The sequence below is a fragment of the Vibrio sp. 10N.222.54.A3 genome, assembly GCF_041474095.1.
GTDB classification, from domain to species: Bacteria; Pseudomonadota; Gammaproteobacteria; order Enterobacterales; family Vibrionaceae; genus Vibrio; species Vibrio crassostreae_C.
This window is the reverse complement of record NZ_JBFRTN010000029.1, coordinates 1-57,671: the sequence shown is the minus strand read 5'-3', so window position 1 is coordinate 57,671 and position 57,671 is coordinate 1. Positions and strand designations below refer to the sequence as shown.

Below are 57,671 nucleotides of genomic sequence, written 5' to 3'. Positions count from 1 at the left end.
CTTTGGTATGCATCTCCGCTGCCGTTCATTTTTAACTTCGCAATTTTAAACGACACTGAAGCTCGAGCAATTCACCTTACGTTTGCTATTTTCCTAGCCTTTACCGCTTATCCAGCCATGAAGAATTCGCCTAGGGATCGCATCCCCGCAGTCGATTGGATATTAGCGCTTGTAGGTAGCTTTTCAGCTTCTTATATCTATATTTTCTATACTGAACTCGCTGAGCGATCGGGCGCACCAACAACATTCGATATTGTTGCGGCTGTATTCGGTATGGTTTTACTGCTTGAAGCAACACGACGCGCTTTGGGTCCACCTCTTATGGTTGTGGCAGCAGTATTCCTACTTTATACCTTTGGCGGCCCTCACATGCCGGACGTTATTGCCCACAAAGGTGCGAGCCTGAACAAGGCAATGTCGCATCTGTGGCTAACAACTGAAGGTGTATTCGGTGTGGCACTTGGCGTATCAACGTCATTCGTATTCTTGTTTGTACTGTTTGGTGCAATGCTAGAACGTGCTGGCGCCGGTGCTTACTTTATTAAAGTTGCATTCTCACTGCTTGGTCACATGAAAGGCGGCCCAGCGAAAGCAGCCGTTGTCGCATCAGGTCTGTCTGGTTTGGTATCAGGTTCATCTATCGCGAATGTGGTAACCACGGGTACCTTTACTATCCCGCTAATGAAGCGTGTTGGTTTCCCGGGTACTAAAGCAGGCGCAGTAGAAGTCGCGGCTTCAACCAATGGTCAATTAACACCACCTATCATGGGTGCAGCAGCCTTCTTGATGGTTGAGTATGTGGGCATTTCGTATGTAGAAGTAATCAAAGCCGCGCTACTGCCCGCTCTGATCTCTTACATCGCTCTGATTTACATTGTTCATCTAGAAGCATGTAAAGCAGGTATGACTGGCCTACCTCGTCGCCACACACCAACTATCGTACAAAGCTTACTGTCTTTCACGGGTACCATTTTAGGTCTGTGTGTTATCAGTGCCGCAGTTTACTACGGTGTCGGTTGGACGAAAGATGTCTTTGGCGATGCTGCAACACCAATCGTAACGGTGGCGCTATTAGTCGCTTATGTCGCTCTGGTTCGTGTATCAGCAAAATACGCATCTGAAGGCGGCATGGAAATCGATGCGGATCTCAAAGAAGTTCCGGATCCAGGTCCAACAATTAAGTCTGGCCTGCACTTCCTATTGCCTATCGTGGTGCTTGTTTGGTGTTTAACAGTTGAACGTTTCTCTCCAGGTCTGTCGGCATTCTGGGCGACCGTGTTCATGATCTTCATTCTGATCACTCAGCGTCCGTTAATGACTCTGATGAACAAATCAGACGATCTTGCAGAGCAAACTAAAGCTGGCTTCGTTGATCTCGCAGAGAGCTTGGTTTCAGGCGCACGTAACATGATTGGTATCGGTGTCGCGACAGCGGCTGCAGGTACGGTTGTAGGCGTGGTGACTCTAACGGGTATCGGTCTAGTAATGACGGACTTCGTTGAGTTTATCTCAGGCGGTAGCATCATTCTTATGTTGCTATTCACTGCAGTAATCAGCTTGATCTTAGGTATGGGCTTGCCAACAACGGCGAACTACATCGTTGTATCAACGCTGATGGCTCCGGTAATCGTGACCCTAGGCGCTGCGCACGGCTTGATCATTCCATTGATTGCGGTTCACTTATTCGTGTTCTACTTCGGTATTCTTGCGGATGATACACCTCCGGTAGGTCTCGCGGCGTTTGCAGCAGCGGCAATTGCGAAATCAGATCCGATTCGTACTGGTATCCAAGGCTTCACCTATGATATCCGTACCGCAATTCTACCTTTCATGTTCATCTTCAATACTCAACTACTACTGATGGGCATTGATTCTTGGTGGCACTTAGCACTAACGATTTTCTCATCTGTGACTGCGGTACTTATCTTCGCAGCTGCAACACAAGGTTGGTGGTTCACCAAGAACAAGTGGTGGGAAACGGTGCTGCTTATTGCATTAACCTTCACTTTCTTCCGCCCTGGCTTCTGGTGGGACATGATTTACCCAGAGAAAGTTCTTTCACCTGGAGTTGAGATTGCTCAAATCACGGAAAAGCTGGATGTGGGACAATCACTTGAACTTAGAGTGGGTGGCGAAAACTTAGAAGGTGACTATTCTGAAAAGACAGTTCGCCTGCCGTTTGAAGATTCTGCGACCTCAAGTGAAGATCGTATTGCCTCTATGGGTCTAATGCTGACTGAATCAGAAGGCAAGATGATTGTTGATATGGTTGAGTTCGGTAGCCCAGCAGAAGCGGCTGGTATTGATTTCGATTGGGAAATCAAATCCGTTATCCAAGATGCAGATCGACCAATGAAAGAGTGGGTATTCTTACCAGCTCTGATCATTTTGATTGGTTTAGCGATGAACCAAAGAAGACGTGCTCGTAAGGATGAGATTAGCGCGTAATGGATAAGGCTGAGTAGTGCTTAGCGCTATTTGGCTTTATTACATGGAAAGGATAATTACAGTGCTAAGTGAAAGCTTAGCGCTGATTAAAAAGAGACGAATACATGTATAAACAAATCCTTGTTCCTGTTGATCTTAATGACAAAGGCTTTTCTGATAAGGCAGTCGAACTGGCGGTATGGCACGCAAAACACAGCAATGCTGAAATCCACATTCTGAACGTACTACCAGGCATTCACATGTCGATGGTGGCGTCTTACTTCCCGAAAGATGCAGCGAACCAAATGAAGCTTGATGTTAAAAATCAGCTGAAAGAGTTTGCTGACAAGCACATTGACGATGAAGTGGTGTATAAAGTTCACGTTGCCGAAGGCAAGACTTACACAACGATTCTAGATTACGCAGAAAAACTGGGCGCTGACCTTATCGTGATGCCTAGCCATAAGCGTTCGAAAATCGACAAAGTTGTGCTTGGTTCTGTTGCAAGCAAAGTGGTACAGAACTCACCAATCAATGTATTGGTAGTTAAGCCGCAAGGCTAAATCACTTAATCGACACAACGATCTAAAAAGGTTGGCCTAAAAGCCAACCTTTTTTGTTTTTCGTTCACGCAATTTAATTCTTCAATCAACTCACTAAGTTCTGCGGATTACCCGCAACAAACCCATCAATATTGTCGATTAAGATATCAGACAGCTTTTGAATTGAACTGTCACTGCCCCACGCCACATGTGGAGTGAGTAATAAGTTCGGTAAGTGGCTATTAGCCAATAGTGGATTTGAGTTGTCGGCTGGCTCTTGTGTAAACACATCCATACCTGCGCCTGCAATCTCATGTTTTTTCAAAGCCTCAACTAGGGCTTGTTCATCTACTAGACCTCCGCGCCCGGCATTAATTAATACCGCGCTCGATTTCATCATTGTGAGCTCTCGCTCTGAAATCAGATTTTGGGTCGCATCAGTCAATGGGCAATGTAGACTGATCGCATCCGCTTGCTTCAATACCGTATCAAAAGGTAGATACCCTTCTCGACAAGACTCTGCTCCTTTTCGCTCGGCAAACATCACCTTCATACCAATCGCTTTGGCTAACATTGCGGTGGCTTGACCTAAGCTGCCACTCCCCATCAACCCCAGTGTGCTGCCAGCCACATCTTGAATCGGATGAGTAAAGAAGCAGAACTGCTTGTCCTTTTGCCACTCGCCCGCCTCAATGTCTTTATGATAACCAACAAGGTTTCGTTTAAGTGCAAACAGCATTGCGATGACATGTTCAGGAACCGATTGAATCGCATAGCCTTGCACGTTTGTCACTGCAATGTTTTTAGATTTGCAGTATTCCACATCGACATTATTGACACCGGTCGCTGAAACCGCGATCAACTTGAGTTTTTTCGCACCAGCGAGATTCGACTCATTGAGCACTACCTTGTTAGTGATCACCACATCAGCTTCTTCAACTCGCTCTGATACTTGCTCAGGAGCTGTGAAATCATACTCTACCCATTCATGCTCAAAGCTCAGAGGCTTTAAATGAATTTGAGATGGGATAGTCGCTCTATCGAGAAACACAACTTTCAGCGTTGGCATTCTTCTTCCTTGGTTAGATCTATGAATCAGTCCATTCTAAGCTTTTAGCTTACTGTAGTCTGGAAGCTCAGGCGCAATTTCAAAGTGCTGTTCGATTTGTGGCGATGCTTGAGGATAAAACTCACACGGAACAAAGGCTTTGAATAACTGATCATTGGCCGGGTGATAAAAACTGAGTTCACACGCGTGCAGAGCTAACCTCTCGCTATAGATAAATGCATCTGGCGTTGCATAAAACTCATCACCCACAATCGGTGCGCCTATTTCCATGCAATGCACTCTCAATTGGTGAGAACGCCCGGTAATTGGCAGTAACTTAAGTAAAGTCGTTTGGAGTTCTTGCTGTTCTACCACATAACGAGTCTGAGATGATTTACCATCCTCGAAACACACTTTCTGCTTCGGCCGGTTTGGCCAATCGCAAATAAGAGGGAGGTCAATCAAACCTTCAGCTTCTTCTACTGAACCCCATACTCGGGCGTAATAGAGTTTGTGTGTCAGTCGATATTGAAATTGCTTCTTCAAATGACGCTCAGCTTGTTTGTGTTTAGCGAGCAGCATCAAGCCTGAGGTCGACATGTCCAATCGATGAACGACTTGAATCTCTGGAAATTCGACAACTAACCGACTCCACATGCTGTCGTAATGCTCAGGTAACCTACCCGGAACAGAAAGCAGGTCTGCAGGCTTGTTCACCACAAGAATATCGTCATCTTGATAAACAATATCAATCCACGGTTCACGTGGTGGTGTGTACTGTTCTAACGCCATTGAAGCCTCTTAATTGCTAGTGAACAAATAATTCACGGTTGATTCGTTTATAAATAAATACAATTTTCAATATTTTCGTACATAAAAGTTGACGGCTTTACAAAACATGGTATTGATAGGGTAACAGATAATAAGAAGTCAGCATCAAAGGAAAAATGATGGAAAGTACGGTTAAAACCACCAACACAAAAACACCAACCTCAGCTCCCCTATCAAGTTTAATTAAGTCTCTTGGCCCAGGCGTTATGATGGCCGCAGCGGCTGTAGGTGGTTCTCACTTAGTCGCCTCAACCAAGGCGGGTGCGATTTATGGTTGGCAGCTTGCCGCTCTCATTATCCTCGTTAACGTATTTAAATATCCATTCTTCAGAGCCGGCATCCAATACACGCTAGGAACGGGTCAAAGCTTGGTGGAAGGTTACTCTAACCTAGGCCGCCCATACCTTGTGATCTTTTCGATCTTGAGTGCCATATCTGCGGTCGTGAATACCGCTGCCCTGCTATTATTCAGTGCAAGCCTACTCAGTTACTTTGTTCCTTTCGATTTAGCCACTAGCACCTTGTGCATGATCGTTTTAGCGACCTGTTTGATCATTCTGTTTGCTGGCCATTATCGTGCTCTAGATACACTATCTAAAGCGATCATGGCGATCTTAACCATCACAACCTTAGCTGCAGTCGCCATTGCTATCGGCTCTCCAGTCGAACCTGATGCTGCTTTTGTTCCACCGTCGCCTTGGTCATTGGCTGCTATTGGTTTTATCGTGGTGACCATGGGTTGGATGCCTGCGCCTATCGAAATATCAAGCATCACCTCTATGTGGCTAAAAAGCCAAAAAGAGAAGCAGGAAGTGACCGCACAATCAGCGCTGTTCGACTTTAACGTTGGCTACATTGGTACGGCGCTGCTTGCTTTAGTATTCGTTGCGTTAGGCGCGCTAGTACTTCACGGTTCGGGAGTTGAACTGTCTCGCTCCGGTGTTGGCTTTACTCATCAATTGGTCGGCATCTACGCTTCGACAATTGGTGAATGGTCTCGCCCGTTAATCGCTCTTATCGCTTTCTTCTGTATCTTTGGTAGCACCATTACCGTTATCGATGGCTACTCACGCGTGCTTGCTGAATCACAACGTCTATTATTCAAAAAAGATTCAAGCCCAAGAATGCTGCAAGGCTGGATAATCATTGTCTCTATCGCGGCACTCGCGATTGTGATGTTCTTTAGCGCAGCACTGATGCCTATGCTCGATTTCGCAATGGTACTCGCGTTTGCAACAACGCCATTCTTCGCGCTGCTTAACTTCATCCTAGTGAATAAGGCTAAGCTTCCAGAAGCACTAGCCATTGGCAGCAAACTAAAATGGTTGTCTGTAGCAGGTCTTGTTTACCTATTTGGTTTCCTAGCGGTATTTGTTTGGTGGAAGTGGTTAATGTAACCAGCTACTTGAATTGTTAATTAAGCTACAGATACAAATAAGGCCTTCATAATGAAGGCCTTATTTCGTTGAAGCATTTCGCTAATTCAAAACTAGTTGTGAGAAACCACAATCAAGCGTAATGAATCTAGCTGAACCTGAGCTTTGCTGATGTAACCGGTCAGTTCATTGATTTGAGCTTCGATTACCTCTAGCTCTTCATCACGAATATTAGGATTCACGGCTTTAAGCGCTTGTAGACGCTCTAATTCACCGTTCAGGTTAGTCTGCATATCTCGTTGAGCTTGTTCACGCACTTCTTCCACTTTAGGAAGTACGTGCGTCTCACCCGCTTCGATTAGCTTGTGAATTTCACCTTGTACCGAGTTAACTAGCTTGCTCGCTAGGTGACGGTTTACAGGGCTTAATTGACGGTTAAAGCTGTCGAACTCAACCTGAGCTGATAAGTCATTACCACGGCCATCCATCATCAAACGAATTGGCGTCTTAGGCAAGAACTGGCTGATACCGCTGCGTTTCGGCGCTTGCGCATCCACAAGGTAAACCAGCTCAAGCAGGATAGTACCCACTGGCAGCGCTTTGTTTTTCAGTAGTGATACCGCTGATGCACCAACACCTTCACTCAGTAGCAGATCGATACCGCCCTGAATCATTGGGTGTTCCCAGCTAATGAAGTTCATGTCTTCACGAGAAAGCGCAGTATCACGATCAAACGTGATGGTTGCGCCTTCGTATGGTAAGCCTGGGTAGCTTGGCACCATCATGTGCTCAGACGGCGTTACAACCAGAGCATTCTCACCCTTGTCGTCTTGGTTCAAGCCAATCGTATCGAACAGGCTTAGTGCAAACGTTACTAGGTTAGTGTCGCCGTCAGTCGAGGCAATCTTCTCTGCAATTTCATGCGCTTTGTCGCCGCCGTTTGAGTGCATTTCTAATAGGCGATCACGGCCTTTTTCTAGATCTGATTTCAGGCTTTGATTTAGCTTGGCAGACTCTTCAATCACTTCATCAAGTTGCTCAGTGTTACCAGAAGCCAGCATCTCGATAAGAACATCTGAGTACTTATCGTAAACCGTGCGACCCGTTGGACAAGTTTCCGCAAATGCATTCAGACCTTCATCGAACCAACGCGCAAGGATCGCCTGTGATGTGCCTTTTAGGTAAGGAACATGAATGTCGATATCACGCAGCTGACCGATACGGTCCAAACGGCCAATACGTTGCTCAAGCAAGTCTGGGTTGAATGGAAGATCGAACATCACAAGTTGGTTAGCGAACTGGAAGTTACGACCTTCAGAGCCGATTTCACTACAGATAAGAACCTGAGCGCCGCCCTCTTCTTGAGCAAAGTAAGCCGCAGCTTTATCACGCTCTAGAATCGACATGCCTTCGTGAAATACGGTTGCACGCACACCTTCACGCTCACGCAGTGCTTGCTCTAATTGAAGAGCCGTACTTGCACGAGAGGCGATCACTAGGATTTTCTCGCTGCGCTTGTCTTGGATCTTTTCAATCAACCAGTTAACGCGTGAGTCGAACTGCCACCAGCTTGAATCTTCACCTTCAAACTCTTGGAAGATCTCTTCTGGATACAGCATCTTCATTGCACGAGCTTCGGGAGCCATTTTGCCACCGATCATGCCAGATACACGCATTGAGGTTGTGTACTGCGTTGGAATCTCCATCGGCAGTAGGTTTACATTACGCTTAGGGAAGCCTTTGATTGCAGCACGTGTGTTTCTGAAAAGAACACGGCCAGTACCATGGCGATCCATAAGGTTATCAATCAATTCTTGGCGAGCTAACGCTTGCTCTTCTTCGCTGCTATCACCTTCGATAACGCGGAATAGAGGCTCAACATCTTGCTCAGAAAGCAGTTCCGTAATCTGGTTCTTCGCGCTGTTTTCAAGCTTCACTCCAGAGAACAGAGCCGTTACTGCATCAGCAACCGGTGCGTATTGGTCTTCTTCTTCAACGAATGCTTCGTAATCGTAGAAGCGATCAGGATCAAGCAGACGCAGACGTGCAAAGTGGCTCTCACGACCAAGCTGTTCAGGCGTTGCTGTTAGTAGTAGCACACCAGACGTATTTTCCGCTAAGCCTTCAACCACTTGGTATTCACGGCTTGGTTTGTCTTGGCTCCACTCAAGGTGGTGCGCTTCATCGACAACCAACAAGTCCCACTCGCCTTCAAGTGCTTGCTCGTAGCGCTTACGGCTCTTACGTAGGAAGTCCAAAGAACACAGAACGTACTGCTGGGTATCAAACGGGTTGTCTGATTCAGCAAACGCTTCAATACAACGCTCTTCATCGAAGATAGAAAAATGCAGGTTGAAACGGCGCATCATCTCTACTAACCATTGGTGTTGTAGAGTTTCAGGAACCACAATCAGAATGCGTTCAGCACGGCCAGACAGCACCTGTTGGTGGATGATCATGCCCGCTTCGATGGTTTTACCTAGGCCCACTTCATCAGCCAGTAAAACGCGCGGAGCGTGACGACGACCCACTTCATGAGCGATGTATAGCTGATGAGGGATCAAGCCAGCACGCATACCACACAAGCCACGCATCGGGCTCTTGTGTTGTTGGTACTGGTTGCTTAGCGCACGGTAACGCAACACAAAGTTATCCATACGGTCGATTTGACCTGCGTATAGCTTATCTTGTGGCTTGTTAAAGCGGATCTGGTTGCTTAAGAAGATTTCACGCAGAGTGACTTCTGTTTCTTGGGTATCTTCGCGAGTACCTAAGTAGGTTAGCAGCCCTTTGTCTTCGATAACTTCTTCGACAGACAGAGACCAACCTTCTTGGCATTCGATGACATCGCCTACATTAAACGTTACTCGGGTTACGGGAGCATCAGTACGTGCATAAACACGGTTTTCTTCTGACGCTGCAAACATTAGTGTCACTGTGCGAGCATCCATTGCTACAACGGTACCTAAACCTAAATCGCTCTCCGTATCGCTTATCCAGCGTTGCCCCAAAGCAAATGTCATGAATCGACTACCTCAATCTTATAGTTGGAATTTGGTCTTCTTAACTGCAGTTTTAAACAAGAACATTATCGCTCCTGAACTAAAAATATAGCCAAAAATGTCTAGTTTGCAGCCACTTTTTAAGTGCGCTCTCAATAATAAATATCTCGAGAAAATGGTGCAGAAAAAGGTCGCTAATCTTACTCGATGCTGTGATTTAGGTCACGCCTAAAGGAGATGATTTCATGCTTTTTTTCTGTTTTCGCCAGTGCAATCAAACTGTCAAAAATTCATGGTTAATCTATAGGTAGCAGATTGCTGCTCTCAAACGAATACACCATATTCACTCGTAACGATATGGTGCTGTTCCTCTAGATGAAGTTTAGGTGAGTAGTTGACTATCACCAGAATCAGATACTAATCTTTATATGAGCTTTATCTACGTTCAATGAATGCAAGGCAAGCCGCACGTCGGCAAGGAGATGCTATGGGCGAGACCAACCGGAAGCTATTTGTTTTAGACACCAATATCCTACTTCACGAACCCTTCGCTATATTTTCTTTCCAAGAGCACGATGTCGTTATCCCCATGACAGTGCTAGAAGAACTCGACAGAATCAAAGACAGTAAAAGAGACGTTGCTCGAGATGCGAGAATTGCGATTCGAACGCTCGAAGACCTGTTCAGGGAAGCCACACCAGACCAAATATCGGAAGGCATCCCTTTTTCTAAAGACATAAATGCATCTGGCAGTATTTCAATACTCGCTGACTACGAACTTCAAGAAAGCATCAAAGCCTTTGCCGATGACAAGGCGGGCGATAACCGAATCCTCAACGCTGTCCTCTATCTTCAAAATAAACGCGCACCACGCGAAGTGGTTCTCATCACCAAAGACATCAATATGCGTTTACGAGCAAAAGGCGCCGGTGTACGTTTTGTTGAAGACTATCAAACTGACCAACTGATTGATGATATCCAATACCTCACCAAAGGCTTCCAACAACTGGAAGGCTCATTTTGGGATGGTATCGATAATGTCGAGAGCAGAAGTTTAGGCGGCAAGACGCTGCACACCTTAGCAAGAGCGCCGTTCGAGCCAACCTTCCTCAACCAATATGTGATTGACGAAGAAAGTGACTTTGCCGCTCGAGTCGAGGAGATTGAGCCGGAAAGCATTACCCTGAGAGACCTCAGCCGCGAAAGATTGATGAATCGCAGAGCATGGGACATCACACCAAAGAACGTCTATCAAGGCATGGCGATTGATGCGCTGCTCGACCCTGATATTGATCTTGTGATTCTCACTGGCGCCGCAGGTAGTGGTAAGACACTGCTTGCTATGGCTGCTGCACTTGAACAAACCATTGAACGTAAGCAATTCGATAAGATCATCGTAACCCGCAACACCCCTGATATTGGTGAGTCGATAGGTTTCCTTCCGGGTACAGAGGAAGAGAAAATGTTGCCTTGGTTAGCCGCAGTGACCGATACACTGGAAGCGCTGCACAAGAACGACCACTGCACAGAAGGCTCGATGAAGTACATCTGTGACAAAGCCAATATCCAGTTCAAATCAATCAACTTCATGCGTGGCCGCTCGATTCAAAATGCCTTTGTGCTTTTGGATGAGTGTCAGAACCTCACCGCTTCACAGATAAAAACCATCATCACCCGTTGTGGTGAAGGTACTAAGATCGTCTGCTCAGGTAACTTAGCGCAGATAGATTCTTCTTACCTAACCCCTGTGACTTCAGGCTTAACCTACATGGTTGAGCGTTTTAAAAACTTCGAAGGCAGTGCCAACATCCACCTCAATGGTGTGGTGCGTAGCCGACTAGCTGAGTTTGCGGAAGAGAACATGTAGTGACTCTATACGCTCACTGAATCAGTAATCTAAAAACAAAAAGCGCCTCACATTGGAGGCGCTTTTCAATTTAATATTTTGAAGTAAGTCGGCAGAGGTTAGTCTGAATTACTCAGTACCACCAACGGTTAGCGAGTCTAGTTTCAATGTTGGTTGACCAACACCCACTGGCACACTTTGACCAGCCTTACCACACACACCCACACCACGGTCGATGCTTAGGTCGTTACCCACCATAGACACCTGCTGCATCGCTTCGATACCAGAACCGATTAGCGTCGCGCCTTTCACTGGGTGAGTGATCTTACCGTTTTCAATCATGTACGCTTCAGACGCTGAGAATACGAACTTACCTGATGTGATATCGACCTGACCGCCACCGAAGTTCGGTGCGTAGATACCTTTCTCAACCGTCGCGATGATCTCTTCCGGTGTGTGTTCGCCCGGTAGCATGTATGTATTCGTCATACGTGGCATTGGAAGATGCGCGTATGACTCACGACGACCATTACCTGTCGGTGCTACACCCATTAGACGAGCGTTCAGCTTATCTTGCATGTAACCTTTTAGGATGCCGTTTTCGATTAACGTATTGTACTGACCGTTAACACCTTCATCATCGACGTTCAATGAACCGCGTAGATCCGTTAATGTACCGTCATCGACAATCGTACATAGGCTTGAAGTTACTTGCTCACCAACTTTGCCGGAGAATACTGACGACTCTTTACGGTTGAAGTCGCCTTCTAAACCGTGGCCTACCGCTTCATGCAGCAGAACGCCCGGCCAACCAGAACCAAGAACCACAGGCATGGCACCAGCAGGCGCTGCAACCGCTTCAAGGTTAACTAATGCTTGGCGAATCGCTTCATCCGCAAATTGGTAAGCAACTTGAGTGCCTTTGTCATCACTTAAGAAGAAGTCGTAACCAAAACGGCCACCACCACCAGCGCTACCACGCTCACGACGATCACCCTTCTGTGCAAGTACGCTAATAGACAAGCGAACCAGCGGACGAATATCACCAGCGTAAGTGCCATCAGTCGCAGCAACCAGCATCTGCTCATGCACACCACTTAAACTCACCGATACTTCAGTCACCATCGGCTCTTTAGTGCGAATGTAAGCATCTAATGATTTTAGTAATTCTGTTTTCTGCTGTTTTTCCCAACTCGCAAGCGGGTTAACTGCATCATAGTAAGCTTGATTAGAGTTGCGTTTGAACGCTTGAACCTTGCCGTTTTGACCTTGTTTAGCAATACCACGAGCCGCAATTGCGCTCTGCTTAAGACCATCCAATTGGATTTGGTCAGAGTAAGCAAAACCAGTCTTTTCACCAGATACTGCACGAACGCCAACACCGCAATCGATATTGAAAGAGCCGTCTTTAATAATGCTGTCTTCTAGCACTAAAGATTCGTGCCAGCTTGACTGAAAGTAGATATCAGCATAATCAATTTGGCGGGTAGCAATACTCGCCAATGTATCTGCGATATTTTGCTCCGTAAGCCCTGTCGGGTTCAGTAGCGCTTCTTCAATTTGATTAATGCTCATAGATGGCTCTTGTTTGTAATTAAAATTGATTGGTAAATCGAGAGTGTTGCGCGATGGGCATATTTTGCCTAATGGACTCGCAACTGGATGTGTCTATCTCAACCACCATACTTTTAGGATCTTGGTCTAACTGTGCGACCACTCGTCCCCATGGATCAACCACCATTGAGTGTCCCCATGTTTCTCTTTGGCAAGGGTGTTTTCCGCCTTGACCTACCGCGACAATCCACGACTGTGTTTCAACCGCGCGGCATCTTAATAGTACTTCCCAGTGCGCTTGACCCGTTACCGCTGTAAAAGCCGCAGGCACCACAATGATTTGTGCCCCTTGCTTACGTAACTCTGAATACAAGTGTGGAAAGCGCACATCATAACAAATACTCAAACCTAAGCGACCAAAAGGCGTTTCCGCTGTCACAACTTGGTTGCCCGGAGTGAAAATATCCGACTCTCGATAGCACTTATGGGCGTCAGCGACATCCACATCAAACATGTGTAGCTTGTCGTAATGAGCAACGAGGCAACCAAAATCATCAATCACCAAGGTGGTGGTCGTCACTCCGTTAGTTGTGCTTATCGGCATACTGCCAATGACGATCCAAATTCTGTGAAGCTTTGCTAGCTCAGAGATTTTCTTTTGCAGTGGGCCATCATTAAAAGGCTCAGCACACTGGTGATAGTCGGCTTTACTGCCAAAAACTAACGCGTTTTCAGGGCAAACAACCCACTTAGCCCCCAACTCTTTGCACTTTGCAACTTCTTGAGCAAGGTACTCAAAGTTCAATTCAGGGCTGGGGCCAGATGTCATTTGAATCAACCCAACACAATCCATGTGTATCGCTCCTCCATTCATTATGATTCAGAAATCAGCATTTCACCGTATATTCGCTGACTCGGGCATAAGGTCTTTTCGGCTAATTTAAGGCCTATTCGGCTAATTTTCTCAGCTTCTCTGGCAGCTGAAACTCGCCAGAGCTACGAGAAAGTTCGCTCACCGTTGGTGAATCCAATGGTCCTTTCACCGAATAATTTACTTGGGTAAAGACTTCCACAACTGGCGAGATAACCGTGGTCACCGCCAATACGTACAGCGCCGTTTGAGGGGTTACCGCAAAGGCCGTTAATACGGGAATACCCGAGGTAATATCTGGGGTAAAGTTCACCTCAGCATCAACCTGACGCGTGTTGAGGTTAGCGATACCTTTGATTTTCATCTCACCTGCGACCGCATCCATGTTCAGATCATTGGTCAGGAAGATACCATTTTGAATCTCGCCCGTTCCGGTGATGCTGTTGAAGGCCATACCTTTATCAAACACATCTGAGAAATCGAGCTGCATCTTACGGATGATCGAATCTAGGCTAAACAGGCCAAGTAATCGAGCTGCGCCGCTCACATCCGAGATAATGCCTTTACCAAACTTGGTTTTAACGTTGCCATCAAGGGTATCCATTTTGATTCCCCAAGGCGAACCATCCCAATTTAGTTGACCTTCCAACGCGAATGGCGCTTTTTGAATCCCGGAAGTAATACCAAAGCGCTCCATGAGCTCGCTGTTGTTTTCACCTTCAACATCAACGGTTAACGATGAATGACTCTTGTCACCTTGCAGTTCCCACCAGCCACTCACATCCGCTTTGTTACCGCCGCTTCGCACCTGGATTTTGTTCCACTCGATACGATCTTCGTTCCTCGTCATTTCAACATCGACCTTACCCACCTTGTAGCCTTGCAGCCAAAAGTCGTTCAGCGTCAGGGTCAGGTTTGGCATCGCATCGTGGATCTCTCTATCCAATTTGGATATCAATGGCGCAGCTTGTTCTTTACGTTGCAGCAGTTGCTGATCTTGGTTGTTCTTATCACTCCACTCAGGAACAAACAGATGCAGACGATCCAGTGAAACTGTCAAATCATAAGGAGGCAGGTAGTTAATATCCCCTTCTAGCTCTTGGCTAGACACTTCCATTTGCCACGCCTGTTTGTTCTTACTAGCACTAAAATCGACGTCATTCCAAGAGATACCACCCAAGATCAGCTCTTTACTCTCAAAGGTAATACGGCTTGGCGCAGGTATGGTTGGCGTGTTCATTTGACTAAGTACAGCCGTTGAAGGCTTTACCGGTTCCATTACAACCGATAACCAATCATCGGCATTGAATTTGTCTGTACGAATCAGGGCGTGATGGCCCACCACCGGGCTAATTTTGTAGCCACCGCGACCAAGCACTAAGTTGGTCGCCGTTAACTCAGGCACGTCGCCTGTGATATCAATCTCAGCTTGGTACTTGGTGTTTGGCAATTGCAGGCGCGCGGTAATCGTCTCTTGGTTACCCGATGCCTGTAGCCTTGCAGAGCCACTTTCTAGTGATTTTTTCGCCAATGGATATGGGTAATCACTCGCCAAGTATTTTAGGTCTGACTGTAAGTCTAGTTGGTAGGTAAAGCCGATATCATTCAGCTGGATATCAATCTGGCTTTGCCATTGCGCATGACCTGATAAGCGGCTTAACCATTGCTCACCGATGTAAGGTTCTAGAGGCTTGACGTCCCAATCACCTAACACATCAATATCAACTGCATAGCCAGGACCATCATTAAGGCCCTTAAAATCAAGCGAGATACCTTGGTTAAGCAGATCCGCAGCGAGGCCATTTGCCGTCACTACGTCATTATCAAATTCAATTCGACCCGTGGTGTTCTCGAGCACCATTGGCGGCGCTTCAATCTCAACATGGTTGCCACTTAAGTCGGCGTAACCCCATGCTCTTGCTTCTTTTTCAGAATCAAACGGAATATTCAGCTGGAACTCCGAAGATACATCACCACTCACTTGAAGTGCGGTTAAGGCTGCGCCTACCGAGCCCACCAGTGGCGAAGACGTCATGTAATCGCGTACTGCGTTGCCAGACGCCGTCGCTTTAGCTTCAATTTCAATATGGCCGCCTTCCCCTAAATAAGGAATGCGTCCTGTGATTCGATCTGCCGTCACATCCATCAGTTGAGCTGAGCGAGAATCCAGATGCATCGCATCATTTTCAAACAACAGATCAAGCTGAAGATCAGTAATCAGTGGCCACGCGGTATCAAAGCTGAATTTCGCATCTTCTAAGCCAACCCAAACCTGGAAAATACCATCGTGGTTAGTGTATGGGTATTGAGACAAATCACCATGCCACAACAGTTTTACGGTATCCGCTTTACCGGCTTGAATCGCAGTTGAAAGGTAGTCTGTTAGATCTTGCCCAAGAGCCAGTGTAGGTAAGTAGCGCCATGTTTCACCGACATTGTAAGCGTCCGCTTCGCCGTAGAAGGATAAAAACGGGCTCGCATCTTTTGGGAAGTCTAAGCGGAATGCGCCTAGTACTTGTAAATCGGGGGTGGCAGCTGTGATTTTGTCTGACCACAGCTTCCAGCCGTTTTCATCTTGCTGCCAAACAATATCAACCTGACCTTGTTTGATATTCAAAGGCGCTTGGAATACGTCACCATAAGGGAACACATCGTCAATAACATGCAGGCTAGCTTTCGCTTCCGAGGCCGAACCAAACACACTACCAGACACTTGGCTAAAGCCTGGGACTAGCTCCCACTGCTCGATAGCAAGATCAGAAAAACTGGCTGAATAACGTAAACTGTCAATTCCCGAACCCATGGAAACACGGATATCAGAAACAGAGCCGCCCGGCGCCAATACGTTAATCATTTTGGTTGATTGTTCAGAGTCAGGCAGCAGCTTAATCAACGGAGTAATAGTCGCAATATCCAGCTCAGAAATGTTGAGTTGCCATGGACCTTGATTCCACTTGAACGCTACGTCGAGTTCCGGCCAAGGTGTGTCATCCGTTCTAAGGTTTAGTGAGTGACCATTTACTTGCCAACCATCATCAGTCGGCGACAACTTAAAGACACCGGACTCAAGCATGAGGTCATGCTCGCCATCTTCGTTCCACGCCAGTTCTGAGGGTAAAACCTCAACATAAGCGCTCACTGGCTTGCTATTTCGCAGCGTAAGCCAGCTATTCAAGCTCACAGTACCCGTTTCAATGCCGGATTCCGCCTGCATATAATGCGTAAGCCATGGCTTAACAGAAATGCTGTCGGCACTGACATAAAACTCACCAGTCACATCAGTCAGTGACCCACCATCAATAAAGTTAGCACTCACTGACAGAGAGTTTAGATTGGCATCTTTGATACTCACCACACCTTCAGCAAGGTGATGTTTGTCTGAATTTTGCCATTTTAAGGTTTCTATATCGAGCTGACGTTCTTCACCCGAAACAGAGTGATAAAGAATAGAAGAATCTTTTGCAGTTACATCGACGAGTGTTTTTAGCAGTAAATTATCGAGCTCTTGTATCACTCGCTTGGAAGACTCGGGATCTGTAGGTTCGTCTTTGCCATTTTGTCCGGCAAACAGATCAATTGAGCGGATATCAAGATACATTTGATTCATGACTAGATCGGCCACAACCGGGCGCATCTGCACGAGCGATTGAATCAAGTCAAACTCGACTTCAACACGCTCAACAGAGAAGGTCACATCTTCTGCATTGGGGAGGCTAGCTTTAACGCCTTGCAGAGCAATAGAGGGGTGAGTGTTACGCCAAAAACCGCCCACATCTTGAATCGAAAAATCAAAACCGGAGTGTTGGTTTACCCAAAGCTCAATTTCAGATTGATACTTGTTTAAATTGGGCAAGGCTACACGCAGTGTAGTAACGGCAATGGCTAGCGTTACTAAGAGAGTAACCACTAACCATAAACATGCACGTAGAATCAGAGTAACGCTTGAGCTCACAAAATTTCCATTACATCATAACAACATCAAACTGCTCTTGTATGTACAGAGGCTCAGCCTGGATTTTAACTTGCTTACCAATAAAGACTTCAAGCTCCGCAAGCGCATGAGATTCATCGCCCTCTAACGCCTCAGCTACGGCAGCTGCCGCATAGACCACAAATTTATCGGCGTCGTACGCACGATTCACTCGCGTGATCTCTCGAAGAATTTCATAACAAACGGTTTCAACTGTCTTCACACTGCCGCGGCCTTCACAAGCAGGACAGCTCGAACATAGGATATGCTCAATACTTTCACGAGTACGTTTACGAGTCATCTCAACCAACCCAAGCTGCGTGAAGCCATTAATATTGGTTTTCACACGGTCTTTGTCGAGCGCAGCCTCTAAAGAAGTTAGTACTCGCTTACGATGTTCCTCAGACAACATATCAATAAAGTCGATAATGATGATGCCACCTAAGTTACGTAGACGCAGCTGACGAGCAATCGCTTGAGTCGCTTCTACATTGGTGTTGAAAATCGTCTCTTCTAGATTACGACGACCAACAAACGCGCCAGTGTTGATATCAACCGTGGTCATCGCTTCAGTTTGGTCGATAATCAGATATCCACCAGACTTTAATTCGACTTTACGATCCAATGAACGCTGAATTTCGTTCTCGGTATCGTACATATCAAAGATAGGCTTATCACCTTCATACAGCTCAAGCTTGTCTGTCAGCTCAGGCACGTATTCAGAGGTAAACTCTTTTAGGTTTTCATATTCTAGACGAGAATCGACCTGAATCTTGCTCAGCTCAGTACCGACGAAGTCACGTAAGATACGTTGGCTTAAGCAAAGCTCACCATACAAACGAGTACGCGCCTTGTGCTTACCACGACGCTCTAATACTTTTAGCCATAATCGCTTCAAGAATGCGGCATCTTGTGCCAACTCATTTGAATCTGCACCTTCTGCTGCTGTGCGGATGATGAAGCCACCGTGTTCGTCACAGTAACGAGACACGACTTTTTTAAGACGGTTACGTTCAGACTCGCTGTCGATACGTTGAGATACACCAACATGACTTGCGCCCGGCATAAATACCAGATAACGAGACGGTAGAGTGATATCAGTGGTTAAGCGAGCACCTTTAGTACCAAGAGGGTCTTTGACCACTTGCACCACAATGTCTTGCCCTTGACGGACAAGCTCTGAAATATCACGAACCTGAAATTGTTTCTTTTCGTTTTCAGCGACACATTCAGTGTGTGGGACAATATCAGAGGCGTGTAAAAAAGCTGCTTTCTCAAGGCCTATATCCACAAAAGCCGCCTGCATTCCCGGAAGAACACGGCTTACACGTCCTTTATAGATATTTCCTACGATACCGCGTCGAGCATCTCGTTCGACATGGATCTCTTGAAGAGCCCCCCCTTCAATCATGGCCACACGAGTTTCACTCGGGGTCACGTTCAGCAACAATTCAGCACTCATGGTGCACCTCAGGTTAGTAATTATAAGAATTCTTGCAGTAGCTGGTCCGTTTCAAATAAAGGTAAGCCGACAACGGCGTAATAACTACCTTCGATTCGGGTGACAAAGCGTCCGCCCAAACCTTGGATCCCATAGCTACCGGCTTTATCGCATGGCTCCCCTGTTTGCCAGTATTGTTCTATTTCTTTTTCACTGAGGGGTTTAAACCATACGTCGGTAATAATGATTTCTGTTCTTTGTTTTTCTTCTGAAACCACAGAAACCGCCGTCATCACTTGGTGACGTTCATTCGCTAACTGAGTAAGCATGCGCTTAGAGTCAGCAAAATCGGTGGGTTTCTCAAGCACTTGCCCTTGGCTTACGACGACTGTGTCAGAACCAAGAACGACTATATCAGAGCCATGATCTACAGTATCAGAACTAGGAACGACATGCTGCCTTTCAGAAGGGTTATCTTTCAATAAAGACAACGCAGCTAAAGCTTTATCTAAAGATAGTCGCTTAACATATTCTTCGGCGGTTTCTTGAGCGTGTTTACACTCTTCAACATCGGTTACGAGGACAGAAAACTCATAACCGAGTTGAGATAGCAATTCTTTGCGGCGTGGAGAGCCGGATGCCAAAACTAAATGTTTCTTTTCCATCGTCACGCTACCTCACATGCCAATGGCGACGCACGCGTCTCATTAATAAAAACATCCAAGGCCAAAGTATACAGTTTATCAATGCGCTCCATAACGATAACGGATTGAAAACAACATCTTGGATCAAATATTCACCAAAGAAGATCAACACCTCAAACAAGACCGTTAACGCGGCAATGATCATCGCTTGCTGCCATAACGCCATGTTACGAATGACGAGGAAGTTCATCGCAATAATGTACATCACTATTGCCATCATCATGCCTCGAATACCCAGAGTAGAGCCGATCAAAAGGTCCCACAATAAGCCTAAAATCAAAGCACTACCCACGTTAACACGATGCGGTAGAGCCAAAACCCAGTAACACGTAACCAGCAGTAACCAAGATGGTCTAAATAAATCTAAGCTACCAGGCCAAGGGATCGTCTGCAGAATCAGTGCTATTAAAAATGAGCAGAAAATTACTACCTTGCTTCTCAAAACGCTATTGGCCATCTTCGCCCTCTAACAATGCTTGTTCTATGCTCGATTGATCCGCTTGCATCTGTTTGTTTTCATCAGGCCATACAAGCAGCAGGTATCTGAGCTTATCGAACTCAACCACAGGCTCTGCTTTAATCACAGCGAACTCACGTTTCGGGTCGTAATCAACGGCCGTAACATAGGCGACTGGATAACCTTCTGGATATACCCCACCAAGACCTGATGTCACCAACAGATCTTCTTCTTGTATATCGGTACTGGTTGGAATGTGCTCTAGCTGGATCTCATCAATCATGCCATTGCCCGAAGCAATCACACGGATGTCATTACGAATAACCTGAACAGGAATCGCATTGTTTGCATCAGTGAGTAGTAATACACGACTATTATGAGCAGCAACGAAAGTGACTTGGCCGACAATGCCTTTTTCGTTGATCACCGGCTGACCTTCATACACCCCATCAATCTGACCTTTGTCGATCACGACTTGATGGCGATATGGTGAAGTGTCTACCGCCATAACTTCTGTGACGACTTTCTTCTCATCACGGATAAACGGCGAGCCTAACAGCTTACGAAGGCGCTTGTTTTCTTCTTGATATTGCTCAAGCAGAATCAGCTCGCTCTTCAGACGCAAGACTTCTCGTTTAATATTATGGTTAGATTCAATTAACCCTTTGCGAGTGCTAAAACGGTCGTAAACACCATCGAACATAGTGCGAGGCAAGTTGGCTGCATATTGAATAGGCGCAACCATGCTGTTTAATAGATAGCGAACATTTGAGAAAGCATCTAAACGACTATCAGCCAGCATAAGGCTGGCTGATAAAATTACAGCAAAAAACAGGCGCAATTGTAGAGAGGGACCTCTACCAAAAATTGGCTTCATTCTATATTTGGTCCTAGAGCTACATTTGATCCTATAGACAAGGTCCTAGGCTCTTTACATAAAACTAGATAAGAAAAGAGCCTAACACTAGATATTATTCTTCGCTGAACAGATCGCCGCCGTGCATGTCGATCATCTCTAGAGCTTTACCGCCACCTAGAGCAACACACGTTAATGGCTCTTCTGCAACAACAACAGGGATACCTGTTTCTTCTGTTAACAGGCGATCAAGGTCTTTAAGCAGTGCACCACCACCTGTTAGTACCATACCGTTTTCTGAGATATCAGAAGCCAGCTCTGGTGGACACTGTTCAAGTGCAACCATCACTGCAGATACGATGCCAGATAGAGGTTCTTGAAGTGCTTCAAGGATTTCGTTTGAGTTTAGGCTAAAGCTACGAGGCACACCTTCAGCAAGGTTACGACCGCGAACTTCGATCTCATTGACTTCATCGCCAGGGTAAGCTGAACCGATTTCGTGTTTGATCTTCTCTGCTGTCGCTTCACCGATCAAGCTGCCGTAGTTACGACGAACGTAGTTGATGATCGCTTCATCAAAACGGTCACCACCAATGCGAACAGAAGACGAGTAAACCACACCGTTCAGTGAGATAACCGCAACTTCAGTAGTACCACCACCGATATCAACAACCATTGAACCTGTTGGCTCAGAGACACGTAGGCCAGCACCAATCGCAGCAGCCATAGGCTCATCGATTAGGTAAACCTCACGAGCACCAGCACCTAACGCTGATTCACGGATAGCACGACGCTCAACCTGTGTTGAACCACAAGGTACACAAACCAAAACACGAGGACTTGGTTTAAGCACACTGTTGTCATGCACTTGTTTGATGAAGTGCTGAAGCATTTTTTCCGTTACGTAAAAGTCGGCAATTACACCGTCTTTCATTGGACGGATCGCTGAGATGTTACCAGGCGTACGACCAAGCATTTGCTTAGCAGCGTGGCCAACAGCAGCGACACTCTTTGCAGAACCCGCACGATCTTGGCGAATAGCTACAACTGAAGGCTCATCAAGAACAATGCCTTGGCCTTTTACATAAATAAGGGTATTGGCTGTACCTAAATCAATCGATAGGTCGTTTGAAAACATGCCACGAAGTTTTTTAAACATATTCTTCGCTCATCCTGCAAGAATTAGAAGACAAAAATTGCACTAAATGTACCAATGCCTTGCTGTTACGGCAAGGCATTGAAGTACAAACATGGACTGAAACCCGCAATTTCTTACAGATTCCTAACTTAAGGGGCAAAAATTATATTATTACTGACCTGTTAAGCCACTTTCACCTCGGTAGATCACACGATCGTTACCACGGTAGATACCAAATGTGACGACGGTGGATGGATCTTCATCACCCAGTTGGCGCCAGTTGTAACGTAGCCATGGTTGATCTTGATCACTGCCACTACATGAGATGTTATTTCCGCCATCGCTATCAGGCTCAGAGTCATCCATTCTTAACCACAGACGAACTTGCTCACGTGGCGCGTCTGTTCCTGCTGGCGTATTTTGATTTGCTGTGACCTCTTCTTCTCCATCATCCACATTTCCATTACCGTTAAATGAAACTAAAGTGGTTGCCGCCCCTTCACTGTGCCAAATAACTTGTTTACAAGTATTAGCCCCATTGAAGGTACTGCGGTCATCATCCTCGTTAACAATAAACTCGCTGCCATCCCAGAACTCAGCGCGCAATGGAATAGTTAGAGTAGTATCAGAATTGCCACCAATATCATCTAGCACCATTCGACCATAACGAGCTGGAGGCTGGACCGGAAACTCGACAGAATCAGTCAAAATATCAGAGTCAGTAAATGAAACAGGATCAACTCCTGCAACAGTCAAGCCAAAGTGGGTAATAGTGGAGTTAGCATCTGAAGTATTAAACGGTGCATCTCTGCGGCTAACGTCATACAAATCCGTAACTCGCTGAAGAACAGCGGCACTATCGTTCAACAACCAATGCTTACGATCAGTAGACCAAGTGCCTGCCTCAGTATCCAGCAAGAACCCATTATCGACAGCTGTATCATCTAGAACACCAAAACTGGCTTGTAGGCTCGGGGCAAAGAATTGATAGTTGTTAAGCGCGTTACCAACACTGCTTTCACCTGATGCCATTGGGTATACCTGATGAACGGTTGAGTCATAAGGTTGGTCTAAGTATGCAATATCACTTTGATTTGTAACATTCCACTCAGGGTCACCTTGCATGAAGTATTTGGGGTAAAAACGGCCGATAGTTTTAGACCCAGTGACACCTGAATCACCATTTGGAGGGGCAATGGTGCTATAAAAGTTACCCGTTTCAATTGCAACCAATTCAAAACTTCCTACCTCTGAGTAGGTTAACCCATCAAGTTGGTACCCACCATTTGACTGATCACTAATTGAAATACTCGGAGATATCGTGTCGGGCATCAAATAGCCAAGTACACCCTCACTTGGTGTGTCTAAATAATGGGAAACACTGATCGAAGCTTGAGACACAAAATAATTCGAAGGAACACCTACATTATTTGAACATACGGAATTTACATTAGCTCCGGTAATCATGGGTTTCACGTCCACATCAAAGCTCTCCCCCGCTGCAACAAAGCCACTACTACTGGATTCTGTACTCGTTCCACTTGAATCGCTATCAGTACATACAGCAAACTCATAAGGTTTAGATTTGACAACAAAGCTACCAACCAACCCCGAACTTGCGGAATCAGGCTGTTCATAAATAGGACACCCTTCAATTTCAGAACAATCAAAGCTAGGATCATTGATAACTACATTAACTTGCCCAACATTGCTCCAATTTACTTCAGTTGTAGCACCACCATTATCAAAATTTAGATCTGTAACTGAGAAGTCATCAAGTGATCCATCTTCAGGGGTAGGCATTTCAAGAAAGTAATCTTTAGAAGCATCAAATGATAAGTTTTTAGTATAGCCATTTACTGGGCTAACAACGCCTTGATCACAAGCTTGAGCCGTCACCTCTACCACTAACTCTTGAGAGTCTTGAGCTGCATTCATATGTATTTGGCTTGGGCTTGTATCAAACTTATAGGGCACATAAAAAACTTGTGTCGATGTTGCGGGCTCTGAATCGTAGACTCCCCCAACACTGAAATTACCAACCGTATCAGAGTCTAAATACAAGGTTCGAATGCCACCATCAAACGTATAATCCGGAGTTTCACACGCATTGTTAGCTTCACCCGTACACCATCGCGTTCCCGTTGGGGTTACCGTCGCTTCAAACTGCTCATTAGAGTCGACCAATTCGCCATTCTCTTCTAGGCGAAACTCAACCGGAATTCGCTCACAGGTTAGGCTATATAATTGTTGAGGTTCTACAACCAATAATCCTTGCTGTACTGGGGGTTCACAAGAATAATCAGGTTTGATTATCGTTACACCATTATCAAGCACGGCGACTCTCGCTGTCACGGCACCATGAATAGCTGTCTGATTTAAATCTACAGTATCTGCGAGAATAAATCCTTTGAAAGTAGAGTTCCCAACGTCAAATATGACCTCACCTTTAGGAGCGTATATAATGGGATAAGCGAAGTCAGATTGTATATCAACTGCCAAGTTAAACTTCATACGTGTTATCACATTTATTTGAGAGTTGCCCTCAAAGGCATATACCAAATCTCCTGCATCATGCTCATAATTATCAAAGGTCACCGTGGAATTATCAGGAAAAACCAGTTCTACACCCGCCCCTCCACTAACTTTAACATCTGAGATATAACTGTCTTCATCTAAGACGACTCGAACTAGATTATAATCATTCCCCTGCTTGTTGATAACGAGCTTAGACAAGTTACTCTCAATGAAAACATCTATTGTTTCACCGTTAATTTGGTAAGAACATATCTCTGAGTCCGCTCCGCAGCTCTGCAAAATATCCGAAGCCTTGCCCGTAATGGTTAAACTTTCTGATGGATTTTTTTCTGCAATAGAGGTTACGTAACTGCCTTTAATCTTTCTTAATTCAAGTTGGCTATCATTATTACCAACATCACATTGATGTTCATCACACACTGGAAAATTATAAATATGATAAAACTCACTCGCATCATCAAAACCCAATAATAAAAAGTCATCTTTTGTTGTCCATTTATCATTAAAGAGCTCATAGCCTTCAGAGACCTTTTTTAAAGATTGATTAATATAGTTATTAGACCAGCCGCTAAATTTTGTTTGCTGGCTGGTAACCGTCAATGAGCTATTCACACCAGTCCAACTCTGAATGGGCTCGGGAAACAAGTTACACACGTTGGCAACAGGAACCACCTCAGGTAACTCAAACGCAAAGTAACCCACTTCTTCCGGAATATGCGTGCGGTCTCTAAAGTCCTCATCTACAACAAAGCTAACTTGGTTCGTGTTAATGTTACATCGACGTAGCCAGCCTCCGTGTCCACCAGCCCTCTCTTGTTTATTAGCTATGATCCCGTCAATATTCGTTAGAGAGGTGGTAGCATACTTATCCTCACAGCCATCCAACATTGGGTCATTACCGCTTTGACTTGGCGTATCATACCCTCTTGCAAATTGAACCTTAAAACCATCAACATCAAGGTTAGTATTGGTGGCTAACGTCGCTAAAAACGCGATCTTCTCATCGTCATAATCATCGTTACTGCGGTGAGAAGCACTTAGCTCCAAAAACAAATCAATGTATGACGTTTCATCGGTTCGCCTAACCTTGCCAGAGGTCATCCATTTATCATTGTTATTTCGAGTTTGAATTTGATGCAATACCACCGGATTAGAAGAAAAGCCAGCTCCGCCAAAATCGCTATAAAGGACTCTATCATTACTATTTGAGCCTGATTTAGCACTGGCTGCATCGGTGTTCAAATAACCCGCTATGACTTCATGGCCATTAAAATCGGCCACACCGGGCTCAATCGCAAGGTAACTGACTTCTGTTATCGGTTGGCTATCTAAATCTGAACCACCGCCATTCTTTGGCGCCTTAATCTGCTTGATGGTCGCTTCGGTTTTGCTTACCTCGGTAACCATTAACGTTGCAGGAGCATCCGCGTCAGGGGCACTTGAATCAATGGTTGGCATCACAAACACCAGTGGCGTGTTGGTATAAGACTGAGTCAGTGGGATCTTACATTCTCCACCAGAGCACTGAACGATACCAAATTCATACTGAGCATCGTTTGAATAAACCGGCGGTGGCTCGATATCCGAGCTGTCACATTCTAGTTCAGTACTGTCCCCACTATTAATATCGACGCTTTGCGGGTGAATACCTTTAAAGTCTGCGGGGTAATTGCCTAAAAAAGTAAAACCCTGCCCATCGTCAACGTAGTAGTCTGCGGTTCCGGCATCATTTCCCGCTCCCGGCTGATAAATCAGTTGAACACTATAGTCTCCCCCACCAACCATGTAACGAGGATCGCGAATAAAGGGCGTATCTCCCACCGTAGGCTCATTAATATCATTGGTCCAGATGGTGTATTCCGGGCGGTTATTTCCGGGCTCTTGCTCTGCAAACACAGATTCAACAAGCTGGGCGGAATTGATATTAAATGATATTTTAAATTCACCGCTCGGATCTACGTTACAAGTCGACGCTGTCGCGATCAAAGGGAATAGGCAGAAACAGGCAACTAAAATATATCTACATGCTTTCATCGTATTGACTCCTTCACCCAAACTTCTTGAATACGCTGTACTTGGTTGATACCTGAGCCACAAATGGCTGTTGATTCAATCTTAAAAAAACCAACATCATCTAAAATTCCGATCGGAGTACAAGTTAACTCTTCAACTGTACAGATAGTCGACATCCCACTGCTCACTTGATTTGAATTTAAGTTACCACACGCTGCACTAACACTTGTTGAAACCGCGGGAGATACAGTCAAAGGGTACACTTGAGTAAGTGCCCACTCATTCGCAGAGTGTGCTAGCAACCAAGCCTGTGTCCCAAGTTGCTTACGGGTCAATGTATCGTGATTTGACCATTGGACTTGCACTAGAGAAGTCGCGAGGAAGCCCATCACCACAATAACAAATATTGCAACGACCAAAACACTGCCTTTTTGGGATGATTTACTATGGCGCATTAAGTACCTGCACATCTTGTTGGTAAACACTTACTTCGTTGTTTTGCTCAAGTACAAGATCGATGTGAATCACGCCACCTCTTTGTAAACTTGGCTCTTCGTAACGAAAATTACTGTCGGCATAATTGATGCTATCCGCCACAGTGACTCCGTTACGCTGGATTAAACCTTGATTCTGAATAGTATCGTTTACTAAACAGTAACTCACCGGAGCACTATCACTGTCATCGTAAATATAATGACGTTTAGCAATAGATTGACTACTCAAACTTACCGAAGAAGCGGTAAACACATTGCTCGTTGAGACTAACCCCGACACAGGAATTCGCTTAGTCGAATTCTCTCCGAACTCTGAATAATCCGTTGGGTTAATAATTAAGAAATCGTCTTCGTTGAGTATTGGGAAGTCTTGGCCGATAATAAAATTCAGCTCATCTGTCGCTTCATCAAAATGATAAAAACCAGAATATTTAATAGCATAGAATACTAGGCATTTTTGAGCATAGGACGAAGCCGAAGCTGGAGTAATACTCGAATCAAAACTGTTGGGAACCGCATGGCTTATCTCTCGCGACATTTTCTCAACAACAAATTGGCCTTTTACTTGTACTTTTTGACGATCAATAGTCTCAACATAGCCTTTCATACCGTATTCAACAAAACCGGCAATTGCGAGGCCAATGACGGCAACCACAACAATGGTTACGATCATTTCTATCAAAGTAAAACCACGTTGTTTCATTAGTAGTTCCCCTTGTAAGCAACCAAGCTATAACGGTTGTTACCACCAAAGATCTGTAACTCAACGCGCTTCATCGTTCCAATTACATTGTCGTTAAGCCCGTCCATGTCTTCGTCATAAAACACCAAGACCTCAACTCTAAAATTGGCATAACTGTCTTCGATATTTTCATCTAGGATATTAGCAAGTGGGTACTTAATAGGTGATACACATGCTGATTCAGTGGTATCGGTGTACCAGCATCCAATATAATCATCGACATCATTAAAAGCAGCGGGCGCAGTCTCTGCCCCATCCACTCCCAGTTCATTAGGGGCAGAACAAGCCGTCGCACCAGCATCCCCACAACGCACCAGACCACCATCAAAATCACTGTGTTCATCAAAGCCGCGAGCTAAAATTTGATTCATCAAACTCTGGCCTAAGGCCACGGAACGGTTTTGATATTGTGGGTCTGCTGAACTTGCCACTTGTGGTGCTAAAAAACTACTAATCGTCACCATCGCAATACCCAGTACGATAATCACAACAATACTTTCAATCAGAGTAAAACCACGTGAGCGAATCATAGACACGCCCCTTCACTCACATAACCTTGAGAATTGATACACACACTGGCTTGGTTTTGCGCTGAGGTAATCAAGATGCTCACACCACTACTGGCGGTATCAAGCGGGTTACCGAGAAGATCAAACGTAATTTGTGACACTGAAGGTGTAGTACTAAACGAGACTTGATCAGCTACAACTAAATCGCTCCGAGAGTTAGGGTCACTAGCACTGCAACCTCTTGAACTACCAATACAACTAGCATTGATAGTTATGCGGCTGCGCAGACAAAGTTTTTGAAGATCAAGGTTACTCGTATCGTTACAGTAATTGTATAAGTTGGGGATATTGGTTTGAATGCGATTCACTTGAACCTGACGAATCACCGAGATAATTTGCTCTTGCGCAGTAAAAGTGGAATAGCTAGAAGTACCAACGAAGCGACTCGCGGCAAACGTTGAAATAATACCGAGGATAATGATAACGATGATCAGCTCTACCAGAGTAAAGCCGTTGGGTGTGGGGCTGTTATCCATAATGAGCCTCTAACTGCCAAGCGAGTACTGATTATACAAGATAATGAAGCTTTCGCTCTTATGTATATGAATAGTTTTGATATTTGTATGTTTTGGATAGAAAAAAGGCCAGCAGGTGCTGGCCTAATCAAAAATATTTGACTTAGTTAGCAGAACAGATTGTACCAGTACCTGAAGATACAACGTTTGCAGTAGCCGGTGTATTAGCATTCTCAGCTTGAGTATATACAACACAGTTAGTAGTGTAATTTGGAATGCCAAAAGTTACTTGAGCAGGATCTGAATCAGTTACTACTTCAATAAATTCAAAATCATCACCGATTCCCTGAACGATATTTGTAATATCATCTTCAGTTGCATTTGGGTAACCAAAAGTAGTATTGATAGTTGAACCACCAGCGCTTAGAGCACCTGAAGTACTCTCGAAGCCTTCAATTGCAGCCTTACCATAAATAATGCTCGCTGAGCCTTGAATTGCACCAGCTAGACCTTCAAGCGTTGCATCCTTCGCATCATCTTGCAGGTTTAGGAAACGTGGTGCCGCAGTTACAGCAAGAATACCTAGAATAACAATTACAACCACTAGTTCGATTAGGGTGAAACCGCCTTGTCTTTTCATAGTTAAGCTCTCTCTATGTTTAATTTTACGCAGACTTACTGCAAAGTTACGGTCACACGACCAGTTTTAATTTCGTAAACAAATTCATGCTCGGTACTACCTTCTAATTGAACGTAAGTACAGGTTGCATCACCTGAATTCGCTTGCGCTGAATATTTGTAATTTGAGTCATTAGCGATATCTGAAACCGCACCAACTTTAGGTGGATTTTGCAGCAAGTTTTCCATCAACTCAGAACATGTTTGGTCTGAAATATCTTGTGGAGCAGTGCTCGAATTATTGTTCAGAGTCCACGGATAGCCATCACGAAAGTCGGTCTCGACGTTGTTACTGTTTTTTGATCTTGTTAACCAAAAATCAACACCATCATAGTTTACAGTATTGTATGTTTCAACACCTATCTTCTCTGACGGCCTTGCTTCCGCTTCCCATTGTGCTCTTGCTGACAAAACAGCCGTTGCAAAGCCACCAGCGACACCTTCAATACTGGATTTCTTGGCTTCATCCGTCACATCAAGAAAACGAGGCAACGCAGCGACCGCCAATAAACCAACAACTACGATCACTATCACTAATTCGACAAGGGAGAAACCCTTTTGATTCTTAAGCATTTTCTACCTACTCATCTAATTATTAACGCGCATTATACATTCGCGCACGTATAAAACCATACTAAAACTGTCAATATTTTCACAAAGCCAAAATATTGGCTTTTACACTAAACCTTTCTCTTTCAAGTAATATATCTACCTGATATTTATCAGTATAATGATAACTACAGTGAAAGTGTCTGTTGTCACTTTTATCTTCAACTCTTGGAGAGCTTAGCCCTAAAATGCTCCCTTGAGGATATAATTGATCCAGCCAATAATTACAGTCTCGCTCCGTACCTTGGATAGGCATTACCCACCCAGTTCTGCTGTAGATCTTTGGGGGTTCCGAGCCTTCTTCTTGCCCAGCACCCGATAACAAATACTGCTGTTTGAACAAATTGGCTTGCTCTAAAATCCGCTTGCTCGCGACGATAAATGCCGTGTTAGTCGCTTCTTCTTCTACCGTTTTGAATGCCGAAAGCACACCGACAATAAGAAAAAGAATAACCACTGTCCAAATAACAAAACGTGAGCGTTGTAGGTTATTTAGCATTCCCTAGCCTTTGATCGCATCCAACATTCCCCACATCGGCAAGAAGATACCTAGCGCCAAAATCAGCACCATGCCTGCAACGATGGTTAACAAAATGGGTTCAATTCTGGCGGTTAAGGTTTTCAGATCGTAATCGACTTCGCGGTCATAAAAATCAGCCACTTCAAGTAATAGCTCATCAATACGACCCGTCTCTTCACCGACGGAGATCATTTGTATCACGAGCGGTGTGAAAATTTCGCTGTTAATCGCGGTCGACGAAACCGTACTACCGGCTTCAATGGCCGATTTCATGGCTTGAACTCGCAACTCTAGAAAACGGTTATCTAAAGCTTCCGCCGAAAGCGCTAGCGACTGGTTCAGTGGAACACCCGCTTTAAGCATCAAAGCAAAAGTACGCGAGAAGCGTGACAACAGTGCTCGATTCACTACCCCGCCAATGACCGGCATTTTTAAGCGTAATCGATCCCACTTCTCGAGCCCTTTGTCTGTCTTAACCCAGGCTTTAAAAGCAAAGATAAGACCAAAGATCACGCCTAGCATTAAGCCCCAGTAATTCACAAAGAACTCAGACATACCAATCAAGATACGAGTAGGCAGCGGCAAGTCGACACCAAAGCGCGCAAACATGCTTGAGAACTGTGGAATAACCTTGATGTTAAGAATGAACATTGCGATCAAGATAAAACTGATCACGAATGTTGGGTAACGCATCGCAGTCTTAATTCGTTTGCGAGTCTCAACTTCCTGTTCGTAGTATCCAGCTAATTGCAGTAAAGCCTGATCTAGGCGACCTGTGTTTTCACCAACACCAATCATCGAGACAAACAACGGACTGAACACCTTGGGGTGCATCTGCATTGACGCCGCTAAGCCGCGACCATTGGTTAGCTCAGCAACCACTTCTTCTAAGGCGGCTTTCAGCTGCTTATTTTCACAGTTTTGAGTGAGGCCTTTCATCGATCTTAATAGTGGTACACCCGCTTTGGTTAGGCTGTATAACTGTCGACAAAACAGAACCAACACCTCTAACGGTACACTCGGAAAGAACAGACTCGATACATCCATATCTAAGACTGAACCACCACTTTTGCCCAGTTTGATAGAGGTTGGAATGATCCCTTTACTCATCAAGCTTTCAGCAGCAAGATCTTCGTTATTCGCGTCTAATTGCCCACTTACTTGACTACCATCAGAGCTGCGACCTACATAACGATACGTTGGCATATCATTCTACCCCTACAGATAAATTGGGTCAGTGGCACCGGACGCATCACCTTCGCCAAGATGCATTATCTCATCAAGACTCACGACACCTTGCAGAGCCAATTCCATCGCAGAAGCCAATAACGGTTTATAGTTTTCAGACTGTCTCGCCTTTTGAGCAAAACCTACCGCATCATTAGCTCTCAGTGCATCCATCATGTTTTGCTCTAGCTCCAACATTTCAAATACACCAATTCGCCCGCGGTAACCGGTTAAGTTACAGTTCTGGCAACCACGGCCTTTCATAAACGGCACACCTACTTGGTTAGGGAAACGGACGCTCAGCCATTGCTTGCGAGGTTCATCTAACTCATCCTCAACCTTACAATCTGTACACACTTTACGAACTAATCGCTGTGCGACTACTGCTCGAACAGCGCTCGCGACCAAGTAACCCGGAGCACCCATATCCATCATACGCAACGCGCTGTCTACCGCATCATTGGTATGTAACGTACTTAATACTAAGTGGCCGGTCAGTGCAGCTCTCAAGCCTATCTCAACGGTTTCGTGGTCACGCATCTCACCGATAAGAATAATATCGGGATCCTGACGTAGAAAGGTTCTCAAGATAGTAGAGAAATCGAGATTGATCTTAGGGTTTACCTGAACTTGATTCACACGAGGTAGGCGGTATTCCACCGGGTCTTCCGCAGTAATGATCTTTTTACCCGGTTCGTTTAATTCACTTAACGCGCCGTATAAGGTTGTTGTTTTACCTGAGCCGGTTGGGCCGGTAACCAAAATCATGCCATGTGGACGGCGCAATTGTTGACGCAGACGAACCAACAGATCACTCGGTATGCCCGACTCTTCTAGTTTACGTAGGCCTGCTGACTGGTTAAGAAGACGCATAACCACTGATTCACCGTGCTGTACTGGCATGGTCGACATACGAATATCAACCGACTGACCTTTAGCTCGGATATTAAATCGGCCGTCTTGAGGAAGACGTTTCTCTGAAATATCGAGGTTTGCCATCAGCTTCAAGCGCAGTACAAGTGCTGAAGCAATATTCACTTCATTCAGCAATGTTTCATGCAGCACACCATCAATACGCTGACGAAGACGCAATACGTTTGAATCTGGCTCGATATGGATATCCGAAGCACCAACCTGAATAGCATCTTCAAATAGTGAGTTGATCAGCTTAACGACGGTAACTTCATCACTGTCTTCTTCAGCGATATCGAAATCAAAAGCATCATTAACTTGGTGTTCAGCGTGAAGTTGCTCAGCAAACGAGGCAATCTCTTTGGTTCTTCGATAATAGCGATCGAAGCCATCAACCAATTGCCTTTCTTGAGCAACAACGAATTCCAGCGCGTAATCGCCGAGCTGACCAAGCAAAGACTCTTGGGCAAACAGATCCGCAGGGTCACTCATTGCAACACGCAAAGTGTCACCTTGGCGTCCAATAACCAATGCACGAAGGCGACGAGCATGTACTTCGGGTAAAAGCTGTACTGCTTCAACATCGACAACGGCTCGGCTTAAATCAATAAGAGGAATCGCTAACTGCTGCGACAAAAAGCTCAGCATTTGCTGTTCTGACAAGAAGCCAAGCTCAATTAGCGCATCACCCAGCTTACGCCCAGTACTTTTCTGAGCGGCCAGTGCTTGTTCAACTTGAGCCTCAGTGATAATGCCTTCTTCGACAAGCAAATCACCAAGTCTTTTTCTTAATCTAATTTGCATCGCCGCTCTCCTCTAAAGCATTGAGTATTTTTAACCGGTCACGCACAAAGCTTTGTGATTGAGATGAGATACCGACTCTGGTTAACGCACCTTGGTATGACGCTTTAGCAGCTGTGAAATCGAGTTGACGTTCTTGCTGAATCGCTAAGCCTAACCACCAGCGAGCATTATCTGAATCGACCTCAACCAACTTTTGGTAACTTTCCAATGCCACTTCTTCTTGCTGACTCTTTTGACTCAAGGCCGCACGCATCGCCAAATAATTTTGGGTAGGGTTCGGTGGTAAATGTATTAACGGACTTAAAGCCGCTTCTGATTGATTCGCTTTTACCAGCAGTTTTGATAACCCTAAACGCAGTTTTTCACTGTTGATGTTGAGCTTGATACCAGACTGATAAAGCTCATAGGCTTTGCGAGTATCGCCTTTACCAAAATAGAGAATCGCAAGTTTCTGACGGACATCTTCATTTCGTGGCGTGTAGCGTAGAGCTTCAGTGTAGCCCTTCAACGCACCAGTAAGATCGTTCGCATCAAGCGCTTTCTGAGCTCGACCTTGTGCATTCACAGATAGCTGTTCCGGAGTTAACTCAACCTGCTCGATCAACATTCCGCTATTTTCTGAACCACCAGAGGTTATAGGCTCATTAGAGATAGACGCAGGATCTTTTTTGGCCACACTAGCAACGTAAACTGGTTGGGGAATTTCAGTCTTAGTCGTTTTAGGCGTGCTTAGAGGTTTAGCCGGTGTTTGTTGTTTTGTCGCTTTTGGGGCAGACATAACAACTGATTCGGAAACACTAGGCTTAGATTGAGCGCTTTTTGCCATCGCAGTGTTTTCTGTTGAAAGGATCGCAGAGTCTAGTGTCACCAATTTCTTAGTTGGCGATGAGATAGGTTGAGCAACTTCCTGAATGCCATTTGAATCATCAACGACAGAGACTTGAACCTGTAAATCTCGAGTTGAGATTGACTGCTCAACAATAGACTGATCAATCACAGGGCCTTGCGATATCGCCCAACCGCCCATCGCTAAGCTCAAAGTAAAACCTGCAACAACCCAAACTAGGGGGGAACGCGTTTTTACTTTAGGTACGACTGCCGCTTCAATCGAAGTCGCTGACTTTTTCTTTGCCAATTCAGACAAGGCGTTGTTAATGACGCTCATAATTAATTCCAACCCCACAGTATTGGCGTTTTAAATTTAGGCTTACACACATCGTACGTTTCATGCATAGCTGAAAAAAGATGTTGGTTGTCGATACTTTTCTTATCTTCACTGAACGAAAGCAATAGAGCCTTATGGCAAAGTTGGTTTATCAATCTAGGGATACCTAACGACGAACGACAGATCGCCTTTTTTTGATTCAAGCTGAATAACTCAGGACTGCCACCAGATTTAGCGATTCGATTATCAATATAAGCCACCGTTTCATCGAGATTCAGCGGTCTCAGTGTCGAACTAAATGTGATTCTTTGGCGAAACTGCCTTAGGTGATAAGCCTCTAATCGAGCATCCAATTCTGGCTGACCTAATAGAACAATCTGCAGCAGTTTTTTATCTTCCGTTTCAAGGTTACCAAACAACCTTAATGTTTCGAGCGCTTCATCCGATAGAGCCTGAGCTTCATCAAGAATAGCCACCACTCTTAAACCAGAATTGTGCAATTCAATGAGCTTATGCTGAATGTTATCAACCAAGGTTGCTTCATTATCGACAGCTAAACCAAGCTCTGTTGCAACCGCCTGGCGCAAGTCTGCCCCTGATAACACAGGGTTTGGTAAGTAGATCAGAGCTGTACAGTCATGTAGGTGATTGACCAACATTCGGCAAACCATGGTTTTTCCAGTGCCTACCTCTCCGGTCACCTTAATCACGCCCTCACCCATTTCCAACGCCGAGATTACCGTCTGAATCGCTTCGAAATGAGGCGCTAAACCATAGAAGAAATCGGTATTCGGCGTTAAGGTAAATGGCAGTTGTTCAAAACCAAAGTGAGCTTGATACATACGACGACCTAGCTTAGTGAGACACTGCCACTCTATATAGAGAAAATAAGCAATTACTCTTCATCAGGGAACCACTGTTGAAGAAGATCACGTGAACGCTCCAACTCATTTTGCCAAGTATTCACACCCACGATCGTTGGCTTAAGCAAGATCACGAGTTCAGTTTTTTGCGTTAACTGATTGGTGTTACGGAACAAATGACCTAAGGCTGGAATATCACCGAGGAATGGAACTTTAGAGGTCACATCACTGGTGTTGGATTTCATCAAACCACCAATAACAACCACATCGCCATCTCGAGCTCGAATCACTGAGTCAGACTCACGAATAGAGCTTTTCGCCAAAGGAAGCTGCACCACACCCGTTGTAGAACCAAGGTTGAGCTCTTTCACTTCTTCCTCGACCTCAATAACGGCTGGGTGAACATGTAAGAATACGCTACCTTTATCATCTATCTGAGGGGTCACATCTAAGGAGATACCCGAAAAGAACGGAGTTAACTCAACCTCAGGTGCGACGTTCGCGTTGTCACCACTGCCTACCGCGCTAGATAAATCCGTCACGTAGTATTCGTCAGTACCCACTTTGATAACCGCTTTCTGGTTGTTTGCAGCTGTGACTCGTGGGCTTGATAGAACGTTCAGGTCACCTTGAGTATCCATAAAGCTCAATACCGCTTCAAAACTGCCATCTGAGATCGTTACGTTGGTTTGCCCGCCTAACAAAGAGCTGATCGCATCTAATGGAGGCAAAGTTCCACCAGGTCGATCAATTACCACACCGCCGCTGCCAATCGACTTAGACAAATTCGACCAGCTAATTCCTTGTTGGTAACCATCACTCAAAGTGACTTCCATGATTTTGGCTTCTAGGATAACTTGACGCTGCAGGCGTTTTTGAGAAATACCTAAGAACTCTCGAACCTCACGAATTTCGTCAGGGTAAGCACGCACTGTAATCACACTCGCTTGCGGGGTCACGACAACGCTTTGCCCATCGCCCGAGCCAATTAAGTGAGCAACCGCCGCTTCAAGCTGTGGCCAAAAATCACTTTCAGAGGTCGTTTCAATCTCTGTACCACCATTCGATGTCGAGTTTGATGAATTAGAAGAGTTAGATGAATTTGACGAGTTTGAGTTCGAGTTTGAAGAGCTCGATGAATTCGAATCTGAGTTAGAGATCGTGCCGGTGGTGATCGTCGTTAGTGAGCGACCAGAACGCTTAACTTGTAAGTAATCGACAGGGATCGTTACGGTGCGAAGACCTGCAGGATAAACTTGAATCACTTTGCCACGCTTTTCAATATCGTAGCCATACATATCTTGAGCAACAGCCAGTACCTCATCTAACGTCACGTCCGTTAGATTAAGCGTAAGGTTTCCAGACACACTTGGGTGAATAGCCGCACTATATTCCGTACCTTTCACTAAGCTGGCAAAAAAAGTTCTCGCTTCAACGCCTTTTGCCTGAATACGAAAACGCTTAACCGTTTCCATCCCCGGAGACATCGAGTCAGAATTAAGCTGAGGCATAAGGTCATCTTGAACCGACGAAGGCAGCTCATGAAGCGCTCTGCTATTGGCTTCATTAATTGATTCGTTTAAAGACTCTTTAATCTCAACAGGATCTCTATGCCCCATCGAACAGCCGACTAAAGATGACACTAGGATTGCTACTACAAGTTTACGCATGTCTTCACTCTAACCTTAATTATTCTTAACATCTAAAGAGAACATCTCTAATTTCCACTGCTTAGAGCTTCTCTGCAGAGTGACGTATTCTGGATCTATGTTCTTAACTCGGTACCCTCTGATCGTTTCCCCTTGTCCGAGAATCTGACCATTCATAATCGCATAGCAAGGCGTATCTCCCTTACACACGATGCTTTCTAAAGAAGGCAAGCGATAACGAGTTGGTGCTTTCTTAGCAGGCGCCGTTTTCTGTTGAGGTGAAAGCCAGCCTAATGGCGCCGTGGGATCTTGCTCAGCCCACACAAAAGAGCTACTAAATAGCAAGGACAACAAAAGAGTTCTAACCACCGATAAACTCCTGTCTAGTACCTAATGTGTAAACCTCGAACACCAGTCGAGCTTTAGGATATTCTTCTACTGAGTATTCAAATGTGCGCCAGTAGTAACTCACAGGTAGAGACTCAAGTGCTTGAAGGTAAGCTGAGATATCAAAGTAACTGCCGGTTAGCTCCATTCTTACAGGGTGAAGAAAGTAGCCTGAATATTCGCTGGTCTCTTTATTGTTCGAAATCGCTTCTGGTTTTAATGACTCTAGCGATTCAAGCTTTAGTCCATTACCGGCGTTAAGAACGCTCTCCAGTAACTGCGACATTTGAGAAGGTGTGATTAATCCATCAACAATCTGAGAAAGCTGAAGAGAGAGATCTTGGCTCTCCACCAGCAGCTTTTTGTACTCTCGATTAATTTCTTTGTCTGGGTCTTTGTTTAACTGAGCTTGCAGAACAAGTAACTCACCTTGCTGCCTTTGATTCGATTGAGTCAGGCTGCTCGCCTTGGCATTTTTAGCTTGTAGATCGAGATACGCAGGCTCAACCAATAAGGTGAACAACAACATCGATAGGCCAACAAAACCACACACAAAAAGTAGCCATTTTTCTCTTTGACTTAATGCAAGAAACTTATCGCTCAGCTGGTTCCACTGCTGCATTATTTACTCTCCCGACGAGTACTTAGCTCAAACGTCACCACATCCTGATCATTACGGCCAATTTTTAGTTTTTCAAAAGTGCGTCCGACTAAATTAAGCTCACTTTTAAACTGACCAATCCAGTTCGGAACGACATTTGCGTTACGAGCCAAGCCACTAAGATCTAAAGTATCGTGGGTCATGTAGATGTGCGAAAGAGAAATGTCATTTCGGCCTAATTTAGCTAAGGAATTCATGACGCCAGAATACCCGACTTGTTGGGATTCGTCGTATTGTCCAACAGCCTTCAAAGCCTCTTTTTTGGCCTCAGTCTCACGTTTGAGACGCGCAACCGCCGCGACTTTCTCTGGAGACGGTTTATGCTGAGTTAACTTACTATTCAATTGGTTAACTTGCTTGTTAAGTTGATTCGAGTCTTGTTGCAGGGCTGTTAGCTCTTTATCTAGATTAGAAACTTGATACTGCATTGCGAAGTAACCACCAAGCATCAAAACACAAATTACTCCCCAGCTCGCAACAACATTGGTCAGCGTAAAATATTCTTTTTTAGGCTTAAGGTGTTCAGGGTAAAGATTGACCTTAAACGTCTCTTTTTCAGCTGCAAGTTTAAGCAACAAACTCTCTGAATTATCACGCTCACCTTCAACCAACAGTGAAACTGTCGAGCTCAATGTACTGTTTAAGGCACTTTGTAACTCTGCTTCATCTTCTTCGTCACAACAGATTTTAAGCTGGTGAAGCTGGGTGCCTTTAATTTGAGAAGAAAGGTAATCAATCGAGCGTTGAAGCTCTAAAGCGAGGCCATCTAACTGCAGAGCACTTGACGCAACACCCGTTAAAGGTGGCACAACACTGCGGATGGTTCTTTGAAAACAAACGGTATTTTCGACAAACGCACCCAATTTAAAGTGTGAATTGACGCTACGTTGTAAAAGAATGAAATTAGACAGTTCGCCTGCACTGTAACCCCAGATTTCATCTTCAGGAGCAACACCTATTAATTCAACCTGAGCCGAATTAGTGATATTCAAAAGCTTGTCCAACAGCTTTTTAGGCAGGACATATACTTGCAGCTTGTTCGACGTTGGTAACGCGACCGCACTCGCAGTAATTTCCGTGACTCTTTCTGAAACAAGATCTTTGAGTAAAAAAGGCAGTGCTACCGACCATTCACTCTCTGGAATGTCCGGTTTATCAATTTGGTAGGTTTGGTAGTAGTTAGCACAGACAATCAGTTGGACGCTATTACTGGTAAACGCCTCACTGCTAAGCGATTTTTTTAGCGCACTCTCCCAGTCCCCATTAACCACGGGAATGCTGGCTACTTGAGGATCTTGTTCTGTCGATGAAATATAAATGGCGTCATTGCCCAGCAAGACAACTTGCGAGCTACCTTTATTATTCGTTGGCTTTATTTTGTCTAAAATCGCTTTAAAATTCATTCTTAACTACTACTCTTACGCCATCGATTTCTTCGTCCAACTTTGACAACAGATTCCGCTTTCGCGGCTTTTTCTGCTTGATTAGGCAAAGGGATAATTTGTTGTTCTTCGTCGAAATATCTCCCTTGATAGCCGTTAATGCCTAACTCTATCAAGGTATTCTTTTCTTGTTTTGTCTCGACTCCAACGGCAATAACTTGAGTTGGAGAATCACCACACGCCCCAATTAAGCTTCGAACAAACAGTTGGTTCTCATGCCTTTGATCGATTTTCTTTATTAGGCTTCGATGAAGCTTAATATAACTAACCTTCAAATCCTTTATATAGTGAGTGCTAACAATGGTTCGCCCAGCCTGGCCAACCACAACTTTACACCCTAAACCTCGCAACATCTTTGCCACCGGTCTCATATAATCAAGATGAGCAATCAAGTGCCCTTCTGAAAACTCAAACGCAAGCTGAGAGCGGTGTTGAGCAGAGAGCTGTAACAACTCACTCCTAAACCACTTAAAGTGCTGTTTATTAGCAAACGGGGTAACATTCAGATTCACTGAATAGTTGATAGGTTGAGTTGATTCTTTCAACGATTTCAACACAACCTTTAGAACCGATTGGTCCATTTGAGCTTGATAACCCACTTGCTCTACCGCAGGCATAAATCGAGACGATTTCAATAAACCTTTGTCAGGATCCTGAATTCTAGTAAATATTTCTCTATGCAATTCATTAACTTGACCAGGTTCCGGCATAAGATAACACCGCTGAGCAAAGATTACTAAATTTTCAGGAAGCAGCGCTTTATCAAGTAATGTTCTCCAACGAACACTGCCTCTATCAAGCTCATTCTTATTCTTATTCTCTTTCGGGTAACGGCTCCAGTTATTAATACGCTCTAACTGAGCACTCTTTAGTGCCGTTTCCGTTTCATCCATGATCTGGCTATGACGCTCACCTTCGGTATACATGGTCACACCAATATGACACCAGTTATCCGACTCTAAAGGCTCTGGCGGAGTTAGCTTATCTAACTGCCTTAAACACTGAGCAGCCAAGGTCGCAATATCTTTTGCGCCCTGATGAGGGATAAATACAGCAAAGTCCGCTTCGTAATAACGAGAAAAAATGACATCAGGATAGCGTTGAACAATATTCGACAATACTTCGCCAACTTCGATAATAAAGCCGTCAGTGATTTGCTTGTCATTAACATCACGAACTTGCTCCCATTCGTCGATACGTATCAATAACACACCACCTCGAGCACCGCTTTCATGCAAAGCCGATTCAAGCTTGTTATCGAATAAGACTCGGTTTGCCGTGCCTGTGAGTTTGTCTAGGAAGGTATGGGTACGAATAAAGGTATCGAAGCGGCTTCTTTCTTGACGAGCATCTTGCAGCTCTTCGATCAAGACATCCAAGGCTTCACTTGCCGTGTATGGCCATTCAAGTTCATCTCCCTTTGCATGAGCCTCAACTTGCCCTGCGAGGATCATTCTTCCTCGCTCTTCCAAGATCTCAGAACCCATCAACTGTTCCTTCAACCAACGAACACCACGAGCCAGACAGAAAAGGATCAATGCAACCGCCAAAGTAATTGACCACATTGCTTCCATTGAGTAGCTATAACCAATATAAGGAGGAAGTGCTTTAAATTCGATTCGGTAGCCTTGATTACGCTCTAAAATGAAGCTTTTCTCATAAAGACGATTGGGATCAATTTGTGGGGAGGTATCTTTGAAACGATAAACGATGCCGGTCTTGTTCGAGAGTTTCATCTCAACAATATTGCTCGCCTGCAACATCTTAGGCATCCAACGCTGCATTGAATACGCGGCGTCAGGGTCTTCCATCTCTTTATCTACAACGTCGACAATGCCAACCAAATAATGGTCTAAATATTCCTGTCCAATACGCTTAAAGGAAAGTGTGCCACCAATAAAAAGAATGAACATCGCGCTGATCACTATCACGGTGACAAATGCGACCAATCGAGTGCTCAATTTTAGTGTCGGGGTATATCTCATGAATAACGAAATCCTTTTCAACTCACATTATACCGTATTGCTACTTATACTATAAATTGACGTTGTAAATAAAGCGTTAAGAATTGTAGGTAACAAAAAGCCGCGATGAACGCGGCTTTTTCCAATTTAATACTGTCTTTATAATATATTAAAAACAGGGATTAAAATGGGATGTCATCATCAAAATCCATTGGCGGCTCATTATATTGAGGTTGAGCCTGCTGAGGAGCTTGTTGAGGTGCTTTTGGCTGCTGTTGAGCGGGAGCACTGTATTGTTGTTGCTGTGGCTGCTGTGGCTGACCCCAACCACCTTGCTGTTGGTTGTTACCCATGCCACCTTGAGCAGGAGCACCACCTTGAGCACGGCCGCCAAGCATTTGCATTACACCATTGAAGCCTTGAACAACCACTTCAGTTGTGTAGCGATCTTGACCGCTTTGATCTTGCCATTTACGAGTTTGAAGTTGACCTTCAATGTAAACTTGAGAACCTTTACGTAGGTACTCACCAGCAACTTCCGCAAGCTTGCCAAACAGAGCAACACGGTGCCATTCTGTTTTTTCACGCTGCTCGCCAGTTGCTTTATCACGCCATGACTCTGACGTTGCAATGGTAATGTTCGCTACTGCGCCGCCATTTGGCATGTAACGAATTTCAGGGTCATTACCTAGGTTACCCACTAATATAACTTTGTTAACTCCACGGCTAGCCATGATTTGCTCCGTCTAAATTCATAGTCTCAGAAAATTTTAGCGCACAAGAATAGCATGCTTTTCTGCAGTGATAAATCGCATTCCTATTCTCTCCTCACTACAAAGAATAAAAACGTAACAAATCATGATATTCAGAGCGATGTTGCTTTTTTCTCCACTTACAAACCACTCATTTACTTTGATAATTGATATTCAACGCAAGTCACTATCAAGGCGCTAGAGAAGCTAAAGCCTGCATGACAACGTGGAATCTAATCCCACTCAAACAGGACGTTTCAATGAGAAAATCAAGATACGCTCGCACTTTACACTTTCTGTGCATCGACCCAAACGATACCTATCTACATGTAAAAGAGATAGAAAAGCATTTATCTATTGTTCTCTACAAAATGACACCCGACGAATTAATGCTAGTTGATAGAAAGCGGAGTAACCGGATCTTGCTCGTCGATTACAGAGAGGTACCACAACTACTGATTATTTGTCCTAACCTGACTGTTATGTGGAAAAATCACGAAATCATTTTATTCAATGTCCCCCAGCAACTTCCAACCTCAGAGCTTCTTACCTATGGGGTACTAAAAGGACTCTTTTACAACACTGAACAAAAGGACAAGATTGCTCGTGGTCTTCAAGAAGTCATTGATGGCGATAACTGGCTGCCAAGGAAGGTAACCAATCAACTGTTGTTTTATTATCGCAATATGGTCAATACCAACACCACACCAACCAATGTTGATTTAACCATTCGTGAGATCCAGGTGATTCGCTGTCTTCAATCCGGGTCTTCAAACACACAAATCGCCGATGACTTGTTTATTAGTGAGTTCACGGTTAAATCTCACCTCTATCAAATATTCCGTAAGCTTGCGGTAAAAAATAGAGTTCAAGCGATAGCATGGGCAAACCAGAACCTGCTTGCATAATCGACCCACCTCTTAGTCTGACGATAATTTTGAGGGAAGCTCTAGTAAATCATGGCTATTGTTGCTGAATTTTCGACATAACTTATGCTAGAGTTGCCCTCAGAAATATCAACCACTCAGGTTGAATCAATAATTATTATAGATAAAGGGTCTTATCATGATCAAAAAGTGCCTTTTCCCGGCAGCTGGCTACGGTACACGTTTTTTACCTGCAACCAAGTCAATGCCTAAAGAAATGATGCCTGTAGTAAACAAACCTCTGATTGAATACGGTGTAGAGGAAGCTATCGAAGCTGGTATGGATGGAATGTGCATCGTTACTGGACGTGGTAAGCACTCGATCATGGATCACTTTGATAAAAACTACGAGCTTGAGCACCAGATTAGCGGCACCAATAAAGAAGACCTATTGGTTAATATCCGTGAAACGATTGAAGCGGCAAACTTCACCTACATTCGTCAACGTGAGATGAAAGGCCTTGGCCATGCTATTTTAACGGGTCGCGAACTTGTAGGCGATGAACCGTTCGCAGTAGTACTTGCTGATGACCTTTGTGTGAACGAGCAACAAGGCGTGCTAGCTCAGATGGTTGCGCTATACAAACAGTTCCGCTGTTCTATTGTTGCTGTACAAGAAGTTCCAGAAGAAGAGACTCACAAGTACGGTGTTATCTCTGGCGAAATGATCAAAGATGACCTTTTCCGAGTTGATGACATGGTAGAGAAGCCAGAGCAAGGTACAGCACCAAGCAACCTAGCGATCATTGGTCGTTATATTCTGACTCCAGATATCTTTGAATTAATCGAGCAGACAGAACCAGGTAAAGGCGGCGAAATCCAGATCACTGATGCATTGCTAAAACAGGCAAAAGCAGGCTGTGTATTGGCTTACAAATTTAAAGGCCAACGTTTTGACTGTGGTAGTGTTGAAGGCTATATCGAAGCAACAAACTACTGCTTCGAAAACCTATACAAGAAAGACCAGCAGCAAATCGAGCTAGGTAAACACTCGACCAAGAAAGAAGCATAACGACTGGTTAATCACTAACGTTACTGATTTTAGAAAGGGCGACTCTTTGAGTCGCCCTTTTTGTTTACTGTTTTTTTATCCAGTAAAACTTTGCACAAATCTCACTCTATGTAATACTTTAGCCACTTAAAATTACATGGTCTATTGAGATGGATAAAATAGAAATTAGAGGCGCTCGTACGCATAACCTCAAAGACGTCAACCTAACCATTCCACGTGACAAACTGACTGTCATCACCGGATTATCGGGTTCAGGAAAGTCGTCACTTGCGTTTGACACACTCTACGCAGAAGGTCAGCGTCGTTATGTTGAATCTCTGTCTGCTTACGCTCGTCAATTTCTATCTCTTATGGAAAAGCCTGATGTCGACCATATTGAAGGTCTGTCTCCAGCTATCTCAATAGAACAAAAATCGACTTCACATAACCCTCGCTCAACCGTCGGTACCATTACCGAAGTCTATGATTACCTCAGATTATTGTATGCGCGAGTAGGCGAACCTCGCTGTCCAGACCACAACATCCCTCTAGCAGCACAAACCATCAGTCAAATGGTGGATAAGGTCTTAGAACTGCCTGAAGGCTCAAAGATGATGTTGATGGCACCGATTATCAAAGAGCGCAAAGGTGAGCATGTTAAAACACTGGAAAACTTAGCTGCGCAAGGCTTTATCCGAGCCCGAATTGATGGTGAAACCTGTGATCTATCCGATCCACCAGCACTTGAACTTCATAAGAAGCACACCATTGAAGTTGTGGTAGACAGATTCAAGGTTCGTCCTGATCTTCAACAGCGTTTAGCCGAGTCATTCGAGACCACATTAGAGCTCTCTGGCGGTATCGCTGTCGTCGGCTGGATGGACGAAACGGATCAAGAAGAGATCGTATTCTCTGCTAACTTCGCTTGTCCTAAATGTGGTTACAGCATGCAAGAGCTTGAGCCTCGCCTGTTCTCATTTAATAACCCGGCAGGAGCATGTGGTACGTGTGATGGTCTTGGTGTTCAACAGTATTTTGATCCAAGCCGAGTGATTTTAGATGAGAACCTAAGCATTGCTGAAGGTGCGATAAAAGGTTGGGATCAAAAGAACTACTACTATTTCCAAATGCTAACGTCGCTGTCAGAACATTATGGTTTTGATCTGTATGCGCCATTTAATTCTCTACCGAAAAAGACTCAAGAGATCATTCTAAAAGGATCAGGTCGTACTGAAGTGGAATTCAAGTACATCAATGACCGAGGTGATATTCGGGTTAAGCGTCATCCATTTGAGGGCATTTTAAATACCTTGGAGCGCCGTTACCGTGATACTGAATCGAGCGCAGTGCGTGAAGATCTTGCTAAATACATCTCAACCAAATCGTGCTCTAGCTGTGATGGCACTCGCCTGAGATTAGAAGCTCGTAATGTTTTCATTGGTGATACAACACTTCCGGAAATCGTTGAACTTAGCATTGCTGACGCACTACAATTTTTCCAAGAATTGAAGCTAGACGGTCAACGTGGGCAGATCGCAGATAAAGTGATGAAAGAGATCAATGATCGTCTGCATTTCTTAGTCAACGTTGGTTTGAACTACCTTAACCTATCACGCAGTGCTGAAACGCTGTCTGGTGGTGAGGCGCAACGTATTCGTTTGGCGAGCCAAATCGGTGCCGGTTTAGTTGGCGTTATGTATGTACTTGATGAGCCATCAATTGGTCTCCACCAGCGCGATAATGAACGTCTATTGCAAACCTTAATTCACCTGAGAGACTTAGGTAATACGGTACTTGTTGTGGAACATGACGAAGATGCAATTCGTTGTGCTGACCATGTTATCGATATCGGTCCAGGAGCAGGGGTGCACGGTGGTCACGTGGTGGCAGAAGGTACCATGCAAGACATCATCGAAAACCCGAGCTCTTTGACAGGCCAATACCTGAGCGGTGCTAAAGAAATTGCAGTGCCTGAAAAGAGAACGCCTATCGACAAGAAAAAGGTCGTCGAGATCGTTGGCGCAACGGGGAACAACCTAAAGAATGTGACCGCGACAATTCCTGTTGGCTTGTTCAGTTGTATTACGGGCGTATCAGGTTCGGGTAAATCAACGCTTATCAACGATACCTTCTTTAAAGTCGCCCACACTCAATTAAACGGTGCCACGACTGCAGTTCCAGCAAAGCACAAAAAGATTAAAGGGTTAGAACATTTTGATAAGGTAATCGACATAGATCAAAGCCCTATCGGTCGTACACCAAGATCAAACCCTGCGACCTACACAGGGATTTTCACCCCTATTCGTGAACTATTCGCGGGCACTCAGGAATCACGTTCTCGTGGTTACAAGCCAGGTCGATTCAGCTTTAACGTTCGTGGTGGTCGTTGTGAGGCTTGTCAGGGAGACGGCGTAATCAAGGTAGAGATGCACTTCTTACCCGATGTGTATGTGCCTTGTGATGTGTGTAAAGGTAAGCGCTATAACCGTGAGACTCTAGAGGTCCGCTACAAAGGTAAAACCATTGACGAAGTTCTAGAGATGACTGTGGAAGATGCTCGTGAATACTTCAACCCGGTACCTGTTATCGCTCGTAAACTGCAAACTTTAATGGACGTTGGCCTCTCTTACATTCGCTTAGGGCAAGCAGCTACAACCTTATCTGGTGGTGAAGCTCAGCGTGTTAAATTAGCGCGTGAACTGTCTAAACGAGACACGGGAAAAACCTTATACATTCTCGATGAGCCAACAACAGGCCTTCATTTCCACGATATCCAGCAGCTACTGACGGTATTACATAGACTGCGTGATCACGGTAATACAGTTGTCGTGATTGAGCACAACCTAGATGTCGTTAAAACAGCAGACTGGATCCTAGATCTTGGCCCAGAAGGTGGGCAAGGTGGTGGTGAGATTGTTGCAGAGGGTACACCTGAAGATGTGGCGTTAGTCGAAGGTTCACACACTGCTCGCTTCCTTAAGCCTATGTTAAATTTGAAGTCGGTGTAAAATAGCGCCCTGCGGGCAGACAGAAAAATGTTAAAGTAACAGAGCTTGTTTCAGAAGGAACAAGCTCTGTTTTTATAAGGTTAGGGATTTATGGCAACAATACACACTAGCGGTACTCAGCTAGAAAATCAGGTCACTCAGCTACCACTCAACAAAGCATTTCTGGCTTCTTTAGCTGTTGTATTCTTGTTAGCTATGCATTTTTTCATGCCGAATCCTGGTGGTTCGGGCCTTGCTCTATCCTTTAACCCTACCACTTGGCTAGCGCTAAGCTTCACGCTAGCAATTGGCTTTTACCAACTCGCGACCAATCGAGTACTCAAGTATTCCAAATTAACAATTGGCTTATTGATTAGCTGCATCATACTCACGCTACCCATTTTATACAGCAATGCTGCACCTCAAGGAGCGTCAGGACGCTTGCTTGGATTGTGGGCGGGCTTTGCCTTATTTGTGGTGCTGCAGCAATTTAAGTTCAGCAATAAACACAAGCAACGTATGTTGTGGTTCATTGTACTTGCTGTTGTTATACAAGCACTATTTGGCTATGTGCAATATTTCTTATTAGAACCAGGCAACCTATTTGGCTACAACACTGCTGCAAACCGACCATATGGGATATTTCAACAACCGAATGTAATGGCAAGCTTTCTTGCTACTGGTTTTATGCTGTCCGCTTACCTTTTAGCAAGGCAGCCGGCTAAATATAACCATAAGATCAGCGAATCATTCCTACTGTATTTAACTCCAACCTTAACCGTGCCCTTGCTGATCATCATTGCATCACGTACCGGATGGTTGGCCGCTGTCATTGGGTTTATCTGCATTCTGCCCTATCTATACAAGTTCTCGACCAAGAAACGCTTCTACGGATGGTGCGCATCAGTGCTCGTCGGTGTCGTCGTCGCTTTTTCGGTGATCAGCCTAAGTGCGACTGATAGCCTCGCTAGCAAGAAAGCGAACCTAGAAAGCCCGCGCGCTTATACGTTCCCGCAAGCTTTAGATATGATGATCGAAAAGCCATTTACAGGTTATGGTTACGGGAAATTTGAGTCTGAATACACGCTATATACAGCTCGCCAACATCAACTCAACTCGAACTATCATCCAGGTCTTCCTTCAATGGATCACCCGCACAATGAGTTCCTGTTTTGGGGAGTTGAAGGGGGGATTGTACCAATCATCGGAATCTTGATTGCTGCAATATTGGTGATGTCACGCATAACAAGTTCAGCAAAGGGAACACGTCTAGCCCTGCTCGCGTTATTTATCCCAATCCTTTTGCACTCTCAACTTGAGTATCCTTTTTACCACTCGGCGATTCACTGGATAACATTCATTATATTGATTTACTGGGTAGATCAGCGCTCTTCCCGACATTATCAACAGTCGTTCAGTATCATCAGCAAGACCCTATTTAGAGTGTTGAGCTTAGTGCTCCCTATTTTGGTCAGTTTTTATATGTTGAGCGCCCTGCACACCAACTATGTACTGACTAAGTTTGAACTGTCTAAGCCGAAAAATCCGGACATTCTTAAGCAGGTAACGAACCCAGTGGTGTGGAAAGATCGCTACGATTGGGATATATACAGCACTTACCTTAATATCGGCCTCTACAAAGCCGACCCGAGCCTTATACAGCCTTACATCGATTGGTCACTGGAGATCATAAAGAGTAAACCAAGACCGGCTTTCTACAGCAATCTGATTCTGGCGTATCAAGGCCTAGGAGAAGAAAGTAAAGCAGAGCAAATTCGTAGCGAAGCGAACTTTTTATTCCCTAACAGAGACTTTTCAAAGGTTCAGTATAAGAAAGTGTCACAAGCAGAAGATAACGTTTCGTCTGCAGAATAATGTTAAGAATTCGCAACGCAAGCTTCACTTAGTAGGCAGTAGGAGCTTGGGGTAGATACAAAAAAGCGCACGATCTCTCGTGCGCTTTTCTTTTTAATTTCAGTTCATGCAGCTACTTCAAAACATCTTTTAGCGCTTTTAGGCACAACGCGACATTCTCTTTACGAGCACCGTAACCCATTAGGCCGATACGCCATGCCTTACCAGCCAAAGAGCCAAGCCCAGCACCGATTTCAAGATTATATTCTTCTAAAAGCTGCGTTCTGATCTTAGCCTCATCAATTCCTTCTGGGAAATAAAGTGCATTAAGCTGCGGCAGGCGGCTCTCTTCATCAACCACAAACTTTAACCCTAGAGCTTCTACGCCTTCTTTAAGCTCTTGGTGCATCGCATGATGACGAGACCACGCATTATCTAAGCCTTCATTTTTCAACAAAACCAGCGACTCATGCAGAGCATAAAGGCTGTTCACGGGTGCGGTATGGTGGTAGCTACGCTTACCTTCTCCACTCCAGTAACCTAATACTAAACTTTGATCCAAAAACCAGCTTTGCACTGGTGCTTTACGGGCTTTCATTTTATCAACCGCACGCTGAGAGAAAGTCACTGGAGATAGCCCTGGCACACAAGACAGACACTTTTGGCTGCCAGAATAAACCGCATCAAGCTGCCACTCATCAACCAGCAATGGCACACCACCTAATGATGTCACTGCATCAACAATCGTTAACGCATCAAACTGACGAGCGACAGCAGAGATAGCTTGAGCATCAGATAACGCTCCAGTTGATGTCTCTGCATGCACAAATGCAACAGCAACGGCATCGGGGTTTTCTGCCAATGCTTGTTCTACCTTTTCAACTGAAACGGGCTTGCCCCATTCGTCATCAACAAGGATGGCTTCGCCACCACAACGCACCACGTTTTCTCGCATACGCTCACCGAAGACACCGTTACGACAAACAATCACCTTTTCACCAGGCTCAATCAAGTTAACAAAACAGGTCTCCATACCTGCACTGCCCGGTGCAGAAACGGCAATCGTAAATTCGTTTTCAGTCTGAAAAGCGTATTTAAGAAGTTGTTTAAGCTCATCCATCATCGCAATAAACAGCGGATCTAGGTGACCTATGGTTGGACGGCTCAAAGCCTGTAGCACTTGAGGTGAGATATCAGAAGGACCAGGCCCCATTAACGTTCGGTGTGGTGGATAAAAGCTATCGATAGCAGTAGTGAGTGTGAAATTAGACATGTACATCCCTTACGTTAATGTTGTGAACAATCCACCCTAAAGCAAATTGATTACCTCAGCAATTAGCCATAAGTATTGAGGTCAAACCACTGTCACATAATTGTTAAAATTATTTTTCAATTATCTCAAGTTACGGATTGACATTGTTACCACAAAAACGTTCAATGAAACGGCTATCTAGCAGAAGAGGAGCACTGCCCAGGCAGATGTTTTGTGGAACCGCATTTCCAATACAAAACATTTATGGGGAGCAGTGCCGAGATAATAAAAGTATGCAGGACCTTTATTATCGGTTGAGCGGGCTGAATCCCGTCAACTGTCGCCATTTCTATATGGTGAAGAGCTTCTGAGGTTACTATTCTAATAATTCCTCTCTTTTTGCTCTAAAACTCTCTTCGAAAAACATCGGACGTTGGATTACCCAACCGTAATTTTATTTTAGGAAGTCGTGGGAGATATATCGTGAGTGCATCTAATGTAGCTGGTTCTTTTAATGTCGCTAAGTTTGGTGGAACAAGTGTTGCCAACTTTGAAGCAATGAGCCGTTGTGCTGCCATTATTGAAAACAACTCAAACACGAAACTGGTCGTGAGTAGTGCATGCTCTGGTGTCACTAACTTGCTGGTTGAACTAGCAAATGGTGTTCAAGACAAAGCTCGTCGTCAGGAACTAATGGCGCAATTAGCGGACATTCACAACGCAATTCTTGACCAACTCGCAGATCCAATCAGCATCGAAAAAGAAGTCCACAGCATTCTTGATGACATTGCGAGCGCTGCAGAGGCCGCATCATTCCAAACAAGTACTAAACTGACGGATCACCTTGTCGCATGTGGCGAGTTGATGTCGACACACATCTTGGCTCAGATCATCTCTGAACGAGGCACTCCTGCTGTTCGCTTTGATATCAGAGATGTGATGCGTACTAATGATGATTTTGGTAAAGCCGAACCTCAACTAGAAGATATTGCCGCTCTAGCGCAACAGAAACTGATTCCACTTTGCCAACAACAAGTTGTCGTTACCCAAGGTTTTATCGGCGCTGATAGCGAAGGTAACACCACGACTTTAGGCCGCGGTGGCAGTGATTACTCAGCAGCATTGATTGCCGAATCTGTAAAGGCGATTGGTCTAGAAATCTGGACGGATGTTCCGGGTATTTACACCACTGACCCTCGTATTGCACCTAAAGCTTCTCCTATCCCAGAGATCAGCTTTAGTGAAGCATCGGAAATGGCAAACTTTGGTGCGAAGATCTTGCATCCATCGACTCTAGTACCTGCATTACGCCACCAAATCCCGGTATTTGTCGGCTCTTCTAAAGCGCCAGAGTTAGGTGGTACTTGGATTCGTCAAGAAGTTGAGAGCTCTCCTCTATTTAGAGCGCTTGCCCTACGCTGCAACCAAACCATGGTTACGCTACGTAGCGCTAATATGTTCCATGCCTATGGCTTTTTGGCAAAAGTATTCGAGATCCTTGCTAAACATAAGATCTCGGTCGATCTTATCACCACTTCAGAGATCAGTGTCTCACTGACTCTCGATCAAACAGACACATCAGGTGGTGCTCCTGAGTTACCAGAAGCTGCTCGACTGGAGCTTGAAGAGTTGTGTTCTGTAGATATTGAACACGACCTATGCCTTGTTGCGCTTATTGGCAACAACATGAGTGAAAATAAAGGCTATGCAAAGCAGGTGTTTGGCACTCTGGAAGATTTCAATCTACGTATGATTTGTTACGGAGCAAGCCCACACAACTTGTGCTTCTTGCTAGATGCATCTGTTTCTAAGTTGGCGATCCAAAAACTTCACCAAGAGTTATTTGAATAAGGCGATGGTTAATTAATTGGTTTTAATTAACCAAACCCCAGATACAAAAAGGGTTGCTCTTGAGCAACCCTTTCTCTTTTTTACTTTACGAACCAAAGCTCGTCATAGATTCAAACTAGTTAATGTTTGGACCTAACCACTTCTCAGCTTCCAACATATCCCAGCCCTTACGATCAGCATAGCTATCCACTTGATCCTGTTGAATCTGTGCAATAGCAAAGTATCTAGCATCAGGGTGTGAGAAATACATACCCGACACTGAGGCACCTGGCCACATTGCGTAACTCGTGGTTAGTGACATGTCGATGGCTTTTTCAACGTCCATCAACTCCCACAACGTGCCTTTCTCTGTATGTTCTGGGCAAGCAGGGTAACCCGGAGCTGGACGAATACCTTGGTACTTCTCTCGAATCAAATCGTCGTTAGACAAATCCTCATCAGGCGAGTAACCCCAAATGTCCTTTCTCACTTCTTTGTGTAAATATTCTGCAAACGCTTCAGCCAAACGGTCCGCAACCGCCTGAATCATAATCGCATTGTAATCATCACCATTAGCTTTATATTCATCAGCAAGCTCTCGCTCACCAATACCGCCAGTAACCGCAAAGCCACCAATCCAGTCAGCTTTACCGCTTTCTTTTGGCGCAATGTAATCAGACAAACAGTAGTTAAAGCCTTTTGGTTTCTCTGTTTGTTGACGAAGATTGTGTAGAACTTTTAGAACTTCGGTACGAGATTCATCGGTATACACCTCAATATCATCACCAACACTGTTCGCTGGGAACATGGCACACATACCACGCGCTTCAAGCAGCTTCTCTTTCTCTACGCGATCCAGTAAATCATTAGCATCTTTGAATAAACGTTTTGCCTCTTCACCCACTTCTTCATGATCAAGGATTGCAGGGTATTTACCAACCAATGACCATGTCATAAAGAATGGAGTCCAATCGATGTACTGACGCAAAGTTGCCACATCAAAATCATTGAAGATATGAACTCCCGGCTTAGCGGGTGCCGGTGGCGTATACGCATCCCAATCGATAGCAACTTTATTGGCACGAGCTCTTTCAAGCGTGACAGGCTTGGTACGAGGCTTCTTACGATTGTGCTGATCTCGAACGCGATCGTAATCGATATCCAGCTTCTCAACGAAAGCGGGTTTCAATTCATCAGAAAGTAGTGAAGTACAAACACCCACTGCACGCGAGGCATTATTTACGTATACAACAGGTTCTGAATAATTCTGCTCAATCTTAACTGCTGTGTGAGCTTTAGATGTGGTTGCGCCGCCAATCAGAAGAGGCAGCTTGAAACCCTGTCTCTCCATTTCTTTAGCAACATGTACCATTTCATCAAGAGACGGTGTAATCAGCCCAGACAGGCCAATAATGTCGACATTCTCTTCTTTCGCTACCTTGAGAATCTTCTCGCAAGAAACCATCACACCTAAGTCGATAATTTCGTAGTTATTACACTGTAAAACCACACCAACGATATTTTTACCGATATCGTGAACGTCACCTTTAACGGTCGCTAACAAAATCTTACCGTTAGTTGCGCCCACTTCTTTGGATGCATTAATGAATGGTTCTAAATGGGCAACCGCCTGTTTCATCACACGCGCAGACTTTACAACCTGTGGTAAGAACATCTTACCTTCACCAAACAGGTCACCAACAACGTTCATTCCGTCCATTAGAGGACCTTCAATCACTTCAATAGGACGAGAGGCATTAACACGAGCTTCTTCGGTATCTTCAACAATAAAGTCGGTGATACCTTTTACCAAAGAGTGCTCCAAACGCTTCTCTACAGGCCAAGTTCGCCACTCTAATGCAGATTTATCTTCAACCTTACCAACAGCACGCTCTAGGTATTCGGTCGCCATATCCAGCAATCTTTCAGTCGAATCATCACGACGGTTTAGTACCACATCTTCAACAGCATCACGCAGATCTTCTGGAACATTATCGTAAATTTCCAACTGGCCAGCGTTTACAATGCCCATATCCATACCGTTTTTAAAACAGTGATATAGAAATACCGCGTGAATAGCCTCACGGACGTAGTTATTACCACGGAATGAGAATGAAACATTCGACACACCGCCAGAGATCATCGCATGCGGGAGATCGCGTTTGATGTCTCCTACTGCTTCAATGAAATCAACCGCATAGTTATTATGCTCATCGATACCAGTAGCCACTGCGAAAATATTCGGGTCAAAAATAATATCTTCTGGTGGGAAACCGACTTCATCAACAAGAATGTTGTAGGCATTGGTACAGATTTCGACTTTACGCTCTCGAGTATCAGCCTGCCCGACTTCATCAAACGCCATCACGATGACAGCAGCACCATAACGACGAACTAATTTGGCTTGCTCAACAAACTTCTCTTTGCCTTCTTTTAGAGAGATTGAGTTAACGATGCCTTTGCCTTGAATACACTTTAGGCCAGCTTCGATAACTTCCCACTTAGAAGAATCGACCATAACAGGTACTTTCGAGATTTCAGGTTCTGAAGCACATAGATTCAGGAATTTAACCATACACGCCTCGGCGTCTAGCATCCCTTCATCCATGTTGATATCGATAATTTGAGCACCATTCTCGACTTGCTCTCGAGCTACACTCAAGGCTTCGTCGTAGAGCTCTTCTTTGATAAGGCGCTTAAAGCGTGCAGAGCCGGTAACATTGGTCCGCTCACCTACATTCACGAACAAAGATTCTTTAGCTATCGTCAGTGGCTCTAGTCCCGAAAGACGACAAGAAACTGGTAAGTCTGGCAATTGACGCGGCGTTACACCTTCAACGGCCTCAGCCATTTCACGGATATGCTCTGGAGTAGTACCACAACACCCACCAATTAGGTTCAAGAAGCCACTTTCAGCCCACTCTTTAACATGTTCAGCCATATCCTCAGGAGAAAGGTCATACTCGCCAAATGCATTAGGCAAACCCGCATTAGGGTGAGCAGAAACATTGCACTCTGAGATACGAGACATCTCACCGACATACTCACGCAGTTCATCAGGGCCCAATGCACAGTTCAATCCAAATGAGATTGGTTTTACATGACGAAGGGCGTTGTAGAATGCTTCTGTCGTCTGTCCTGAAAGGGTACGACCTGATGCATCAGTGATGGTACCGGAAATCATCACTGGCAGACTGATACCTACTTCTTCGAAAACAGATTCAACCGCAAAAGCACACGCTTTCGCGTTTAACGTATCAAAGATAGTTTCAATAAGAATTAAATCTGAACCGCCCTTAATGAGCGCGCGAGTCGATTCAGAATAAGCTTCAACCAGTTCGTCAAAGCTAACATTACGGTAACCTGGATCGTTTACATCAGGGGATATAGAACAAGTTCGGTTGGTAGGGCCTAATACACCCGCGACGAAGCGAGGTTTATCTGGGGTCTTTGCAGTCCATTCATCAGCTGCTTCACGAGCAAGCTTGGCAGCAGCAAAGTTAATCTCTTCACTAAGGCTTTCCATATCATAGTCGGCCATAGCGATGGTTGTAGCGTTAAAGGTATTGGTTTCGAGGATGTCAGCCCCAGCTTCCAAATACTCCATATGGATATCTTTGATAAGCTTAGACTGTGTAAGAACTAAAAGGTCATTGTTGCCCTTCAAGTCACTGTGCCAATCAGCAAAGCGTTCACCACGATAGTCTTGCTCTTCCAATTTATAATCCTGAATCATGGTGCCCATGCCACCATCAATCAGTAAAATTCGTTGCTTCAACAGAGCGTCAATCTTTTGCCTTACATTACTTCCCACGGTACAACCTCATTCCTTTAATTATCCCTCCATCCTATCACACATTAAAAAGGAGTCTAGACGTCTAAAAAAGGAAATTGATTACTGAGTCATGACAAAAAAATGTTTGCTATTTGAGCATGAGACAACGAAAATTCATATTCATACTTTGTTACATGTTGGAATCCCAATGTCGGTCTATTACACCTTATGCTTCTTGTCCGCTGCAGCCATGCTTATTGCTTTCGTGAATACAAAAATTGGTAAAATGCAGACAACCATCGCCATCACAGCTGGCTCAATGATGTTATCTCTATTGATTATCATTGCGGGACAAAATAATTGGTTCCAATTGGCAGACATTGCCTCAGAGACCGTTGCCAGTATCAATTTTGAAGATTTCCTTCTAAAAGGGATATTAGGATTCTTACTATTTGCAGGCGGTTTGGGAATCAAATTACCAAACCTAAAAGACCAGAAATGGGAAATAACAGTACTCGCGTTAGGTGCTACGCTGTTTTCAACATTCTTTATCGGTTTTGTGCTGTACGGGTTTTGCCAGTTCATCGGTATTCAATTTGATCTGATTTACTGCCTACTCTTTGGCTCGCTAATCTCTCCAACCGATCCCATCGCCGTGCTAGCAATAGTAAAGAAACTCGACGCTCCCAGAAGAATCTCTACTCAAATCGAGGGAGAATCTCTATTCAACGATGGTTTTGGCTTAGTTATCTTCGTAACCCTATTTACTATCGCATTCGGCACAGAAGCGCCAACCGTCGGTAGTGTGACCATGCTATTCGTTCAAGAGGCGATTGGCGGCATTGTCTATGGTTTTGTTTTAGGTCTTGTATTCCACTACCTAATCAGCAATACCGATGACCACTCGATGGAGTTGCTATTAACCATCGGCATCCCAACTGCTGGTTATGCGTTTGCTGAAGTTCTAAATGTATCAGGCCCATTAGCGATGGTGGTATCAGGTATCATGATTGGTAACTGGACTCGCTTTATCGGATTCTCGAAAGAGAGTGAAGATCACCTAGATCATTTCTGGGAGTTGATAGATGAATTCTTAAACGGCGTATTATTCCTACTAATTGGTATGTCGATGCTGTTATTCAAATTCCACCAAGAAGACTGGATCTTAATGGCGTTCGCAGTCCCTCTAGTATTGAGTGCACGTTACTTGAGTGTTTTCTTGTCTTACATCGGATTTAAACGCTTTAGAACTTACAACCCGTGGTCGATTAAGATTCTAACTTGGGGTGGCTTACGCGGTGGCTTAGCATTAGCCATGGCACTTTCGATCCCTTCAGGTATCTGGGTAATTGAAGACAAAGCAATAGATGTAAAAGAGATAATCCTTGTCATGACATACGCCGTTGTTGTGTTTTCTATTCTGGTTCAAGGCTCAACTATCACTCCTATGATAGAGAAAGCAAAACAAGCAGAGAAAGAGCTAGATTAATATCTAAATAGATCAACCAAGGCCGCCTACTTTAGGTGGCCTTTTTATGGTTCATCGCGG

Annotated in this window: 41 protein-coding genes and 1 riboswitch (1 of these 42 running past the window's edge); of the genes, 10 read left to right on the top strand and 31 right to left on the bottom strand. The window is 44.7% G+C overall.

The window, feature by feature from the left end; genetic code table 11:
- A protein-coding gene (locus AB4507_RS08555; protein WP_065584689.1) for a TRAP transporter permease crosses the window boundary here: on the top strand, window positions 1-2,448 show its 3' portion. The gene continues 132 nt to the left of window position 1, outside the view; the window shows 2,448 of its 2,580 coding nt (coding positions 133-2,580); its start codon lies beyond the left edge, outside the window; its stop codon occupies window positions 2,446-2,448.
- A gap of 104 nt (window positions 2,449-2,552) precedes the next feature.
- Complete coding sequence (locus tag AB4507_RS08550) at window positions 2,553-2,990, top strand: universal stress protein (protein WP_017061372.1); 438 nt, start codon at window positions 2,553-2,555, stop codon at window positions 2,988-2,990.
- Window positions 2,991-3,075: 85 nt separating this feature from the next.
- On the opposite strand, the gene AB4507_RS08545 is transcribed toward AB4507_RS08550, so the two are convergent.
- The gene (locus tag AB4507_RS08545; RefSeq protein ID WP_372111113.1) at window positions 3,076-4,038 is read right to left on the bottom strand and encodes a D-2-hydroxyacid dehydrogenase; all 963 of its coding nucleotides are present in this window, start codon (window positions 4,036-4,038) and stop codon (window positions 3,076-3,078) included.
- Window positions 4,039-4,074: 36 nt separating this feature from the next.
- Window positions 4,075-4,809 carry a pseudouridine synthase gene (locus tag AB4507_RS08540; RefSeq protein WP_372111110.1) on the bottom strand — a complete coding sequence of 245 codons (735 nt, stop codon included), beginning with the start codon at window positions 4,807-4,809 and terminating at the stop codon, window positions 4,075-4,077.
- Between the two features lie 158 nt (window positions 4,810-4,967).
- Here AB4507_RS08540 and AB4507_RS08535 point away from each other — a divergent pair, with 158 nt between their 5' ends.
- Window positions 4,968-6,245: an NRAMP family divalent metal transporter gene (locus tag AB4507_RS08535; RefSeq protein ID WP_372111108.1), complete on the top strand. Its 1,278-nt coding sequence runs from the start codon at window positions 4,968-4,970 to the stop codon at window positions 6,243-6,245.
- Window positions 6,246-6,337: 92 nt separating this feature from the next.
- Here AB4507_RS08535 and rapA read toward each other — a convergent pair whose 3' ends face one another.
- Complete coding sequence (rapA, locus tag AB4507_RS08530; RefSeq protein WP_017062952.1) at window positions 6,338-9,247, bottom strand: RNA polymerase-associated protein RapA; 2,910 nt, start codon at window positions 9,245-9,247, stop codon at window positions 6,338-6,340.
- A gap of 466 nt (window positions 9,248-9,713) precedes the next feature.
- On the opposite strand from rapA, the gene AB4507_RS08525 reads away from it, so the two are divergent.
- The gene (locus AB4507_RS08525) at window positions 9,714-11,093 is read left to right on the top strand and encodes a PhoH family protein (RefSeq protein WP_017062953.1); all 1,380 of its coding nucleotides are present in this window, start codon (window positions 9,714-9,716) and stop codon (window positions 11,091-11,093) included.
- A gap of 108 nt (window positions 11,094-11,201) precedes the next feature.
- Here the strand turns inward: AB4507_RS08525 and tldD are convergent, their stop codons facing one another.
- From tldD to AB4507_RS08395, 26 genes are all read right to left on the bottom strand, one after another.
- Window positions 11,202-12,647 carry a metalloprotease TldD gene (gene tldD / locus AB4507_RS08520; RefSeq protein WP_017061366.1) on the bottom strand — a complete coding sequence of 482 codons (1,446 nt, stop codon included), beginning with the start codon at window positions 12,645-12,647 and terminating at the stop codon, window positions 11,202-11,204.
- A gap of 19 nt (window positions 12,648-12,666) precedes the next feature.
- Entirely contained in the window at window positions 12,667-13,479 is an 813-nt protein-coding gene (locus AB4507_RS08515; protein WP_017061365.1) for a carbon-nitrogen hydrolase family protein, read from the bottom strand.
- A gap of 94 nt (window positions 13,480-13,573) precedes the next feature.
- Window positions 13,574-17,449: a YhdP family protein gene (locus AB4507_RS08510; RefSeq protein ID WP_017061364.1), complete on the bottom strand. Its 3,876-nt coding sequence runs from the start codon at window positions 17,447-17,449 to the stop codon at window positions 13,574-13,576.
- Between the two features lie 10 nt (window positions 17,450-17,459).
- Window positions 17,460-18,929, bottom strand: a complete 1,470-nt coding sequence (gene rng / locus AB4507_RS08505) for a ribonuclease G (protein ID WP_017061363.1) — start codon at window positions 18,927-18,929, stop codon at window positions 17,460-17,462.
- A gap of 20 nt (window positions 18,930-18,949) precedes the next feature.
- Window positions 18,950-19,573 carry a nucleoside triphosphate pyrophosphatase gene (locus AB4507_RS08500; protein ID WP_017066953.1) on the bottom strand — a complete coding sequence of 208 codons (624 nt, stop codon included), beginning with the start codon at window positions 19,571-19,573 and terminating at the stop codon, window positions 18,950-18,952.
- A gap of 7 nt (window positions 19,574-19,580) precedes the next feature.
- On the bottom strand, window positions 19,581-20,069 hold the full coding sequence (gene mreD / locus AB4507_RS08495; protein ID WP_017061361.1) for a rod shape-determining protein MreD: 489 nt from the start codon (window positions 20,067-20,069) through the stop codon (window positions 19,581-19,583).
- Entirely contained in the window at window positions 20,059-20,946 is an 888-nt protein-coding gene (gene mreC / locus AB4507_RS08490) for a rod shape-determining protein MreC (protein WP_004735927.1), read from the bottom strand. Before mreC ends, mreD begins: the two co-directional genes overlap by 11 nt.
- 94 nt (window positions 20,947-21,040) lie before the next feature.
- Window positions 21,041-22,084: a rod shape-determining protein gene (locus AB4507_RS08485; RefSeq protein WP_017068734.1), complete on the bottom strand. Its 1,044-nt coding sequence runs from the start codon at window positions 22,082-22,084 to the stop codon at window positions 21,041-21,043.
- A 150-nt stretch (window positions 22,085-22,234) separates the two neighbouring features.
- The gene (locus AB4507_RS08480; protein WP_372182533.1) at window positions 22,235-26,635 is read right to left on the bottom strand and encodes a DUF6701 domain-containing protein; all 4,401 of its coding nucleotides are present in this window, start codon (window positions 26,633-26,635) and stop codon (window positions 22,235-22,237) included.
- A complete protein-coding gene (locus AB4507_RS08475) occupies window positions 26,632-27,069 on the bottom strand; it encodes an MSHA biogenesis protein MshP (RefSeq protein WP_372182532.1) in 438 nt (145 codons plus the stop codon). The genes AB4507_RS08480 and AB4507_RS08475 overlap by 4 nt, the downstream gene beginning before the upstream one ends.
- The gene (locus AB4507_RS08470; protein ID WP_372182530.1) at window positions 27,059-27,811 is read right to left on the bottom strand and encodes a PilW family protein; all 753 of its coding nucleotides are present in this window, start codon (window positions 27,809-27,811) and stop codon (window positions 27,059-27,061) included. Before AB4507_RS08470 ends, AB4507_RS08475 begins: the two co-directional genes overlap by 11 nt.
- A complete protein-coding gene (locus tag AB4507_RS08465) occupies window positions 27,811-28,380 on the bottom strand; it encodes a prepilin-type N-terminal cleavage/methylation domain-containing protein (protein ID WP_372102341.1) in 570 nt (189 codons plus the stop codon). The genes AB4507_RS08470 and AB4507_RS08465 overlap by 1 nt, the downstream gene beginning before the upstream one ends.
- Complete coding sequence (locus AB4507_RS08460) at window positions 28,377-28,895, bottom strand: prepilin-type N-terminal cleavage/methylation domain-containing protein (protein WP_372182529.1); 519 nt, start codon at window positions 28,893-28,895, stop codon at window positions 28,377-28,379. Before AB4507_RS08460 ends, AB4507_RS08465 begins: the two co-directional genes overlap by 4 nt.
- Window positions 28,896-29,037: 142 nt before the next feature.
- A complete protein-coding gene (locus tag AB4507_RS08455; protein WP_229648289.1) occupies window positions 29,038-29,514 on the bottom strand; it encodes a type II secretion system protein in 477 nt (158 codons plus the stop codon).
- A gap of 35 nt (window positions 29,515-29,549) precedes the next feature.
- On the bottom strand, window positions 29,550-30,125 hold the full coding sequence (locus tag AB4507_RS08450) for a prepilin-type N-terminal cleavage/methylation domain-containing protein (RefSeq protein WP_372182528.1): 576 nt from the start codon (window positions 30,123-30,125) through the stop codon (window positions 29,550-29,552).
- Between the two features lie 79 nt (window positions 30,126-30,204).
- Window positions 30,205-30,660, bottom strand: coding sequence for a hypothetical protein (locus tag AB4507_RS08445; RefSeq protein WP_017068728.1), 456 nt, complete (start codon window positions 30,658-30,660; stop codon window positions 30,205-30,207).
- Between the two features lie 3 nt (window positions 30,661-30,663).
- Window positions 30,664-31,887 (bottom strand): type II secretion system F family protein, encoded by a 1,224-nt coding sequence (locus tag AB4507_RS08440; RefSeq protein ID WP_017061351.1) that lies wholly within the window; start codon window positions 31,885-31,887, stop codon window positions 30,664-30,666.
- Between the two features lie 12 nt (window positions 31,888-31,899).
- Window positions 31,900-33,624, bottom strand: a complete 1,725-nt coding sequence (locus AB4507_RS08435) for a GspE/PulE family protein (protein ID WP_017061350.1) — start codon at window positions 33,622-33,624, stop codon at window positions 31,900-31,902.
- The gene (locus tag AB4507_RS08430) at window positions 33,614-34,789 is read right to left on the bottom strand and encodes a tetratricopeptide repeat protein (RefSeq protein ID WP_372182527.1); all 1,176 of its coding nucleotides are present in this window, start codon (window positions 34,787-34,789) and stop codon (window positions 33,614-33,616) included. The genes AB4507_RS08435 and AB4507_RS08430 overlap by 11 nt, the downstream gene beginning before the upstream one ends.
- 2 nt (window positions 34,790-34,791) lie before the next feature.
- Window positions 34,792-35,631 carry an ExeA family protein gene (locus AB4507_RS08425; protein WP_017061348.1) on the bottom strand — a complete coding sequence of 280 codons (840 nt, stop codon included), beginning with the start codon at window positions 35,629-35,631 and terminating at the stop codon, window positions 34,792-34,794.
- Window positions 35,632-35,684: 53 nt separating this feature from the next.
- Window positions 35,685-37,322: a pilus (MSHA type) biogenesis protein MshL gene (gene mshL, locus AB4507_RS08420; RefSeq protein WP_017065932.1), complete on the bottom strand. Its 1,638-nt coding sequence runs from the start codon at window positions 37,320-37,322 to the stop codon at window positions 35,685-35,687.
- A 15-nt stretch (window positions 37,323-37,337) separates the two neighbouring features.
- On the bottom strand, window positions 37,338-37,670 hold the full coding sequence (locus tag AB4507_RS08415; protein ID WP_017061346.1) for a hypothetical protein: 333 nt from the start codon (window positions 37,668-37,670) through the stop codon (window positions 37,338-37,340).
- A complete protein-coding gene (gene pilO, locus AB4507_RS08410) occupies window positions 37,663-38,310 on the bottom strand; it encodes a type 4a pilus biogenesis protein PilO (protein ID WP_017061345.1) in 648 nt (215 codons plus the stop codon). The genes AB4507_RS08415 and pilO overlap by 8 nt, the downstream gene beginning before the upstream one ends.
- Window positions 38,310-39,752 carry an MSHA biogenesis protein MshI gene (locus AB4507_RS08405; protein ID WP_017061344.1) on the bottom strand — a complete coding sequence of 481 codons (1,443 nt, stop codon included), beginning with the start codon at window positions 39,750-39,752 and terminating at the stop codon, window positions 38,310-38,312. The genes pilO and AB4507_RS08405 overlap by 1 nt, the downstream gene beginning before the upstream one ends.
- Window positions 39,753-39,754: 2 nt before the next feature.
- Window positions 39,755-41,776, bottom strand: a complete 2,022-nt coding sequence (csrD, locus tag AB4507_RS08400) for an RNase E specificity factor CsrD (RefSeq protein ID WP_372182526.1) — start codon at window positions 41,774-41,776, stop codon at window positions 39,755-39,757.
- A gap of 161 nt (window positions 41,777-41,937) precedes the next feature.
- Entirely contained in the window at window positions 41,938-42,489 is a 552-nt protein-coding gene (locus tag AB4507_RS08395) for a single-stranded DNA-binding protein (RefSeq protein ID WP_017062970.1), read from the bottom strand.
- 278 nt (window positions 42,490-42,767) lie between these two features.
- Here AB4507_RS08395 and AB4507_RS08390 point away from each other — a divergent pair, with 278 nt between their 5' ends.
- From AB4507_RS08390 to AB4507_RS08375, 4 genes are all read left to right on the top strand, one after another.
- Window positions 42,768-43,415, top strand: a complete 648-nt coding sequence (locus AB4507_RS08390; protein ID WP_029235092.1) for a LuxR C-terminal-related transcriptional regulator — start codon at window positions 42,768-42,770, stop codon at window positions 43,413-43,415.
- A gap of 157 nt (window positions 43,416-43,572) precedes the next feature.
- Window positions 43,573-44,445 (top strand): UTP--glucose-1-phosphate uridylyltransferase GalU, encoded by an 873-nt coding sequence (gene galU, locus AB4507_RS08385; RefSeq protein ID WP_017061340.1) that lies wholly within the window; start codon window positions 43,573-43,575, stop codon window positions 44,443-44,445.
- Window positions 44,446-44,594: 149 nt separating this feature from the next.
- Entirely contained in the window at window positions 44,595-47,432 is a 2,838-nt protein-coding gene (gene uvrA, locus AB4507_RS08380) for an excinuclease ABC subunit UvrA (protein WP_372182525.1), read from the top strand.
- A gap of 90 nt (window positions 47,433-47,522) precedes the next feature.
- Window positions 47,523-49,286 carry a PglL family O-oligosaccharyltransferase gene (locus AB4507_RS08375; protein WP_102332734.1) on the top strand — a complete coding sequence of 588 codons (1,764 nt, stop codon included), beginning with the start codon at window positions 47,523-47,525 and terminating at the stop codon, window positions 49,284-49,286.
- Between the two features lie 112 nt (window positions 49,287-49,398).
- On the opposite strand, the gene AB4507_RS08370 is transcribed toward AB4507_RS08375, so the two are convergent.
- Window positions 49,399-50,538, bottom strand: coding sequence for an alanine--glyoxylate aminotransferase family protein (locus AB4507_RS08370; protein ID WP_102332733.1), 1,140 nt, complete (start codon window positions 50,536-50,538; stop codon window positions 49,399-49,401).
- Between the two features lie 176 nt (window positions 50,539-50,714).
- Window positions 50,715-50,892: riboswitch (Lysine riboswitch) on the top strand.
- Between the two features lie 108 nt (window positions 50,893-51,000).
- Between AB4507_RS08370 and lysC the strand changes: the two genes are divergently transcribed.
- A complete protein-coding gene (lysC, locus tag AB4507_RS08365) occupies window positions 51,001-52,368 on the top strand; it encodes a lysine-sensitive aspartokinase 3 (protein WP_372182524.1) in 1,368 nt (455 codons plus the stop codon).
- A 115-nt stretch (window positions 52,369-52,483) separates the two neighbouring features.
- Here the strand turns inward: lysC and metH are convergent, their stop codons facing one another.
- Entirely contained in the window at window positions 52,484-56,161 is a 3,678-nt protein-coding gene (metH, locus tag AB4507_RS08360; RefSeq protein ID WP_372182522.1) for a methionine synthase, read from the bottom strand.
- A gap of 169 nt (window positions 56,162-56,330) precedes the next feature.
- On the opposite strand from metH, the gene AB4507_RS08355 reads away from it, so the two are divergent.
- Window positions 56,331-57,611: a cation:proton antiporter gene (locus AB4507_RS08355; protein ID WP_372182520.1), complete on the top strand. Its 1,281-nt coding sequence runs from the start codon at window positions 56,331-56,333 to the stop codon at window positions 57,609-57,611.
- Window positions 57,612-57,671: the final 60 nt, after the last annotated feature.

What these genes read in the sequence shown, in the direction of transcription:
- AB4507_RS08550 (WP_017061372.1), top strand. Translation starts at nt 2,553, where the DNA reads ATGTATAAACAAATCCTTGTTCCTGTTGATCTTAATGACAAAGGCTTT.
- AB4507_RS08545 (WP_372111113.1), bottom strand. Translation starts at nt 4,038, where the DNA reads ATGCCAACGCTGAAAGTTGTGTTTCTCGATAGAGCGACTATCCCATCT.
- AB4507_RS08540 (WP_372111110.1), bottom strand. Translation starts at nt 4,809, where the DNA reads ATGGCGTTAGAACAGTACACACCACCACGTGAACCGTGGATTGATATT.
- AB4507_RS08535 (WP_372111108.1), top strand. Translation starts at nt 4,968, where the DNA reads ATGGAAAGTACGGTTAAAACCACCAACACAAAAACACCAACCTCAGCT.
- rapA (WP_017062952.1), bottom strand. Translation starts at nt 9,247, where the DNA reads ATGACATTTGCTTTGGGGCAACGCTGGATAAGCGATACGGAGAGCGAT.
- AB4507_RS08525 (WP_017062953.1), top strand. Translation starts at nt 9,714, where the DNA reads ATGGGCGAGACCAACCGGAAGCTATTTGTTTTAGACACCAATATCCTA.
- tldD (WP_017061366.1), bottom strand. Translation starts at nt 12,647, where the DNA reads ATGAGCATTAATCAAATTGAAGAAGCGCTACTGAACCCGACAGGGCTT.
- AB4507_RS08515 (WP_017061365.1), bottom strand. Translation starts at nt 13,479, where the DNA reads ATGGATTGTGTTGGGTTGATTCAAATGACATCTGGCCCCAGCCCTGAA.
- rng (WP_017061363.1), bottom strand. Translation starts at nt 18,929, where the DNA reads ATGAGTGCTGAATTGTTGCTGAACGTGACCCCGAGTGAAACTCGTGTG.
- AB4507_RS08500 (WP_017066953.1), bottom strand. Translation starts at nt 19,573, where the DNA reads ATGGAAAAGAAACATTTAGTTTTGGCATCCGGCTCTCCACGCCGCAAA.
- mreD (WP_017061361.1), bottom strand. Translation starts at nt 20,069, where the DNA reads ATGGCCAATAGCGTTTTGAGAAGCAAGGTAGTAATTTTCTGCTCATTT.
- mreC (WP_004735927.1), bottom strand. Translation starts at nt 20,946, where the DNA reads ATGAAGCCAATTTTTGGTAGAGGTCCCTCTCTACAATTGCGCCTGTTT.
- AB4507_RS08485 (WP_017068734.1), bottom strand. Translation starts at nt 22,084, where the DNA reads ATGTTTAAAAAACTTCGTGGCATGTTTTCAAACGACCTATCGATTGAT.
- AB4507_RS08480 (WP_372182533.1), bottom strand. Translation starts at nt 26,635, where the DNA reads ATGAAAGCATGTAGATATATTTTAGTTGCCTGTTTCTGCCTATTCCCT.
- AB4507_RS08475 (WP_372182532.1), bottom strand. Translation starts at nt 27,069, where the DNA reads ATGCGCCATAGTAAATCATCCCAAAAAGGCAGTGTTTTGGTCGTTGCA.
- AB4507_RS08470 (WP_372182530.1), bottom strand. Translation starts at nt 27,811, where the DNA reads ATGAAACAACGTGGTTTTACTTTGATAGAAATGATCGTAACCATTGTT.
- AB4507_RS08465 (WP_372102341.1), bottom strand. Translation starts at nt 28,380, where the DNA reads ATGATTCGCTCACGTGGTTTTACTCTGATTGAAAGTATTGTTGTGATT.
- AB4507_RS08460 (WP_372182529.1), bottom strand. Translation starts at nt 28,895, where the DNA reads ATGGATAACAGCCCCACACCCAACGGCTTTACTCTGGTAGAGCTGATC.
- AB4507_RS08455 (WP_229648289.1), bottom strand. Translation starts at nt 29,514, where the DNA reads ATGAAAAGACAAGGCGGTTTCACCCTAATCGAACTAGTGGTTGTAATT.
- AB4507_RS08450 (WP_372182528.1), bottom strand. Translation starts at nt 30,125, where the DNA reads ATGCTTAAGAATCAAAAGGGTTTCTCCCTTGTCGAATTAGTGATAGTG.
- AB4507_RS08445 (WP_017068728.1), bottom strand. Translation starts at nt 30,660, where the DNA reads ATGCTAAATAACCTACAACGCTCACGTTTTGTTATTTGGACAGTGGTT.
- AB4507_RS08440 (WP_017061351.1), bottom strand. Translation starts at nt 31,887, where the DNA reads ATGCCAACGTATCGTTATGTAGGTCGCAGCTCTGATGGTAGTCAAGTA.
- AB4507_RS08435 (WP_017061350.1), bottom strand. Translation starts at nt 33,624, where the DNA reads ATGCAAATTAGATTAAGAAAAAGACTTGGTGATTTGCTTGTCGAAGAA.
- AB4507_RS08430 (WP_372182527.1), bottom strand. Translation starts at nt 34,789, where the DNA reads ATGAGCGTCATTAACAACGCCTTGTCTGAATTGGCAAAGAAAAAGTCA.
- AB4507_RS08425 (WP_017061348.1), bottom strand. Translation starts at nt 35,631, where the DNA reads ATGTATCAAGCTCACTTTGGTTTTGAACAACTGCCATTTACCTTAACG.
- mshL (WP_017065932.1), bottom strand. Translation starts at nt 37,322, where the DNA reads ATGCGTAAACTTGTAGTAGCAATCCTAGTGTCATCTTTAGTCGGCTGT.
- pilO (WP_017061345.1), bottom strand. Translation starts at nt 38,310, where the DNA reads ATGCAGCAGTGGAACCAGCTGAGCGATAAGTTTCTTGCATTAAGTCAA.
- AB4507_RS08405 (WP_017061344.1), bottom strand. Translation starts at nt 39,752, where the DNA reads ATGAATTTTAAAGCGATTTTAGACAAAATAAAGCCAACGAATAATAAA.
- csrD (WP_372182526.1), bottom strand. Translation starts at nt 41,776, where the DNA reads ATGAGATATACCCCGACACTAAAATTGAGCACTCGATTGGTCGCATTT.
- AB4507_RS08395 (WP_017062970.1), bottom strand. Translation starts at nt 42,489, where the DNA reads ATGGCTAGCCGTGGAGTTAACAAAGTTATATTAGTGGGTAACCTAGGT.
- AB4507_RS08390 (WP_029235092.1), top strand. Translation starts at nt 42,768, where the DNA reads ATGAGAAAATCAAGATACGCTCGCACTTTACACTTTCTGTGCATCGAC.
- galU (WP_017061340.1), top strand. Translation starts at nt 43,573, where the DNA reads ATGATCAAAAAGTGCCTTTTCCCGGCAGCTGGCTACGGTACACGTTTT.
- uvrA (WP_372182525.1), top strand. Translation starts at nt 44,595, where the DNA reads ATGGATAAAATAGAAATTAGAGGCGCTCGTACGCATAACCTCAAAGAC.
- AB4507_RS08375 (WP_102332734.1), top strand. Translation starts at nt 47,523, where the DNA reads ATGGCAACAATACACACTAGCGGTACTCAGCTAGAAAATCAGGTCACT.
- AB4507_RS08370 (WP_102332733.1), bottom strand. Translation starts at nt 50,538, where the DNA reads ATGTCTAATTTCACACTCACTACTGCTATCGATAGCTTTTATCCACCA.
- AB4507_RS08355 (WP_372182520.1), top strand. Translation starts at nt 56,331, where the DNA reads ATGTCGGTCTATTACACCTTATGCTTCTTGTCCGCTGCAGCCATGCTT.